Origin of the sequence: Kocuria sp. JC486, from assembly GCF_011602805.1 — a bacterium.
Taxonomy (GTDB): domain Bacteria; phylum Actinomycetota; class Actinomycetes; order Actinomycetales; family Micrococcaceae; genus Kocuria; species Kocuria soli.
Genome location: NZ_JAAOZS010000007.1, coordinates 26,844 through 84,514, shown reverse-complemented (window position 1 = coordinate 84,514; position 57,671 = coordinate 26,844). Strand labels below are relative to the sequence as shown.

The 57,671-nt window shown below is 67.1% G+C and carries 51 protein-coding genes, 1 tRNA gene and 1 riboswitch (1 of these 53 only partly in view); of the genes, 30 read left to right on the top strand and 22 right to left on the bottom strand.

Translation table 11 applies throughout. The features are described 5' to 3' along the window. Positions 1-975, bottom strand: partial view of an ATP-binding protein gene (locus tag GWK18_RS13410; protein ID WP_166833741.1) — the 5' portion only. It extends 327 nt beyond the left edge of the window; 975 of the gene's 1,302 nt are visible here — the first part of the coding sequence; it begins with the start codon at positions 973-975; the stop codon falls past the left edge of the window. Between the two features lie 53 nt (positions 976-1,028). Continuing rightward, positions 1,029-1,745, bottom strand: coding sequence for a response regulator transcription factor (locus GWK18_RS05625; RefSeq protein ID WP_166833739.1), 717 nt, complete (start codon positions 1,743-1,745; stop codon positions 1,029-1,031). Positions 1,746-2,024: 279 nt separating this feature from the next. Between GWK18_RS05625 and GWK18_RS05620 the strand changes: the two genes are divergently transcribed. Genes GWK18_RS05620 through GWK18_RS05610 form a run of 3 tightly spaced genes read left to right on the top strand, consistent with a single transcriptional unit; the run spans position 2,025 to position 5,837 of the window. Further along, the gene (locus tag GWK18_RS05620) at positions 2,025-3,770 is read left to right on the top strand and encodes a long-chain-fatty-acid--CoA ligase (protein WP_123823552.1); all 1,746 of its coding nucleotides are present in this window, start codon (positions 2,025-2,027) and stop codon (positions 3,768-3,770) included. 12 nt (positions 3,771-3,782) lie between these two features. Next, positions 3,783-4,700, top strand: a complete 918-nt coding sequence (locus GWK18_RS05615) for a LysR substrate-binding domain-containing protein (protein ID WP_123823551.1) — start codon at positions 3,783-3,785, stop codon at positions 4,698-4,700. A 36-nt stretch (positions 4,701-4,736) separates the two neighbouring features. After that, the gene (locus GWK18_RS05610) at positions 4,737-5,837 is read left to right on the top strand and encodes an enolase C-terminal domain-like protein (RefSeq protein WP_123823550.1); all 1,101 of its coding nucleotides are present in this window, start codon (positions 4,737-4,739) and stop codon (positions 5,835-5,837) included. Positions 5,838-5,888: 51 nt separating this feature from the next. On the opposite strand, the gene GWK18_RS05605 is transcribed toward GWK18_RS05610, so the two are convergent. The 5 genes from GWK18_RS05605 to benA form a co-directional block, all read right to left on the bottom strand. Continuing rightward, positions 5,889-8,744 carry an AAA family ATPase gene (locus GWK18_RS05605; RefSeq protein ID WP_348535844.1) on the bottom strand — a complete coding sequence of 952 codons (2,856 nt, stop codon included), beginning with the start codon at positions 8,742-8,744 and terminating at the stop codon, positions 5,889-5,891. A gap of 13 nt (positions 8,745-8,757) precedes the next feature. Then, positions 8,758-9,705, bottom strand: coding sequence for a 1,6-dihydroxycyclohexa-2,4-diene-1-carboxylate dehydrogenase (locus GWK18_RS05600; protein ID WP_280720428.1), 948 nt, complete (start codon positions 9,703-9,705; stop codon positions 8,758-8,760). Continuing rightward, positions 9,702-11,315 (bottom strand): benzoate 1,2-dioxygenase electron transfer component BenC, encoded by a 1,614-nt coding sequence (benC, locus tag GWK18_RS05595; RefSeq protein WP_166833737.1) that lies wholly within the window; start codon positions 11,313-11,315, stop codon positions 9,702-9,704. Before benC ends, GWK18_RS05600 begins: the two co-directional genes overlap by 4 nt. An 80-nt stretch (positions 11,316-11,395) precedes the next feature. Then, positions 11,396-11,911, bottom strand: coding sequence for a benzoate 1,2-dioxygenase small subunit (benB, locus tag GWK18_RS05590; RefSeq protein ID WP_166833791.1), 516 nt, complete (start codon positions 11,909-11,911; stop codon positions 11,396-11,398). A gap of 63 nt (positions 11,912-11,974) precedes the next feature. Further along, positions 11,975-13,360, bottom strand: a complete 1,386-nt coding sequence (gene benA, locus GWK18_RS05585; protein WP_166833735.1) for a benzoate 1,2-dioxygenase large subunit — start codon at positions 13,358-13,360, stop codon at positions 11,975-11,977. Between the two features lie 401 nt (positions 13,361-13,761). Here benA and catA point away from each other — a divergent pair, with 401 nt between their 5' ends. Then, the gene (gene catA / locus GWK18_RS05580) at positions 13,762-14,646 is read left to right on the top strand and encodes a catechol 1,2-dioxygenase (protein ID WP_123823547.1); all 885 of its coding nucleotides are present in this window, start codon (positions 13,762-13,764) and stop codon (positions 14,644-14,646) included. A 526-nt stretch (positions 14,647-15,172) separates the two neighbouring features. On the opposite strand, the gene GWK18_RS05575 is transcribed toward catA, so the two are convergent. Together GWK18_RS05575 and GWK18_RS05570 are read right to left on the bottom strand one after the other, a co-directional pair. After that, positions 15,173-15,679, bottom strand: a complete 507-nt coding sequence (locus GWK18_RS05575; protein WP_123823546.1) for a MarR family transcriptional regulator — start codon at positions 15,677-15,679, stop codon at positions 15,173-15,175. Positions 15,680-15,789: 110 nt separating this feature from the next. After that, positions 15,790-16,137 carry a hypothetical protein gene (locus GWK18_RS05570; RefSeq protein WP_166833733.1) on the bottom strand — a complete coding sequence of 116 codons (348 nt, stop codon included), beginning with the start codon at positions 16,135-16,137 and terminating at the stop codon, positions 15,790-15,792. A 557-nt stretch (positions 16,138-16,694) separates the two neighbouring features. On the opposite strand from GWK18_RS05570, the gene GWK18_RS05565 reads away from it, so the two are divergent. Further along, the gene (locus GWK18_RS05565) at positions 16,695-17,783 is read left to right on the top strand and encodes a glutathione S-transferase C-terminal domain-containing protein (protein WP_167739308.1); all 1,089 of its coding nucleotides are present in this window, start codon (positions 16,695-16,697) and stop codon (positions 17,781-17,783) included. A gap of 74 nt (positions 17,784-17,857) precedes the next feature. Continuing rightward, complete coding sequence (locus tag GWK18_RS05560; RefSeq protein WP_123823544.1) at positions 17,858-18,706, top strand: CoA ester lyase; 849 nt, start codon at positions 17,858-17,860, stop codon at positions 18,704-18,706. A 24-nt stretch (positions 18,707-18,730) separates the two neighbouring features. Here GWK18_RS05560 and GWK18_RS05555 read toward each other — a convergent pair whose 3' ends face one another. Beyond that, positions 18,731-19,492 carry an HAD family phosphatase gene (locus GWK18_RS05555; protein WP_123823543.1) on the bottom strand — a complete coding sequence of 254 codons (762 nt, stop codon included), beginning with the start codon at positions 19,490-19,492 and terminating at the stop codon, positions 18,731-18,733. A gap of 82 nt (positions 19,493-19,574) precedes the next feature. Between GWK18_RS05555 and malQ the strand changes: the two genes are divergently transcribed. The 11 genes from malQ (at position 19,575) to GWK18_RS05500 (ending at position 31,577) form a co-directional block, all read left to right on the top strand. After that, positions 19,575-21,869, top strand: coding sequence for a 4-alpha-glucanotransferase (gene malQ / locus GWK18_RS05550; protein ID WP_123823542.1), 2,295 nt, complete (start codon positions 19,575-19,577; stop codon positions 21,867-21,869). Positions 21,870-22,246: 377 nt separating this feature from the next. After that, positions 22,247-22,483, top strand: coding sequence for a 50S ribosomal protein L28 (gene rpmB, locus GWK18_RS05545; protein WP_123823541.1), 237 nt, complete (start codon positions 22,247-22,249; stop codon positions 22,481-22,483). Position 22,484: 1 nt separating this feature from the next. After that, positions 22,485-22,652 (top strand): 50S ribosomal protein L33, encoded by a 168-nt coding sequence (gene rpmG / locus GWK18_RS05540; protein WP_022872124.1) that lies wholly within the window; start codon positions 22,485-22,487, stop codon positions 22,650-22,652. 3 nt (positions 22,653-22,655) lie between these two features. Beyond that, positions 22,656-22,961, top strand: a complete 306-nt coding sequence (gene rpsN, locus GWK18_RS05535; RefSeq protein WP_123823540.1) for a 30S ribosomal protein S14 — start codon at positions 22,656-22,658, stop codon at positions 22,959-22,961. Positions 22,962-23,027: 66 nt separating this feature from the next. Then, a complete protein-coding gene (locus GWK18_RS05530) occupies positions 23,028-23,312 on the top strand; it encodes an HU family DNA-binding protein (RefSeq protein WP_123823539.1) in 285 nt (94 codons plus the stop codon). Positions 23,313-23,589: 277 nt separating this feature from the next. Then, entirely contained in the window at positions 23,590-24,294 is a 705-nt protein-coding gene (locus tag GWK18_RS05525) for a hypothetical protein (protein WP_123823538.1), read from the top strand. A gap of 331 nt (positions 24,295-24,625) precedes the next feature. Then, entirely contained in the window at positions 24,626-25,162 is a 537-nt protein-coding gene (locus tag GWK18_RS05520; protein WP_166833731.1) for a copper resistance CopC family protein, read from the top strand. Between the two features lie 42 nt (positions 25,163-25,204). After that, on the top strand, positions 25,205-25,921 hold the full coding sequence (locus GWK18_RS05515; RefSeq protein WP_166833729.1) for a copper chaperone PCu(A)C: 717 nt from the start codon (positions 25,205-25,207) through the stop codon (positions 25,919-25,921). After that, positions 25,918-27,258: a Dyp-type peroxidase gene (locus GWK18_RS05510; protein WP_348535843.1), complete on the top strand. Its 1,341-nt coding sequence runs from the start codon at positions 25,918-25,920 to the stop codon at positions 27,256-27,258. Before GWK18_RS05515 ends, GWK18_RS05510 begins: the two co-directional genes overlap by 4 nt. A 48-nt stretch (positions 27,259-27,306) precedes the next feature. Next, a complete protein-coding gene (locus tag GWK18_RS05505) occupies positions 27,307-29,511 on the top strand; it encodes a cytochrome c oxidase assembly protein (RefSeq protein WP_166833727.1) in 2,205 nt (734 codons plus the stop codon). Between the two features lie 158 nt (positions 29,512-29,669). Then, the gene (locus GWK18_RS05500) at positions 29,670-31,577 is read left to right on the top strand and encodes a thioredoxin-like domain-containing protein (protein WP_166833725.1); all 1,908 of its coding nucleotides are present in this window, start codon (positions 29,670-29,672) and stop codon (positions 31,575-31,577) included. Positions 31,578-31,670: 93 nt separating this feature from the next. On the opposite strand, the gene GWK18_RS05495 is transcribed toward GWK18_RS05500, so the two are convergent. Next, a complete protein-coding gene (locus GWK18_RS05495) occupies positions 31,671-32,651 on the bottom strand; it encodes a hypothetical protein (RefSeq protein WP_123823533.1) in 981 nt (326 codons plus the stop codon). A 156-nt stretch (positions 32,652-32,807) separates the two neighbouring features. Between GWK18_RS05495 and GWK18_RS05490 the strand changes: the two genes are divergently transcribed. Continuing rightward, complete coding sequence (locus GWK18_RS05490) at positions 32,808-33,473, top strand: hypothetical protein (protein WP_166833723.1); 666 nt, start codon at positions 32,808-32,810, stop codon at positions 33,471-33,473. A gap of 114 nt (positions 33,474-33,587) precedes the next feature. Here the strand turns inward: GWK18_RS05490 and ugpC are convergent, their stop codons facing one another. The 8 genes from ugpC to GWK18_RS05450 form a co-directional block, all read right to left on the bottom strand. Next, positions 33,588-34,841 (bottom strand): sn-glycerol-3-phosphate ABC transporter ATP-binding protein UgpC, encoded by a 1,254-nt coding sequence (ugpC, locus tag GWK18_RS05485; RefSeq protein ID WP_123823531.1) that lies wholly within the window; start codon positions 34,839-34,841, stop codon positions 33,588-33,590. Positions 34,842-34,899: 58 nt separating this feature from the next. Further along, the gene (locus GWK18_RS05480; protein WP_123823530.1) at positions 34,900-35,736 is read right to left on the bottom strand and encodes a carbohydrate ABC transporter permease; all 837 of its coding nucleotides are present in this window, start codon (positions 35,734-35,736) and stop codon (positions 34,900-34,902) included. Between the two features lies 1 nt (position 35,737). Next, positions 35,738-36,688 (bottom strand): sugar ABC transporter permease, encoded by a 951-nt coding sequence (locus GWK18_RS05475; protein WP_166833721.1) that lies wholly within the window; start codon positions 36,686-36,688, stop codon positions 35,738-35,740. Beyond that, positions 36,685-37,917, bottom strand: coding sequence for an extracellular solute-binding protein (locus GWK18_RS05470; protein WP_166833787.1), 1,233 nt, complete (start codon positions 37,915-37,917; stop codon positions 36,685-36,687). The genes GWK18_RS05475 and GWK18_RS05470 overlap by 4 nt, the downstream gene beginning before the upstream one ends. A 286-nt stretch (positions 37,918-38,203) precedes the next feature. Continuing rightward, a complete protein-coding gene (locus GWK18_RS05465) occupies positions 38,204-39,217 on the bottom strand; it encodes an AEC family transporter (RefSeq protein WP_166833719.1) in 1,014 nt (337 codons plus the stop codon). A 3-nt stretch (positions 39,218-39,220) separates the two neighbouring features. Continuing rightward, positions 39,221-39,640 (bottom strand): aspartate 1-decarboxylase, encoded by a 420-nt coding sequence (gene panD, locus GWK18_RS05460; protein WP_123823527.1) that lies wholly within the window; start codon positions 39,638-39,640, stop codon positions 39,221-39,223. A gap of 151 nt (positions 39,641-39,791) precedes the next feature. Next, positions 39,792-40,406: a class I SAM-dependent methyltransferase gene (locus GWK18_RS05455; protein ID WP_245192913.1), complete on the bottom strand. Its 615-nt coding sequence runs from the start codon at positions 40,404-40,406 to the stop codon at positions 39,792-39,794. A 233-nt stretch (positions 40,407-40,639) separates the two neighbouring features. After that, a tRNA-Gly gene (locus tag GWK18_RS05450) sits at positions 40,640-40,713 on the bottom strand. Between the two features lie 166 nt (positions 40,714-40,879). Between GWK18_RS05450 and dcd the strand changes: the two genes are divergently transcribed. Beyond that, complete coding sequence (dcd, locus tag GWK18_RS05445; protein ID WP_166833717.1) at positions 40,880-41,455, top strand: dCTP deaminase; 576 nt, start codon at positions 40,880-40,882, stop codon at positions 41,453-41,455. 31 nt (positions 41,456-41,486) lie between these two features. Here dcd and GWK18_RS05440 read toward each other — a convergent pair whose 3' ends face one another. Further along, complete coding sequence (locus GWK18_RS05440; RefSeq protein ID WP_166833715.1) at positions 41,487-42,830, bottom strand: MFS transporter; 1,344 nt, start codon at positions 42,828-42,830, stop codon at positions 41,487-41,489. Between the two features lie 210 nt (positions 42,831-43,040). Here GWK18_RS05440 and GWK18_RS05435 point away from each other — a divergent pair, with 210 nt between their 5' ends. From GWK18_RS05435 to GWK18_RS13400, 9 genes are all read left to right on the top strand, one after another. Next, on the top strand, positions 43,041-46,178 hold the full coding sequence (locus GWK18_RS05435; RefSeq protein WP_166833713.1) for a Na+/H+ antiporter subunit A: 3,138 nt from the start codon (positions 43,041-43,043) through the stop codon (positions 46,176-46,178). Then, on the top strand, positions 46,175-46,684 hold the full coding sequence (locus tag GWK18_RS05430; protein WP_123823523.1) for a Na(+)/H(+) antiporter subunit C: 510 nt from the start codon (positions 46,175-46,177) through the stop codon (positions 46,682-46,684). The genes GWK18_RS05435 and GWK18_RS05430 overlap by 4 nt, the downstream gene beginning before the upstream one ends. Further along, positions 46,681-48,348 carry a Na+/H+ antiporter subunit D gene (locus tag GWK18_RS05425; RefSeq protein ID WP_166833711.1) on the top strand — a complete coding sequence of 556 codons (1,668 nt, stop codon included), beginning with the start codon at positions 46,681-46,683 and terminating at the stop codon, positions 48,346-48,348. Before GWK18_RS05430 ends, GWK18_RS05425 begins: the two co-directional genes overlap by 4 nt. After that, positions 48,345-48,992 (top strand): Na+/H+ antiporter subunit E, encoded by a 648-nt coding sequence (locus GWK18_RS05420; RefSeq protein ID WP_123823521.1) that lies wholly within the window; start codon positions 48,345-48,347, stop codon positions 48,990-48,992. Before GWK18_RS05425 ends, GWK18_RS05420 begins: the two co-directional genes overlap by 4 nt. Beyond that, positions 48,989-49,345, top strand: a complete 357-nt coding sequence (locus GWK18_RS13405; RefSeq protein WP_123823520.1) for a monovalent cation/H+ antiporter complex subunit F — start codon at positions 48,989-48,991, stop codon at positions 49,343-49,345. Before GWK18_RS05420 ends, GWK18_RS13405 begins: the two co-directional genes overlap by 4 nt. Further along, the gene (mnhG, locus tag GWK18_RS05410) at positions 49,342-49,743 is read left to right on the top strand and encodes a monovalent cation/H(+) antiporter subunit G (RefSeq protein WP_123823519.1); all 402 of its coding nucleotides are present in this window, start codon (positions 49,342-49,344) and stop codon (positions 49,741-49,743) included. The genes GWK18_RS13405 and mnhG overlap by 4 nt, the downstream gene beginning before the upstream one ends. 95 nt (positions 49,744-49,838) lie before the next feature. After that, positions 49,839-50,090 (top strand): DUF4235 domain-containing protein, encoded by a 252-nt coding sequence (locus GWK18_RS05405; RefSeq protein ID WP_123823518.1) that lies wholly within the window; start codon positions 49,839-49,841, stop codon positions 50,088-50,090. Between the two features lie 100 nt (positions 50,091-50,190). Continuing rightward, a riboswitch (TPP riboswitch) is annotated at positions 50,191-50,293 on the top strand. Between the two features lie 81 nt (positions 50,294-50,374). Then, the gene (locus tag GWK18_RS05400; RefSeq protein WP_166833708.1) at positions 50,375-51,010 is read left to right on the top strand and encodes an ECF transporter S component; all 636 of its coding nucleotides are present in this window, start codon (positions 50,375-50,377) and stop codon (positions 51,008-51,010) included. Between the two features lie 131 nt (positions 51,011-51,141). After that, positions 51,142-53,451 carry an ATP-binding cassette domain-containing protein gene (locus GWK18_RS13400; protein WP_348535842.1) on the top strand — a complete coding sequence of 770 codons (2,310 nt, stop codon included), beginning with the start codon at positions 51,142-51,144 and terminating at the stop codon, positions 53,449-53,451. Between the two features lie 90 nt (positions 53,452-53,541). On the opposite strand, the gene GWK18_RS05390 is transcribed toward GWK18_RS13400, so the two are convergent. Both GWK18_RS05390 and GWK18_RS05385 read right to left on the bottom strand, forming a co-directional pair. Further along, on the bottom strand, positions 53,542-54,135 hold the full coding sequence (locus tag GWK18_RS05390; RefSeq protein WP_123823691.1) for a hypothetical protein: 594 nt from the start codon (positions 54,133-54,135) through the stop codon (positions 53,542-53,544). 2 nt (positions 54,136-54,137) lie between these two features. Next, complete coding sequence (locus GWK18_RS05385) at positions 54,138-54,701, bottom strand: low molecular weight protein-tyrosine-phosphatase (RefSeq protein WP_123823515.1); 564 nt, start codon at positions 54,699-54,701, stop codon at positions 54,138-54,140. A 309-nt stretch (positions 54,702-55,010) separates the two neighbouring features. Here GWK18_RS05385 and dnaK point away from each other — a divergent pair, with 309 nt between their 5' ends. Next, positions 55,011-56,867 (top strand): molecular chaperone DnaK, encoded by a 1,857-nt coding sequence (gene dnaK, locus GWK18_RS05380; RefSeq protein ID WP_123823514.1) that lies wholly within the window; start codon positions 55,011-55,013, stop codon positions 56,865-56,867. Positions 56,868-56,932: 65 nt separating this feature from the next. After that, complete coding sequence (locus tag GWK18_RS05375; protein ID WP_123823513.1) at positions 56,933-57,517, top strand: nucleotide exchange factor GrpE; 585 nt, start codon at positions 56,933-56,935, stop codon at positions 57,515-57,517. Positions 57,518-57,671: the final 154 nt, after the last annotated feature.

Genomic DNA, 57,671 nt, shown 5'->3' with positions numbered 1-57,671 from the left:
CTCGGTCGAGAGGAAGGCGCGGGGCTGACCGTCCGGCCGGATGCTCAGGGTGAGCGAGGTGAAACACACCCGGGCCCGCCACGGTGTCAGGGCCTCGAGCAATTCGTCCTCGAGGACATGGACCAAAGTGGTTGGGGTGCCCGAGGCCCGCTTCTCCTCGAAGGCGAGCACGCCGAGAGCACGCTGAGCCAACTCTTTCGTCTGCCGTGAGACCACCCCGGTGGTCCGGGAGGCATCGAGCAATGCCGCCATGACGTTGTCGTGGATCAGGCGGTCCAGCCGCTCCTGGTCCTCGGCCTGGCTGTGCGACCGCTTGAGGGCGGTGGCCTGAGCCAATGCATCGTTGTACGCCTCGTCGGCGTTGTCGGCCACCCGGCGGATGGTGGCCATGAGCGCAATCGCAACGACCATGAACCCCAATCGCGCGATCAGCTGCGCGACGGAATGGACATCGGCGAACTGATCGGTGAGGGCGATCCTGAACACCACGTACAAGCCCGTGGACACCGCGGCGTACACCAGCGCAGTGGTCAGGCCCCACACGAAGACCACAGCCATCGACGCGACCATGAAGAACGAGGGAAGCCAGGGCTGCAGGGCTGCTGCGTCGTGCGGGACCGTGACCGGCATGAGGAGCACGGCCAGCAACGACAACGTGGCGATCACGGTCAACGGCCAGACCACCACTTTGCGTTGCACGCCGAAGAACAACATGACCACGGTGTTCACCAGGTGGGCCAGGAGGAACGCCAGACTCCAGGACGAGGCTCCGGCGCCTGTCTGGTGCAGCCGCGGCAGGCTCCCGATGATCAAGCTGAACGAGAACCCGGCGACGCAGATCTCAGCCAACCAGAACAGGCGATAGGCGTACGGGCCCAGGGCTGCAGGCGAGGTGGTGGAGGGCAGGCCGGAACGCCGAAGTCGCGACGGGACCCGTTTGTAATTGAGCTGGGGAGGACTGCTGGAATGACTCACGTGGGCGGCTGTCTCGGTTCGGAAAGGGGATGCCTCTCCGTATCCGTGAACGGTCAGTGGCGAATTTCTAACGTGTTGATGTCAGCCTCGGGTTCCACGAGTCCGTCTTCGATCGCCCGGATCCGAAGGTCGATCTTGGTCGGTGCAGGGCGCCCGATGCGGGCGTACTTCTCGCGGATGCGGTCGATGTTCGTCTTGACCGCGGACTGCTTGATCCCCATCCGTCGCGCGACCTGTACCTGGGCGAAGCCCGATGCGTAGAGCCGCAGTGTCTCCTGTTCGCGCGGCGAGAGGTTCGCGCGGGCGAACTCGATGTCACCGTCAATGGCTGCCGCGAGTTCTTTGGTGATCACTGGTTTGCCCTCAGCGATGTTCCGAGCCTCTTCGATGGCGTGCTCGAGTGGTTCGGACTTCCGGACCAGCCCCAGGGCCCCGGCCCGCAACGCCTCACGAATCAGAGCGGCATTCTCCCCGACGGAGAAGATCAGGACCTTCATCCCGGCCTGGCGCAGCTTCTCTACGCTCTCGGACGGGCGTGAGCGGTCAGTGAGGGAGAGGTCCAACAACACCACTTCACACTCGATGCGCTTGGCGCCGTAGGCGGTCAGTGCGGCGTTCTCCGGGTCTCGCCCCAGCTGGTCGAGCAACGCCGGGACGGTGGCTGCAGCGCCCACCAACTTGACGTCCGCCTGGGAGGTCATGGAGACAAGGCGGATGCCTTCGCGAACGACTTCGTGGTCGTCAACGACGGCAACGAGGGTGGATGGCATGTTGCACCTCGGGTCGATTGGGGGAGGCCGAGCGGCACGTGCGGAGCCCCGGTGGTGCCGAGGACCTCGACTCCATCGAGCCCCCACGGTTCCCTCCGTCTCCCAAACGGTTGGATCCGATCTCGTGGATAGGGCTCACTATACGACGCACAGATGTGCGATGACCTGCTGATACCTTCATATAGATGAAGTTGTCACAAAATCGGGTTTGACCTGCGTCGGCGATCTGGATGACATGCAAGCGGGCTCGTCGGCGACTGCGGCGGTAGGCTCGTGCCCATGTCTGAGCACCACAGCGCCCCCCACTCCGCGGCTTCCGGCTCATCCCGCGAGTTCCTGGCCACGAGGCCCTGGACCAAGAGCTACGACGACGGCGTGGCGCGTGACCTCGACCTGCCCGAAACCTCCCTGAGCCACATGTTCGAGAAGTCCGTTGCCCAGTTCGGACCCAAGGCGGCCGTCAGTTTCTTCGGGGCGGACGTCTCCTACGACTCCCTGGGCAGGGACGTGGAGCGGGTTGCCGAGGGGCTTCGGGAGCTCGGTGTCAAGGCCGGCGACCGGGTCGCTCTTGTGTTGCCGAACAGCCCCCAACACATCGTGGCGTTCTATGCGGTCATGCGACTGGGAGCGATCGTCGTCGAACACAACCCCCTGTACACGGCACCGGAGCTGCGCCACCAGTTCGAGGACCACGGTGCCCGAGTCGCGATCGTATGGGACAAGGCGGCGGCTGCTGTGCAGTCCTTGCCCAAGGACATCGAGCTGGAACACATCATCTCCGTGGACATCACCGCGGCCATGCCCCGCCGGATGCGGGCGGCCCTTCGGCTGCCGGTCAAGAAGCTTCGTGAGCAGCGCGCGAGTCTCACAGCCGTCGCGCCCGGCACCACCCCGTGGAAGGAGCTACTGGACCACGAACCCATTGCTCACGACCACCCCTATCCCGGTGCCCACGACCTCGCGGTCCTGCAGTACACGTCGGGGACCACGGGGTTGCCCAAGGGTGCGATGCTGACCCACCGCAACCTCGAGTCCAACGCGGCCATGGGCTCCCAATGGCTCCACGCGAGTTCGGAGGAGGTCTTCTACGGTGCATTGCCGTTGTTCCATGCCTTCGGTCTGACCTTGGGCATGACCCTGGCGATGTCATTGGGCGCGACTCTGGTTCTCTTCCCAACCCCTCGACCCGATCTGATCGTGGGGGCCATGAAGAAGCGCCAGGCCACGGTGCTGCCGGCGGTGCCGCCTGTGTACCAGAAGGTCATGGAGCTCGCGGACCGGAAGGGTGCATCCCTGGAAGGAGTCAAGGTTGGAGTCTCCGGGGCGATGGCGCTGCCCGTGCACCTGGTCAACGAATGGGAGACCCGGACGCACGGCATGCTCGTGGAGGGCTACGGCCTCACGGAGTGTTCTCCGTTGGTCTCCTGCAACCCGCTCAGCGGACTGCGTAAGGCCGGCACGATCGGGATCGCCTTCCCGTCGACCGACCTGCGCACGGTGAACCCCGAGACGCACGAGGACGTCGCCAGGGGCGAGGAGGGCGAGCTGTGGGTCTCCGGCCCCCAGGTCTTCCAGGGCTACTGGAAGCGACCGGACGCCACCGCCGAGTCCTTGGTCGACGGCTGGCTGCGGACCGGCGACATCGTGAAGATCGACGACGACGGCTTCATCGAGGTGGTCGACCGGCTCAAGGAAATCATCATCACGGGTGGTTTCAATGTGGCACCGAGCGAGGTCGAGGCGGCTCTGCGCATGAACGACACGGTCGAGGACGCCGCCGTCGTGGGCCTGCGCGCTGATGACGGCACCGAGGTCGTGGTGGCCGCCGTGATTCCCACTCCTGGTCACGAGTTCGACGAACACGCCCTGCGGGAGCACTGCTATTCCAAGGTCACCCGATACAAGGTGCCGCGGCGCATTGTCTCGGTCGACGACCTTCCCCGGACCATGCTGGGCAAGATCCAGCGCCGTCTGGTCAGGGAGGATCTGCAGGGTCGTGAGATCGACCTGGGCCACAAGGGCTGAGGGGCAGGGGACATGGAACTGCGGCAGCTGAACTACTTCATTGCGGTGGCCGAGGAGCGTCATTTCGGGCGCGCAGCCAAGCGGTTGCACATCGCCCAGCCGCCCCTGTCCCAACAGATCCGCCAGCTTGAGGAGCAACTGGGCGTCAGGCTCTTCGACCGGACCACCCGTCGGGTCGATCTCACGGCGGCGGGGGAGCTGCTGCTGGAACGCGGCCGCGCCATCGTCAACGAGGTCGAGTCCCTCAAGGCCGACGTCTACCAGGTGGGCGCGGGCGCCACGGGCGTCCTGCGCGTGGGGTTCTCAGGGTCGGCGACCTACAGCGTGATGCCGAGCATGGTCCGTCTGGCCGGGGAGTCGTACCCGGGTCTCAACCTGGACCTCCACGGTGAGATGCTCACGCCGGCCATGGAGGCCGCACTGTTGGACCGGAGCCTGGACGCGGCCATTCTGCGCCCGCCCGTGACCAGCCAGGACATCGAGTACCGCATCATTCAGCGGGAGCCGCTGATCGTGGCCATCCCGTCCCACAGTCCCCTGGCCGAGGACCGGCCCGTGGCCATGCAGGAACTCACCGACCAGCAGTTCGTGACCTACCCGCCCGACTCGGTCGTCTATCGGCAGACCGTCGAACTGTGCAGGCAGGCCGGGTTCCGGCACCGAGTTGCCCACATTGCCCAGGAGACCTCCACGATCCTGTCCTTCGTGGCGGCGGGAGCGGGAGTCGCGGTGGTTCCGGCCAGCGTCGCCGCCGTGCAACTGCGTTCAGTGCACTACCGGCAGTTGGAAGAGGCCCCGGAAGTCGAGCTGGCAATTGCCTGGAGGCGTGAAGAACGCTCGCAACTTCTGGCGAATTTCGTCACACTGGTAACAACTGATATGCCTAACCTAGATGTTGGTGGGGATTCAGTATTTAATCCAGAACAATAAGCTGACGACAGCTCTGAATGAAAGGCCGCTTCACCGATGAAGATCGTGGCCGTGGAGGCAATTTCCTATTCCATTCCGTACCGCACGCCGTTGCATTTTGCCTCCGGTGCGGTGCACGAGGCCGACCACGTCCTGGTCAAGGTGACCACGGAGGGCGGAGTGGTTGGTTGGGCCGATGCCCCGCCGCGCCCGTATACCTACGGGGAGACCCAGCGCTCGATCGTGGCCGTAGTCGAAGACGTCTTCGCGCCCGAATTGGTCGGACTCTCGGTCTTCGACCGCGAAAAGGCCCAGCGGATCATGGCCCGGACGATTCACAACGAATGCGCCAAGGGTGCCGTGGACATCGCCATGTGGGACTGCATCGGCAAGATTCTGGGACAGCCCGTGAGCCGCCTGCTCGGTGGTTTCACCGATCACATGCGCGTGTCACACATGCTCGGGTTCAAACCGGCAGAGGAACTGCTGGAGTTGGCCCTGGGGTTCCGCGAGCGGTACGGCATCACCACGTTCAAGCTCAAGACCGGACGTCACCCCATCGGTCTGGACGTTGAGGCTGCGCGGGTCCTGCGCGAAGGCCTGGGGGAGGACGTCGAGATCTACATGGACGCCAACCGCGGCTGGTCCGCCAACGACGCGGCGGAGGTGCTGCGGCGCACCGATGACCTCGGCCTCACGTTCCTGGAGGAGCCCGACGACGCCCGCGAGGTGCTCGGTCGCCGTCGTCTGGTCACCCAGTCCCGGATCCCCATCACCGCGGACGAATCGGCTCCGAACATGGGGGAGGCCGCCCGGGAGATTCTCACGGGTGGGGCGAACATGCTTGCGGTGAAGACCGCTCGGACCGGTTTCACGGAGTCCGCGAAGGTCGTGGCCTTCGCCGAAGCCGCCGGTGTGGACGTCTACGTGGGCAACCAGATCGACACCCAGGTCGGCACCGTGGCCTCCGTCGTCTTCGGGGCGGCCTTAGCCCACACCGCGCGCCGGGCCGGTGAACTGTCCAACTTCCTGGACATGACCGACGACCTGCTGGCAGAGCCCCTGACCATCAAGGACGGGGCCATCCGGGTCCCGGAGGTCGCCGGGGTGGGGACGCAGATCGATCCCGACAAACTCGAGAAGTACCGGCTGCGCTGACGGCAGGGCTGCCCGCGGCGGTCACCGCCGCGGACCGGCCCAACGCGGGTGTCACTGTTGCGGCCGGTAGAGCGCCGCGAGTTCGCTGCGTGAGCGGATGCCGTACTTCCCGTAGATGCGCGTCAGGTGGTACTGCACCGTCTTCTCGGCGATGAACAGCGCCCGTGCCACCTCCTTGTTCGTCGCGCCCTTCGCCACGAACTGCGCAACCGCCTGCTCCTGGGGCGTCAAGGACACGGTGTCCGGGCGTTGCGACAATCGAGGGCCGTCGGCACCGAGTTCCTGGACCAGGACTCCGGCATCGGTGTCGACACCGGCGGCCTTGAGCTCCCGATCGCAGCGCGCGACGTAGGTCTTGGCGCCGAGTGCGACGTACAACTCCCGGGCCGTCCGCAGCACCGAGGAGGCCAGTCGGCGTTTGCCGGCCCGGCGCATGCTCTGCCCGAAGGCGAAGCAGATCCTGGCCTTGAGGTAGGGCCGGTGGTGCGGGTGCAGGTACTCGAGGGCTCTTTCGAAGTGTTCACGCGCCTCGTCGGCATCGCCTTGGGCTGCCAGCAACCGACCCCGGGCCCAGGCAAGACGTGCTTTGTCGGTATCCGACTGTGTTTCCGGAGATGCGGCCTCGATCGAACCCAAGAACTCCTGCGCAGCCTCCAGCCGGTCGGTCATGACCAAGACGTTGACCATCGTGTCCTGCCACGGCCAGAACGACGAGCGCTCGTGCGTCTGAGGGTCGGAGGTCAACAACGGGTGAATGGCCTCGTAGGCGCTTTCGTAGTCCGCCCGGGCCTCGTGATACCGGGCGCGGGCCAGCGCCGCGGGGACTGCCATGGCGCGGTATCCGTCGGAGGGAGCCGTGGTCAGCTGGACGTAGTGCTGGGACCGGGCCCAGTCGCCGCGCATCGCGTACAGTTCGGCCGCGGTCCAGTACAGCAGGGGACGGATCAGACGCATGCCGGAGCCCTCCAACCGCACTGACGCGCGGGCGATGGTGGCAGCAGCGGCGTCCCAGTCGCCGAGCACGAGCTGGCACCGGGCCAGCCAGGCCTCGGCCCACAGGGAGATCCTGAGCGAACCGCCGCGGTACTCCGTGGGGACGGCGGCCTCGAAGTGCAGGTGAGCGGCTTCGACGTCGTCGGTGCGCAACGCGAACCAGGCGTAGCCCATCTGGATCCGCTGCTTCTGGGCCGTCTCGGCAACTTCGGACATGTGCCTGCGGTAGAGGGCGTCCGTCTCGGCCACCTGGTGGTTCGCGAACAGGCCGAGCCCGTGGATCGCTTCGGCCTCGACCCACACGGGTTCGGCCCGATCGACCAATGCCAACGTCTGGTGCGCCCAGTCGACCATGGCCGGACCGTCCCAATTGGCCAGACCGTGCAGCACCTGACGCTGGGCGATGCGCGCTGCCGTGGAGGGGTCGTGCTCGGGGCGGACGGTGCGCCAGGCCATGTCCAGGTGTGCTTTGGCGCTGGCGAACTGACCCGTCACCACGGCCAGGTAGCCCAGAACTGTCGATCGGAGGGGCGAGGAGGGCAGGGACTCGATCGTGCCCAGGTAGGTGGCGGCCTGGGTCAGGTCCCCGGAACCGACCATGGCGTCCACGGCCTGCAGCAGGCGAAGGTCCTTCTGACGTCGGTCGCCGGACAGGCGGGAGGCGGCCAGCATCGCGGTGGCGACGTCGGCCCACGCACCCGCGCGCGCCTGAACGGTGGCGTAGGACTCCAGGGCGTCGGCCAGCTCGGCGTCAGGGCCGGGCGTTGCCGAGACCCGGTGGTTGAGTTGCTCGCCCGGGTCCGTGACCACGCGGGCCGCCGTGCGGTGCAGTTCGATGCGCACGGTTGGCGGGATGGAGTCGTACACGGCTTGTGCAGCGCCGGGCTCCGTGAAGGTCACCTCGCTGTGCGTCTGGGACACCGTGAATCGCAGCAGGTGCAGCTCGTGGCCTTCGTCCAGACAGGCCAAGGCGTCCGGAACCTGGGCGATCTCGGCCACGGCGTGCAGTTGGGCACTCGGCCCGAGCACCGACACCGCACGGGCCACGGTGACCAGGTCTTCGGAGGCCCGTGCGAGTTGGGCTCTCACCCGTGCTCGTACCCGCCGGCTCGGCGGGAGATCGGGCAACCGGCCCTGCCAGTGGTCATGGGGGATCTCTCGCATGAGCTCCACCAGGCGCAGCGGCCTGCCCTCGGTGTGCTCGATCAAGGAACGCACCGTGGTCACGTCCAGGTCCGTTCCCAACAGGTTGCGGCCCAGCTGTCCCACGGCCTCGACCGTCAGCGGTGGCAGGACGATCGCGCGCACCTGGTGCCCGGCCACGTAGTCGAGGACCCCCACGGGGATCTTTTCCGTCTGTTCCGTGTCCATGGTGAACACGAACATGACCTTGGCGCCGTGCAGCCGTCGGGCCGTGAACACCAGAATGCGCAATGTCGCCTCGTCCACCCACTGGAGGTCGTCCACGACCACAATCACGGGGCCGCGCTTCTGCAGTTGCTCCAGGTGGATCTGCAACGTCTGGGCGTAATTGACCGCCTGATCGGCGCTCAGGTCCACGCTCACGGTCGACGGCGGGAGGGCGCCGCCGTCGAAGCCCTTGGAGCTGCGCAGCGGGGCGGTGGACATCAACTGGGTGTACCCGGCCAGCGGAAGCGAGGATTCCCATTCGTCACCGACCATGGACAGCACCGTGGTGGAGCGTGTGCGCACCTCGGCCAGGAACTCGGCGACCAGCCGCGACTTGCCGCTGCCCAACGGCCCGTGCAGGACCACGGCGCGGCTCATCCCCTTCTTGACGTCCCGGTAGAGCTCCCGCAGCACGTCCAACTCACCCTCACGCCCCACCATGGGGTGGTTGAGCGTGGAGGGAGCGGCGTCGTCGACCATGAGCCAGATGGTATCCAGGGTCACCGGGCTCACGGTCCTACCCCTGATCGCCACCGCCGACGGGGAGCACCGAACCCGTGATGTACGAGGCTTCGTCGGAGGCCATGAACACGATGGGCGCGGCTTGCTCCTCCAAGGTTCCGTAGCGCTTCATGTACGACGAATCGACGGTCTGATCCACGATCTCCCGGTACCAGGCCTCTTCCCGCTCACCCTCCGGTCCGGGACCCCGCTGAACCGTCCGTGGCGGGGCCAGCGTGCCACCCGGGGCCGTCGCGACGACGCGGACTCCTCGCCGGCCGACCTCGAGGGCCAGGGCCTTGGTCAAAGCATTGACCCCACCCTTGGCCGCGGCGTAGGGCACGCGGTTGACGCCACCCGTGGCGATGGAGGACACGTTCACGATGGTCCCGCTGCCTGCTTCCAGCATGGTCGGCAGGACCGCGTGGCAGGAGTACAGCGTGGGGAACAGGGACCTCTGGATCTCCCGCTGGATCTTCTCGGCGTCGTAGGCCTCGAAGGGCCGGGCCCAGATGGTTCCGCCCACGTTGTTGATCAGGACGTCGATGCGCCCGTAGTCCTTCAGCGCCACCTCGACGAACTTCCGGGCACCTGCTTCCTGCTCGAGATCCACCCCGGCCAGGGCCAAGGCGTACCCGTAACCGCCGGAGGACGACTCGGCTCGCGCGTTGATCTCCGCTGCGACGTCCTCGACGACCGGGGAGCGGTCCACCAGTAACACCTCGCCGCCTTCGGCCGCGATCCGTTCGGCCACGGCACGGCCGATGCCCTGAGCGGCACCGGTCACGACGACGGCCTTCCCGGCGAAGCGACCGGGCGTGATGACCCGGGGAGCTGCCGGTGCCCCGTCAACCGTCGGCATGCCGGAGACATCTGTCCCCGTACCGCCCGCGGGTGCACCCGAGGAGTTCTCGGAGGTGCCCTCGGGTGCGGGTGCCTCGGCCCCGTCGGAGTCCCGGGTCATGAGCTCTGCTCACCATCCTGCTGCCCGCCCGACTGCTGCTCGCCGGACTGCGCGGATTCGACAGCGGTCTCCATGGTGTCCTTGGCGGCACTGGTGTGTCGCTGGACGATCTCCAGGGCGGCAGCCAGGTCCTGGCGGCGGAACGCCTCGACCAGGTCGTGGTGGTCCCGGGCGACGGATTCGAAGATGGGGGAACCGTCCCAGATGGTGGCCGACATCTGCTGTTGCGTGTCCAGTCCCCGGTAGGCCTCGAGCAGCACGGGGTTCTCGGCGACGGTGAACAGGTATTCGTGGAACGCGAAGTTCGTGGTGACGAACTGCTCCGCGTCCACGACCTTGCCGTCCTCCACCGTGGAATCCACGGCGGAGGCCAGACGCTCCCAGTTGTGGAACTGTTCGTCGGTGGTCTTGCCGATCATCAACTGAACGATCGCCGACTCCAGCCCCGCCCGCGCGTCGAGATGGGCGGCGGTGTCCGCGGCACCGAACTGCAGGCGCCCGGTCTCCATCGAGGAGACGGCCTCGGCTCCGGAAATCTCTTCGCCCCGGTGGGCAACGGTCTCCGAGGGCACGGGGGCGCCCGTCTCGGCGTCGCCACCGGTCTTCTCCTTGGGAGCGAAGCGCTCGAAGTAGAAGTTGGCCGGGCTCACACCCTCGGCGTCCATCCACGAGGACACGGCGTTGACCATGGGTGGGGGACCGCACAGATAGATGTCGACGTTGCCGTCGTGCAGGTGCTCGGGGCCGATGAGCGCAGTGACGTAGCCCGTGTGGGGTGCGGACGTGCCCTCCTCGGAGGCGATGAGATCCCAGGTGAAGTCCGGCAGCCGCGACTCGTAGTCACGCAACCAGTCCAGACCCACGATGTCGGCCTCACGCGTGACCCCGTAGATCAGGTGAACGGGGTGACCGGGAGGATTCTGGGTGAGCTTCTCGAGGATCGACAGCAGCGGTGCCAGGCCGGTGCCGCCGGCCAGCAGCAGGAGGGGGCGCTTCGGCTCACGCAGGAAGAAGGAGCCGAACGGGCCGGTGAATTCGACGGCGTCGCCGACCTCGGCGCGGTCCCGCAGGTACTCGGACATCGCACCCTGCGGGGAGATCCGGACCATGAAGGAGGCCGCGTCCACCTCCGGGCCGCTGGACATCGAATAGGACCGGACCTCGTCGGTGCCCGGGACCTTGATGTTGACGTACTGACCGGGCAGGAAGGCCAGGTCGCCCCGGTTCTCGACGTCCAGGGAGAACGAGATCGTGGAGTCCGAGTGACGATCGAGGGTCGTGACCGTGGAGGCGAAGGACGCGGCCGAGGTCTTCGCGGCCTCGGAGGTCCCCGCGATGTTCACGGACATGTCGGATTCCGGGAGGGCCTGGCAGGTCAGGAGGTAGCCCTTGTCCAGCTCCTCCTCGGTCATGGCGTCGTCCACGAAGTCGCCGGGATCGAAGGAGCCCGAATCGCAGAAGGACTTGCACGTGCCACACGCGCCGTCGCGGCAGTCCGAGGGAATGTTGATGCGCGCCTTGTACGCGGCGTCCATGATGGTCTCGAAATCGCCGACGCGGATCACCTTGGTGACGCCGTCCTCGAAGTTCAGTGCTACTTGATGTGCCATGGGGATCTCCTGGAAAGTCGTGGGCCGAACAACACGGCCGCGTACTCACCCGGTGGGTGCGTACGCGGCCGGGCGGCGGATCAGGTCATGTAGATGTCGATGACCTGATGGATGTAGTCGTTCTTCAGAACGACCTTCTTCTTGGTGATCTGCGGCTGTACCCCGCCCAGGTCGATGTCGACCTCGGTGTAGCCCCAGTAGTACATGTTCGTGTTGTAACGGAAGTAGCCGGTCAGCCAGTTGTAGCGGACGTGCACGGTGTCCCCGTCACGACCCAGGACTTCGATGTCCGTGAGGTTGTGGTTGTGCCGGGGCTCGGGCAGCGACGTCGCCGATGACCGGTCGGTCTTGATGCGGAACACGCGGTCCTCGAGGCCACCCCGGTTGGGGTAGTAGACCAGCGAGATCTCGGTTTGCGGATCGGTGACCAGGGTGTCGTCGACGTCCCAGGACGGCATCCAGTACTCGGCGTCCGGGTGGTAGCACTCGATCCACGCGTCGAAGTCGCGGTCGTCGAGCAGTCGTGCCTCGCGGTGCAGGAAGGCCCGGACGGTCTCCAGCACCTGGATGTCCTCAACGCTCATCAGCGCGGCCATGGTGGTCTCCTTAACGGCGGTGTCAGTCATGTGATGTCTCCTCGGTACGGAAGCCGTGCGGCCTCAGGCCGTGGCGGTGCTCGGTTCGGCGGCTTCGGCATCTTCCTCGGTGGACAGCCCCGCCTCCATGACCTCGTGCCAGTAGCCGTGCTGGATCGGGTAGAGCCCTTCGTCCTCGGTCTTGACACCGGAGGCCAGCACCCGGGTCATGCCCAGGGCGGTGGCCTGCTCGTCGGGGCCCTGGATCTCGTGCTCCATGCCGCGGGTCATGTCGTTCCACGGTGCGCTGGTGGCCCAATAGGTCTTGTTGCAGGAGCGGAACTCTTCGAGGTCGTCCGGGGTCGCCATGCCGGAGGCGTTGAAGAAGTCCTCGTACTGACGGATGCGGTTGGCCCGGTTCGCCGGGGACTCGCCCTTGGGGGCGATGCAGTAGATGGTGACCTCGGTCTTGTCGGCGGAGATCGGACGGAACGTGCGGATCTGCGAGGAGAACTGATCCATGATGTAGACGTTCGGGTAGAGGCACAGGTTGCGCGAGATGTTGACCATGAAGTTGGCCATCTCATCCCCGTACTTCTCCACGAGCTCCTCACGGCGGTCCCACAGCGGGCGGTCCTGCGGGTTGCCCCACTCCTGCCACAGCAGCAGGTGACCGTGCTCGAAGGAGTAGAACCCGCCCTTCTGCTTGCCCCACTTGCCGGCGTCCATGGCCTTGGTGGTGTTGGTCGAATCCCCGGAGGACCGGCGGGACGTGGTCGCGGCGTAGTTCCAGTGCACCGAGGTCACGTGGTAGCCGTCGGCGCCGTTCTCGGCCTGGACCTTCCAGTTGCCGTCGTAGGTGTAGGTCGAGGCACCGCGCAGGACCTCCAGGCCGTCGGGGGACTGGTCGACGATCGAGTCGATCACCTTGGTGGCGTCGCCCAGGTGCTCCTCGAGCGGCTTGACGTCCGGGTTGAGGGAACCGAACAGGAACCCGCGGTAGGACTCGAAGCGTGCGACCTTGGTGAGGTCGTGCGAGCCCTCCTTGTTGAAGGACTCGGGGTAGGCACCGTTGCGGCCGTCCTTGACCTTGAGCAGCTCGCCCGAGTTGCGGAAGGTCCAACCGTGGAACGGGCAGGTGAACGTGGTGCGGTTGTCAGTCTTGCGGCGGCACAGCATGGCTCCACGGTGCGCACAGGCGTTCACCAGGCAGTTGAGGTTCTCGTCCTTGTCGCGGGTGATGACCACGGGCGTACGGCCGATGTAGTTGGTGAAGTAGTCGCCGACGTTCGGGATCTGGGACTCGTGGGCCAGGTAGATCCAGTTGCCCTCGAAGATGTACTTCATCTCGAGTTCGAAGATCTCCTCGTCGGTGAAGATCTCGCGCTTGGCGCGGATGATGCCCTTGTCGCGGTCATCGACGACGGCGTCGGTCAGGACATCTCGCAGGTGGCTCAGGTTCTCGGTCATGACTGCTCCCTCGTGATCGGCTCTTGATCGGTGGGTGACCCAGGGGATTCCCGGGCCGGCCGACAGCTATTAAGAAGACAGTCTGCGAGCCTGTGATCTCAGGCACATCAGGTGAATGCCTAGTGGGAACCCAGGGGGTATCGACCCTCTCGATTAGGCATAAATCACACTTGATTGATATTTGTCACCCTGGGAATGAGGGTTCTACAGTGGGATGTAGCGCACGTCACATTCGATGCTCCGGGTGGGAGAACGGCCCGCGCCGTGAGTGCCCGGACACCGAGGCGGTTGTGCCGGTCACCAAGATCCAAGTGAAGAGGCGGGTCCGTTCGCGGTCACCAGCCCAAGTTGACCAACCCATCAAAGACCAACCATCCAATGACGAAGACGTGGAGGATGACATGAGCGAATCCAGCACCGATGCCCGCAGGGAGGACGAAGGTACCGCTGTCGAGGCGGGCACCCTCGCGACTCAGCGCTTCAGCGAGTCCGGCAAACTGCACGGCATGGACGTGTCTCAGGAGCGCGTGTCGGCCATCGCCGGCGAAGCGATTCAGGCGATCAACGACGTCGCCGTCAAGCACAGCGTCACCTACGACGAGTACAACGCCCTGAAGGCCTGGCTGATCAAGGTCGGTACCGACGGCGAATGGCCGCTGTTCCTGGACGTCTGGCTCGAACACACCATCGAGGAGATCAACTCCGTCGAGCGCCCCGGCGCGATCGGGACCATCGAAGGTCCCTACTACGTGCCCAACGCTCCTGAGATGGCAACCCCCGCCACCTTGGAGATGCGTGAGGACGAGGAGGGCACGCCCCTGAAGTTCACCGGCTCGTTCAAGGACACATCGGGCCAGCCCATCAAGGACGCGGTGGTCGAGATCTGGCACGCCGACGCCATGGGCTTCTACTCCCAGTACGCCCCTGAGCTGCCCAAGTGGCTGTTCCGAGGTGTGGTCCTTGCCGACGAGGACGGCAACTTCGAGATCAACACCATGCGGCCGGCTCCGTACCAGATTCCCACCGACGGCGCCTGCGGCCAGTTGATCGCGGCGGCCGGATGGCACGCCTGGCGTCCGGCCCACATCCACATCAAGGTCTACGCCCCCGGCTTCCAGTTGGTCACGCAGCAGCTCTACTTCCCGGGCGATCCGCACAACGAGGACGACATCGCATCGGCCGTGAAGCCCGAGTTGATGCTCGAACCCAAGCCGCGGACTGACGGCGGCGAGGGTGAAGAGGCTGTCTACAACTACGTGCTGGCCCGTGAGGGAGAGACCGCCTGAGGTCGGACTGCTCGAATCGCGTACCGCGGGTGCGGTTCAGGCGCAGATTCGACGGAAGACCAAGAGCCGTTGACGGCCGGTGCGGAAGTGCCCGCCACCCCATCCCGGGTGGCGGGCACTTCCATGCGCGCCTCGTTTCGGGCCTCAACGTGTCCCACATGAACCTGTATGCAAGTGTGGGCCGAAAGGGGGCCAGGGGTCCGTCCTCCTACGAGCTGTCCCTGAAGTGCAGTCGCCTGGGGCTATCCGCTGCCGCCCCTGGTCGCGGCAATGTGCCGGACACACCAAAAGATCAGTCCAATGATAAATCGACCACTTGTGTGGGGACATCGTGTCCCCTATATTGAAAGCGTTGCGCGTATCGGCCCGGTGGTGATCCCCCAATGTGCCGCCGGATGATTCCCGCGCGTGGCTGACGTCCTGTTCCCCCGATACGGACGTTTTGACGGGCCCTGCCATTCCCCAAGTGGCAGGGCCCGTCCCTGTTTTCCGGTGGATTTCGTCACCGCCTAAGACCTTCGGGCGCTCAGTCCAGGTCCAACTCCTTGAGGCGTGCCGTCATCTTGGCGTTGATGCTGTTGATGGCGGCTGCTTCCTCATCCGTGAGCTCGTCCATGAGGACTGCCCTGACCATGGCCAGATGCGCTGGTGCGGCGGACTCGATCGCCTGTGTCCCCTTTGGGGTGATGAGCACGTCGAGCCCGCGCGCGTCGTCGGGGCATGGGAGTCGTGCCACCAGACCGCGGCGACTCATGCGCGTCAGCAGATGAGAAAGACGACTGCGTTCCCAGCCGAGGAACTCCAAGAGGTCCCGCGACCGCATGCGGCCACTCGGGGATTCGGACAACGGTACGAGCACGTCGTACTCCGCGCCCGAGAGGTCGCTGTCTCGCAAGAGCTGTCGATCGATTCCTCGGAGCAGGCTGCGGGCGCCGAACAGAAAATTGCGCCAGGTCCGCTGTTCCTGCTCCGTGAGCCAGCGCGGAACGTCTGAGGGTGGGGTCTGATCTCGCTCCGGGTCGGTCGTGCTCATGGGTGTCGCTTTCTGTGCCCGGCCAGGTCGCCCCGCTCGTCAACTAGCACGCCGTGACCTACGAAGATGGCAGTCCCTCCGTCGTTCGGTGGTCAAAAAAGGATCGCACATCAGGGGTCGTCTCGGTCCCCGTCCGGGTTGTTCTTGCGAGAGTGTGACGCGCTCGCGTCCCGGGTGATCCAGGAGGAGTCGTAGAAGCCACCTGGGTGTCGCGGCGAATCTGCGTAGCGTCGGGGGTACTCCTGGCTCCAGTCCACTCGGCGAAGTGGGGCGTCGTCGTCGTCCGTGACGGAAAGCCGTGAGACCGCAACCAGGCCGAACCCCAGGCCGGCCGCGGTTAGCAGGGTGGCCCCCGCGACCAGCCAGAACATTGTCCAGGAGCTGCCGGTTGCCGGTGCCGAGGCGTCGGCGACGAAAGCGCCGAGGATGGCTGCGAGGCCCATGGCCAGCAGGGTCACGGGAAGCCACCACCACGCGCGGCCGGGGTGGGGCGGGGGGTTTGGGGTCGGGCGAAGAGGCCGTGGGATGCCCAGGTGCACCGCCATGAATCCTGAGAGGCCGACCAGCGCCGGGAGAACGCCGACAGCACCCAGAAATGGGTGCCCCATGGCGGCCATGCCGGACGCCAATAGGATTCCGAGCAAGACCAGGGCGAACGACAGGCCCCGAACAGCTCGGCGTCTGGCGGCTACATCCCGGGGGTCCGTCCGGGGTTCAGCATCCGGTGCCGGTGGCCCGGGTGATTCTGGCGGCGTCGAGCCTTCCGAGCGCATCCGGCCCCACTGCGGAAGGTGGCCGTCGTCCGATCCGTTTTCGGCCTGTCGTCCGTTCTGTTCGGGGGGAGTCATGTCGTGGCCTCCAGACCGGGCATTTCGTGTGCCTGAGGGTCCCAGCTTACTGCGGAGCGGCGCTGGAGGGGGTGGCCCGATCGGTTTAGTGACGTATCATCTAAAGTGGTGAGAGGTTAGTCGAACGGTTTGGAGGACGGGTTTGGAGGACGGGTTTGGAGGACACCATGAATGAGGTCGTGACAGAGGCGGCGGTCGGCCAGGACGAGCACAGCACCAAGGGTGCCTATGTGCACGCCGGAGAGTCCTTCGATCGGGACACCAACTACATCGAGGACCGGATTGTCCGGGACCCCGCCACGGCCCAGCTCTCCGAGGGGGCCGAGGCCTGGCCGGTCGAGCGGGACCGCTACCGGTTGGTTGCTGCGCGTGCCTGCCCGTGGGCGAACCGAACCCTGATCGTCCGCCGTCTCCTGGGGCTGGAGGGGGTGATCTCGGTGGGACTGCCGGGACCGACCCATGACGTGCGGTCGTGGAACTTCCAGTTGGACCCGGAGGGCAAGGACCCCGTTCTGGGCATCGAACGTCTGCAGGAGGCCTACTTCGCGCGATTCCCGGACTACCCGCGTGGGATCACCGTCCCGGCGGTGGTGGACATCGCCTCCGGGCAGGTGGTCACCAACAACTTCCCGCAGATCACGGAGGACTTCGCCAAGGAATGGACGGACTTCCACCGGGAGGGCGCGCCCGATCTGTGGCCGACCGAGCTCGAGGACGAGATGCGGGAGGTCATGCGACGCGTCTACACCGAGGTCAACAACGGCGTGTACCGGTGCGGGTTCGCAGGCTCTCAGGAGGCCTACGAGGCGGCTTACGACCGGTTGTGGACGGCCATGGACTGGCTGGAGGAGAGACTGGCCGACCGACGCTTTCTCATGGGGCCGCACATCACGGAGGCCGATGTCCGCCTGTTCACCACCCTGGTCCGCTTCGACCCCGTCTACCACGGCCACTTCAAGTGCTCACGCAACAAACTCACGGAGATGCCCAACCTCTGGGCGTACGCGCGCGACCTGTTCACCACCCCGGGGTTCGGCGACACCGTGGATTTCGAACAGATCAAGCAGCACTACTACGTGGTTCATGGAGACATCAATCCCACCCGCATCGTGCCGGTGGGACCGGACCTGCAGAACTGGCTCGAACCGCACGGCCGTGAGGCGCTCGGTGACGCACCGTTCGGTCGCGGAACGGCTCCCGGGCCGGTACGGGAGAGCGAACGCGTGGTGCCCGATCACACGCCGCTGCCGCAGTGAACTCGTACCGCTGACCCCATACCATGGAGGCGCCCGTCAGGGCTGATTGTCGGAACCGAACCCGAAGGACCCACGTGAGCCCCTTCCGCAACCAGCGCGCCGCTGCGCTGCCTGCCCGCCTGTCCCGATCCGTTCTGCTGGTCGGTGCCTCCGATCCTTCGGTTTTCCCCGCGGCGTTGGCTTCCGAAGCGGACTCCGTGATCTTCGACATCGAAGACGGGCTGCCGGAGGCGCAGAAGGCGCAAGGACGAGCGGCTGTCGTGGACGCCCTCAACGGCGGTGCGGGGGCCTGGGTGCGGATCAACGACATCACCTCCGAGCACTGGCGCGAGGACCTGGAAGCCCTGGCCGAGGCCAAGAACCTGCGCGGTCTGATGCTGGCCAAGACCGAGCATCCGGACCACATCACCCGGACGGCCATGATGATGCCCGCCGGTACGCCCGTGATCGCGCTGATCGAGTCCGCGGTGGGGCTCATGAACGCCAACGACATCGCCCGGGCTCCCGGGGTCTTCCGGCTGGCCTTCGGCGTCGGTGACTTCCGCCGTGACACGGGCGCCTCCGGTGATCCCATGGCGCTGGCCCACGCCCGCTCCGTGCTGGTGGTCGCTTCTCGCGTCGGGCTCTTGCCCGGGCCGATCGACGGCCCTTCGGTCGGAGCGCACGGCGAGGACCTCGCCGAGGCCTGCCGAGTCACCCAGTCCATGGGCATGACCGGAAAGCTCACGTTGGATCCGAACCAGGCCGACGGGATCAACACAGGGCTGGCACCTTCCGAGCAGGAGATCGCCTGGGCCCGTGAACTGATCGATAATTTCGAGACCGGGGCGACCGGAACCATGGACGGCAGCTACCTGCCCCGCCTGGCGCGCGCTCGCAAGGTCTCCGACCTGGCCAAGACCTACGGGCTCTGGAACCGCTGATCGCTGACGCCTGTGAGCGCGGGCTCACCACCTCCAGGCGGTGAGCAGCTCATCCAGGCGCGGGTCGGTCACGGAGTCGAGCAGCAACGACGACGGCACCGGCTCGCCGTCCCACGAGATGCCCAGTGTGATCATGCCCGCGTCGAGGGCGGCTGTCGCCCCCGCGGGGGAGTCCTCGACGGCCAGACACTCGGTGGGATCGACCCCGAGCCGCGCAGCTGCTTCCAGGTAGATGTCCGGAGCCGGCTTGCCGACGGCCACGTCGTCGGAGGAGACCCAGGTCTGCACGTGATCCGCGATGCCGCTGGTGGTCATCTTGGTCTGCAGGATGCTCGCTGTGGAGTTCGAGGCCACCGCAACCGGAACATGGTCGGCAATGCGTCGGACCAGCTCCAAGGCGCCGTCGATCACGGGCATGTTGCCCGTCAACAGGCGGGCCTCGACGTCGATGATCTCGGCAAGGGCTTCCTCGATGGTGATGCCGTGCTGCACGTCCCTCTTCGCGGCTGATGTATCTGCTGCGGGGTGTGCTTCACCGCACCGGCGGACCACTTCCTCCGCGACAGCGCGTGCCGACCAGCCCTTCAGGCCGCGTTCCTCCGCCGGCCCGTAGGCAAGGTCGTGGCGCCGGAACACCTCGGCCTGGACTTCACCCCACGCGGTCTCGGTGTCCAGCAGGACGCCGTCGCAGTCGAAGATCACCGCCACGGGCCGGAACTCTGCCGTCAAGGGGCGGGGCCGGGGGGAGCCGGCGGTCACGGGGTCTGCGGCGGTGGGCTCTGACATGCCTCCAGCATGCCGCAATCGAGCGGGTGCTCGTGGCGCAGAACGGTCCGGCCGGGTGCCAAGCGTCGATAGCATGGTGTCCATGCAGTCCTCCGCCTCAGAATCCTCCGTTCCGCCCGCCTCCGGGCCTGGCTCCACCCCGGAACAGGGCGCGGTGGGTCGAGACCTTCTCCAGGCCCTGGCAGAAGCGCACGGGGTGCGCACACGCTACAACGGGTTCGACGGCGGAGAGGTCGGTGTCCCGGACGAGACCCTGCGATCCGTGCTCACCGCACTCGGCGCCGATGTCTCCGGTGAGGCCGCCGCGCGCGAAAGCCTTGAGCGCCGGGAGGAACAGCCGTGGCGCCGGTTCCTACCGCCTGTGGTGATCGCGACCGAGAACGTTGCCACCCGCATTCCGATCCACGTGTCCCCGGGAACACAGGTGACCGTCGAGATCATGGTGGACGGTGCGCCGGTCCAACTCACCCAGACTCCGGGTGAGGTCGAGACCCGAACCATCGACGGCGCCGACGTCGAACGGTTGTTCTTCGAACTTCCCACGGACCTTCCGTCCGAGTGGTACCGGTTGCGCGCGACGGCACCAGCCGAGGCCGCAGGCGACGCAGCGGCGCCGGGTGCCGAGCAGGACGTGACGATCGAGGTCGCCGTGACTCCCGCTCGGCTGACGACGACGGACCGCCTCCAGGGGGCCAGGCGGTGGGGATGGGCGGCCCAGCTCTACTCGGTGGCCTCCAACAGGTCGTGGGGCGTGGGCGACATCAACGACCTGGCCGCATTGGCGGCGATCGGCGGCGAGCAAGGGGCCGACTACATCCTGGTGAACCCCCTGCACGCCTCTGAACCCGTGCCGCCGATCGAGCCTTCGCCGTACCTGCCCACCACCCGACGGTTCTTCAACCCGCTCTACCTGCGGATCGCGGACATCCGGGAGTACGCGTACCTGCGGCCCAGCGACCTGGAAGTGGTCTCCACCCTGGCGGCGATCCAACGGCGCAAGGTGCTGGATCCGGAGAGCATCGACCGTGACGGCATTTTCGCCGCGAAGCTCAAGAGCCTGGAACTGCTCTACACCGTGCGGCGCTCTCCGCAACGTCAGCAGCAGCTCGAACGGTTCGTCCGGGAAGGTGGGCAGCACCTCCAGGACTTCGGGCTCTGGTGTGCGCTGCGTGAGGAACTCGGGGTCGACAACGAACTATGGTCGGGGGAGGCCGCAACCCCGGACTCGCCCTACGCCGCGGAGGCCAGGGAGCGCCTCAAGGACCGCATCAACTTCTACGTGTGGATCCAGTGGCTGTTGGACAACCAGCTGGCGGCGGCCCAGCGCGCGGCCGAATCCGCGGGGATGCAGATCGGCGTCATGCACGATCTGGCCGTCGGCGTCACGAAGGACGGTGCTGACGCCTGGACACTGCAGGAGGTTATGGCCCCCGGCGTTTCCGTGGGCGCCCCGGCAGACATGTACAACCAGCAGGGCCAGAACTGGTCCCAACCCCCGTGGCATCCGCAACGACTCGAAGACGCCGGGTACCGGCCCTGGCGGGAAATGCTGCGCACCATATTCCGTCACGCCGGCGGCATCCGCGTCGACCACGTGATCGGGCTCTTCCGGCTCTGGTGGATTCCGGACGGCAACAAGGCCTCGGACGGTGCCTACGTGTACTACGACCACGAGGCGATGGTCGGGATCCTGGCTCTGGAGGCGCAACGGGCGGGCGTCGTCGTGGTCGGCGAGGACCTTGGGACGGTGGAACCATCGGCGCGGGAATTCCTCGCGGCCCGGGGCGTCCTGGGGACCTCCGTCCTGTGGTTCGAGCAGGAGGGCGACGGGCCCAGGGATCCCCGGAACTACCGGCAGGAGGCGTTCGCCTCCGTGGGCACGCACGACCTGCCGCCCACCGCGGGCTTCCTGGAAAGCGTGCAGGTGGATCTGCGGGACGGTCTGGGCCTGCTGGAGCGGCCGGTCGGGGTCGAACGGGAAGAGGCCCAGCAACGCGTGGACCGCTGGCTCGCCGCAGCCCGGGCCGAAGGATTGGTTCCGCAGGACGCCACGGTCAGGCAGCAGATCGAGGGGTTGTACCGATATCTCGGACGCGCTCCCTCACTGCTGCACTGCGTCCAGCTCGTGGACGCGGTGGGGGAGAAGCGGGTCCAGAACCAGCCCGGAACCTCGGACGAGTACCCCAACTGGCAGATCCCGCTGGCCGACGAGAACGGCGAGGTCGTGCTCGTGGAAGGCATCGAGCAGTCCGAGCGCGTGCGCTCACTGTCCCGGGTGATGAACGAGGTGCTGGGCTCCGAGGAACGCAGACACCGGGGGGTCGCGGCTCCGGAGCAGCCGAGCACCACCGACACCGCAGCACCCCCCGCGAGGTGATTCCGGCCACCGCTGGTTGGCCGAGGTGATCGCGTCGTCTAGACTTGCCACTTGTCCCTCACCATGGTCGGTTGCGCCGCGAATCTGCCGGTGCGACCGCTGTTGCGGGGCACAAAAAGTTGCGGACACACCGGCACAAGCCTATGATTTTGGGCTGTCGTGTGGTGGAGTCCGCACCCGACACCAAGATCTTCACCGTCGTCGTGGCGAACCCGAACCGGTAGCCACCGTGCGGAGGTCTGTTGGACAGACCCCGGGTTCATGAACGGTGGTTGCAACCAAGGGTGACGGGACGCTTCGGCCGCTGCACCGGTGATTCATTCATCAGCAAGCACCGTTAGCGTGCCGTCATTCGTCGACATTTGGAGGAGAGCACTATGGCAGCGCACTGCCAGGTGACCGGGGCCAAGCCGGGCTTCGGGCACAGCATTTCGCACTCGCACCGACGCACCAAGCGTCGGTTCGACCCCAACATCCAGAAGAAGCGTTACTGGGTTCCGTCCCTGCGCCGCACCATCACGCTGAACGTCAGCGCCAAGGGCATCAAGGTCATCGACGCCCGCGGCATCGACGCCGTGGTCGCAGAAATGACTGCCCGAGGGGAGAAGTTCTGACATGGCCAAGGACAAGGACGTACGTCCCATCATCAAGCTGAAGTCCACCGCGGGTACCGGCTTCACCTACGTGACCCGTAAGAACCGCCGGAACAACCCCGACCGCATCGTGCTCAAGAAGTACGACCCGGTCGTCCGCAAGCACGTCGATTTCCGTGAGGAGCGCTGAGGAATGGCCAAGAAGTCCAAGATCGCCAAGAACGAGCAGCGCAAGGTCCTCGTGGCCCGCTACGCCGCAAAGCGCGCGGAGCTCAAGAAGACCCTGGTCGACGAGAACGCCAGCCCCGAGGACCGCGAGGCCGCACGCCTGGGCCTGCAGAAGCTTCCCCGTGACGCTTCCCCGGCTCGCGTCCGCAACCGCGACCAGATCGACGGCCGCCCGCGTGGCACCTTCCAGAAGTTCGGCATCTCCCGCGTGCGCTTCCGTGAAATGGCACACCGGGGCGAATTGCCGGGAATCACCAAGTCCAGCTGGTAATTTCCACCTGTAGTGGGTCCCCACCAGGGGCTCCAACACAGACCCGACGTCCAGGAGGACATCAAGATGGCTAAGAACCGCAGCGAGATCGTGGCCGAGGTTGCCGAGAAGGCAGGCACCACTCAGGCTCAGGTCAACGGCGTGTTGGATGCGCTGTTCCAGACCCTGGAGACCTCCGTCTCCAACGGCGAGAAGGTCACCATCCCGGGCTGGCTCTCCGTCGAGCGCACGGAGCGCAAGGCCCGCACCGGCCGTAACCCGCAGACCGGCGAGACCATCAACATCCCCGCCGGTCACAGTGTCAAGCTGTCCGCAGGCTCCAAGCTGAAGGCTGCTGCTTCCGGCAAGTGATGTCCCGGCCGGTTCCCCGGCCACCGAGACGAGCGGTGGAATCCACACTGGGTTCCACCGCTCGTCTTTTTGTCTGCCACACTTTCCCCGCCACCCCGGTCCGGTCCTCCGGTCCAGCGGTTCGCCCGTCCGGTCGTGCTGTCAGGGCGGTTTGACGACGGCGGCATAATGGGACGAGGTACTTACGGAGTGTGCCCAAAACACGTACCCGGGTGACGACCCGGGCGCACCACCGTTGCGAGTCCGCGTGGACCGAGCCCCAAGGACAGGAGTGAGCATGACCGATCGTGCTTTGCGCCTGCTCCGCGGGTGGATCGCCGCGTTCACCGCAACCACGGCGGCGGTCCTCGCGCACACCGTGGCCGGTGGACAGTGGCCCTCGGCCATGCTCATGCTCCTGTGCATCTGTGTCTCCGCCCCGCTGTGCATGCTGCTGGCGGGGGTTCGGATTCCGCTGATCGGACTGTCGTTGGCCGTGGGCGTCTCGCAGGCGTTGTTCCACGGTCTGCTCGCGCTGTCCGGCGGGTACGTCACCGCCGTGGACCGAACCGGTCACGCGGGACATCTCCACTCTGATGCTTCGGTCGGGCCCGACCTGGTCCTGGTTCCGGCAGCGACCGACGGAGCCGCTCCGATGATGTCCCATGCGGGGCACACGGGCGCAACGCTTTCGGACTCAGCCTTGTCCTCCGCCTCCGGTCTGCACGGGCTTGCAGCGGGTGGCACCGGAATGCTGGCCATGCACCTGGCCGCCGCCGTGCTCACGGTGCTGGTCCTGCGCCACGGTGAGAAGGGTGTCCTTGCCGTTCTCGCTGCCCTGTTGGTCCGTGCGGCTCAGCTGGTCCTGGCTGCTGTCATACCCCCGGCCACGGCGCGCCCCTGGAAGCCAGGGTTCATCGCACCGGTGCCCGCGAGGGTCCTCAGCCTGGTCCGTTCCGGGCTCAGGTACCGCGGCCCGCCGATGACCGTTGCCCTCGCCTGACGGCATCGTCTGCCACATCCGTTGAACCCGTACCCAGTAGTCGAGGGAAACGGGTGGTGCGGCGCGTCGTCGTCATGATCGAGGGACGAGGCGCCACGACCCACAGAAGACACACTTGCCCGCGCCATGCCCCGAATCCGGTGGCGCGGACAGGGAGGAAAGCAGAACCATGCCCAACCCAAGCATCGCCCAGCCCACAACCGCGACCGATCGGCGGCCCGACTCCCGAGGGAGACGCGCGTTGAGATCGAGCGCGGGCCGAGTGGGTGCGGGTGTGGCCGTTGCTGCGCTCGTTGCTTTTCCGTCACCCGTCTGGGCGCACGACTCACTGTTGTCATCGACCCCGGGCGACGACGCCCGGGTCTCGGAGGCCCCCGATGAGGTCGAGATGACGTTCTCGGCCGATCTGCTCGACGTCGGCCATCAAGTGCGCGTCACAGATTCCTCGGGAGCCGACGTGACCGACGGCGAACCGACGGTGGAGGGATCCACCGTCACCCAAGAACTCACTGCCTCGGACGCCCAGGACGAGACCTACACCGTGGTGTGGCGCGTGGTCTCCTCCGACGGGCACCCCATCGAAGGCACCTTCACCTATGACCTCGGTGAGGGAGCCGCCTCGGGCGGGCCCTCCGCAACCGATACGGCCGCAGCCGCGGACAGCTCCGGCTCTCCGCAGGCCACGACCGGTGGCGAGGCCACGGAGACCTCCTCAGCGGGAGCACCGGCGGCTGCGGAGGAGACCGGCCAAGAATCGGGTGGCGCACCCCTGTGGCTCTATGCCGGAGGTGGGGCGGTGTTGGCCCTGGTGGTGTTGGGGGCTGTGGTTGCCGTTCGTCGGATCGGGGGACATCCATCAGATCACTGAGCCCCCTGGCGGGGCTCGGACCAGAACGAAATGAGAACCATCATGAACCGCAAGACAATCATCGAACTCGCGGGTGACCGCCCGGCGACGCGGTCCCTGCTGGCCCTGGCGGCCGTGGGAGCGTTGGCGCTGACCGGCTGCGGCAGCGGGCAGAGCAATGGCGGCCCCGACGTGCCGTCGCCGGCGGCCTCCACGGCCCCGGCCCAGTCCGGTGAGTCCACCGACGGGGCGGCCTCCGGGTCTGCGTCCACGGGGGAGCAGGTGCTCACCGTCGACCAGCAGTGGATGAAGGCCAAGGACTCCGGCATGACCGGCGTCTTCGGGACCCTCACCAACGACGGTGACGAGGCCGTGACCCTCAGCGGTGCGACCGCGGAGGGAATCGCCGGGAAGGTAGAACTGCACGAAACGGTCATGAACGAGTCCTCAGGCTCGACCGTGATGCAGAAGATGGCCGAACCGTTGGTCATCGAACCCGGTGAGAGCGTGACGCTGGAGCCCGGCGGGGATCACATCATGTTGATGGACCTCGAATGCGCGCCCATGGCGGGACAGACCCTTCCCCTCGAGCTCACGTTCGAGGACGGCCGGACCCAGAAGATCGACGTAGAGGTCCGGGACTACCAGGGTGCGCAAGAGGAGTACTCCCACGAAGGTGGCGACGCGGGTGCCTTCCAGAGCCCCACGGCTGACGACAGCATGGAGGGGATGGAAGGCATGGACCACGGGGAACTGCCCATGTGCGAGGAGTCCGCGTGACCAAGGATCCTGAGCCGGTGGCCACGGAGGAGTCCGTGGCCACCGGCCCGGCCGGTCGGCGAGGTGTCGGCCGCCGGGGTTTTCTGATCGCCGGTGGTACGGCGGGAGCCGGGGCCGCCGCCGGAATCGGGCTGGGGGCCGCCCAGCGTGCGGGGCTGTTGGGGCAGGACACCGGTTCCGCGGACGCCGGCAGCGCGGGTGAAAACACAGCCGAGGCGCCCGTGGGTGCCCGCGCGGAACCCTATTACGGGCTGCGCCAAGCGGGCATCGACACCCTCCCGCAGTCCTTCGCGACGTTCATCGCGATCGATCTCTCGGAGGACACGCAACGCGAGACGGTACGCCGCATGATGCGCGTCCTGACGGCGGACGCCGCGAAACTCACCGTGGGGGAGGCTCCGGTCCACGACCAGGAACCTGAACTTGCCCTCAACCCCTCCCGGTTGAGCGTGACCTTCGGGTTCGGGGCGCGGGTCTTCGAGATCGTCGCACCCGACCGGGCGCCGTCGTGGGCAGGTCCCCTGCCGGCTTTCGGCATCGACCAGCTCGAGGACCGTTGGAACGACGGCGACCTGCTGATCCAACTGGCCTGCGAGGACACCGTGACCCTGGCCCACGCGCAGCGGTTGCTGCTCAAGGACGTGCGGGGCTTCGGGTCCGTGCGGTGGGTCCAGAACGGATTCCGCTCCGTCCCCGGGGCGGAGGCGGCCGACCCGCCGAGCATGCGCAACCTGTTCGGGCAGGTGGACGGGACGGTCGACACCCAGCCCGGCACGGACGAGCACGAACGGATCGTGTGGGGCCGGGGGGATGGAGCCTTCGAACCGTGGATCACGGACGGGACGTCCCTGGTGCTGCGGCGGATCCACATGAACCTGGACACGTGGGACGAAGCGGATCGTCCGGCCCGGGAAGACGCCGTCGGCCGGAAACTGGACACGGGCGCGCCCCTGACCGGTACGAAGGAACGCGACGAACCGGACTTCGAGGCCGTGGGCACCCTAGGTTTCAAGGTGATTCCGGAGTACTCGCACATGCGTCGGGCACGCCACCCGGACGACCGGGTGCGGATCCACCGGCGTCCGTACAACTACGACCTTCCCGTGTCCGATGCCTCGGGTCTGGCCAAGGCGGGATCCAGCTCGGGCGGCGTGAGTGATTCGGGGCTGTTGTTCGCCTCCTACCAGGCCGATGTGAACGAGCAGTTCGTCCCGATCCAGCGTCGGCTGGACGACCTGGACATGCTCAACGTGTGGACCGTGCCCGTGGGTTCCGCGGTTTTCGCCATCCCACCCGGATGCGCCGAAGGCGGCTTCATCGGCGACGTTCTGTTCTGAGGCCCGCTGGCAGGGGCCTGAGGACTTCAAGAGAGGAAAAGACGACGTATGAGTACACGGACGGCTGAGACCCGGAGTGCAACCGACGGTTCGGGTCGGCAGGTGCTGCCCTCGGGCCTCTCGCCATGGTGGTTGGCAGCGCCCGTGGTCGTCATGCTGCTGGCACTGGTGGCGGCCCTGAGCTTCTCGGGGGCGGCGGCCGCGAAGGAGGTTGCAGATCCCGGCGCCCTGGTGCGGTGGGGGCTGCCGATCTCCGAAGCCGTCCGTGACCTTGCGCTGGTCGCCACGATCGGGTCCCTGCTGCTGGCCGTGGGGGTGGTCCCGAACAAGGTCCAGGAACGGTCGACGCGGGTCCGGCACAAGGACCGCGTCCGCAAAGCCAAGCAGGATGGCGAGTCCACCGGGACGCCCCAGGAGCATCCGCTGTTCACTCGGCTGCTGCAACTGGCCGGTGCCACCTCCGTGGTCTGGACCGTGGCGGCCGCCGTGGTCGTCGTGTTCACGTACGCGGAGGTCTCCGGCGTCCGGCTGAGTGCCAGCGCGGCCTACACCCAGCAGCTCATCAGCTTCGTCACGGACATCCCGACCGGCCAGGCCCTGGGCGTCGGGGTGATCGTGGCAGCGGTGGTCACCACGTTCGTATTCGGGCTGCGTTCCCTGCTCGGGTTGCTGTTGACCATGGCGTTGGCCGACATCGCCTTGGTGACCATGGCGCTCAACGGCCACTCGGCGGGCGGTGACGACCACATGGGCGCGGTCAACTCCCTGGGCCTGCACCTTCTGGGCGTGTGTGCCTGGGCCGGTGGCCTGATCGCGCTGGCCTGGTTATCGCCCCTGCTGGCCGGTGATCGGTCCAGGGCGAGGCTGCCCATCGGCGCCCGCACCCGTCGTGCATCCGACGCCCAGCATGCCGCGCAGGGGCGTGAGGTACCACTGGTGGCCGTTGTCCTGAGCCGGTTCTCCAACGTGGCCCTGTGGTGCTTCGTGTTGGTGCTGGCTTCCGGGGTGATCAACGCTGCGGTGCGCATCGGCACCGTGGCGCAACTGACCAGCGCGTACGGAACCCTGGTGATCGTCAAGCTGGTGCTGACCTTGGCGCTCGGCGTGGCCGGGTACGTCCACCGCCGGGCCGTGATTCCCGCGCTGGTCGCCGACAAGGTCAGCGGTCGACGCGCGGTGTGGCAGATCATCATCGGAGAGCTGGCCATCATGGGTGGGCTGATCGGGGTGGCCGTGGCGCTGGGCAACTCGGCTCCGCCGGTCCCCGAGGACCTGGAACCTGACGCGAGCCCCGCCCGCATCCTGACCTTCTACGAACTCCCACCCGAGCCCACCTTGGCCAATGCCGTGGCGCAGTGGCGTCCCGACTGGTTGTGGGTGGCCATCATCGTGGTCTTCGCGGTGAGCTACGCCTGGGCGATCTGGAAAGTCCGGCGTACCGGGGGCACGTGGTCACCGCTGCGTGCGATCTCCTGGTTCGTGGGACTGGCCCTGCTCTTCCTGGCGACCTCCGGCCCCGTGGCCGTGTACGCGCGCGTCCTGTTCAGCTGGCACATGGTCGAGCACATGTCCCTGACCATGATCATCCCCGTGTTCATGGTGCTCGGCTCACCCGTGACCCTCCTGTTGAAGGCACTGGAACCGCGCCGGGACGGCACGCGCGGACCCCGCGAATGGATCCTGCGCCTGGTGCATTCGACCTGGGGCAAGATCGTGACCAACCCGATCTTCGCGGCCGTGAACTTTGCGGGGTCCATCGTGCTGTTCTACTTCACGCCGCTGCTGGGCTTCACCCTGCGCACGCACGTGGGCCACGAATTCATGATGGCGCACTTCCTGTTCACCGGGTACATGTTCGCCCTGGTGCTGGTCGGTCAGGATCCGATCCCGCACCGGCCCGCGCACTTCATGCGACTGGTCATGTTGATCGCGACCATGGCCTACCACGCGTTCGTGGGCGTGGCGATCATGGGCATGGACGTCCTGCTGGAGGCCTCCTGGTTCGGCAACATGGGCCGCGACTGGGGCCTCTCCGCCATCGAGGACCAGCAACGCGGTGGCGCCCTGATGTGGGGCATCGGCGAATTGCCGACGGCGCTGCTCGCCGTCGTCGTCGGGATCCAGTGGGCCATCGCGGGCAACCGGGAGAACCGGCGGGTGGACCGGGAGGCCGACCGCACCGACGACGCGGAGCTCAAGGCCTACAACGAGATGATGGAACGCCTGGCCGAGGATGACGCCCAGCGACGCTGAGAACCAGCGCGTCTGATCCACCGTCCCGGGTGGTGGAATAGTTCTCCCCGGGAGCGTGGTTGCACCCGTCGTCGGCCCGATCGCTGGACCGAACAACCCCACGGACCACAACGCACCCCACCCACACCGACCGATCCCGCCGTACCGAAAGGACCACCATGACCGCCATCTCGCGCGTGCGAGCCTCCGAGCTGACCGGCCGCGCCTGGCTGAACACCGGCGGGGAGGAACTGGACTGGCAGAAGCTGCGCGGCAAGATCGTGATCCTGGACTTCTGGTCCTTCTGCTGCATCAACTGCTTGCACGTGCTGGACGAGCTGCGCCCCCTTGAGGAGCGCTACGGCGACGTGCTGGTCACCGTGGGCGTCCATTCACCCAAGTTCGAGCACGAAGCGGACCCGCAGGCGCTGGCCGCGGCCGTGGACCGGTACGAGATCCACCACCCCGTGCTCGACGACCCCGAACTGGGCACCTGGGACGCTTTCACCGCGCGGGCCTGGCCAACGCTGGTGGTCGTCGACCCGGAGGGCTACATCGTGGCGCACCTTTCGGGGGAGGGGCACGTCCAGGGTCTGGTGTCCCTGGTCGAGGAACTTGTGGCGGAGCATGAGGCCAAGGGGACGCTGCACCGTGGTGACGGGCCCTACGTGCCGAGGCCGCAGCCCGAAGGGGACCTGCGGTTCCCGGAAAAGGCCGTGATCCTCCCGGACGGGAGCGTTCTGGTGGCCGACACCGGGCACCACCGGCTGGTGCAGCTCGAACCTGACCTGAGCACCGTGCGGGCCGTCTTCGGAACGGGCGTCAAGGGTCACCGCGACGGCGCGGCGGAGACCGCCCAGTTCAACGAACCCCGTGGCCTGGCGTTGTTGCCCGAGGCCGTGGCGACGCAGGTGGGTTACGACCTGGTGGTCGCGGACACGGTCAACCACCGCCTGCGCGGCCTGGCCCTGTCCACGGGGGAGGTCACCACTCTGGCGGGCAACGGCGTGCAGCGCCTGTTGGACTCCGAGCGGGCCCGCGGCATCGACCCGGACTTCATCGCTGACGACGCCGACCCCCTGGACGTCGCCCTGTCCTCCCCGTGGGACGTGGCCTGGTCGGAGGCCGCGGACCGGCTGGTCGTGGCCATGGCCGGAACCCACCAGCTCTTCGACTTCGACCCCAGGAGCGGTCGCCTGCGCGTGGTGGCGGGCACTGGGGACGAGGGTCTGCTGGACGGACCCGCGCGCGAAGCGTGGTTCGCCCAGACCTCCGGGCTCTCCCAGGCCCCGGACGGGACCGTGTGGTTGGCCGACTCCGAGTCCTCGGCGCTGCGTTGCCTTCGGCACACCGATGGCGAGCTCCGAGCGGAGACGGCCGTGGGCCTCGGCCTCTACGACTTCGGGTTCCGCGACGGCAGTCCCGAACACGCACGGTTGCAGCACCCCCTGGGCGTCGCGGCTCTGCCGGACGGTTCCGTGGCCGTGGCTGACACCTACAACGGTGGGATTCGACGCTGGCAGCCGGCCACGGAGGACGCGGCGGGACAGCTCTCCACGCTGACCCGAGGGCTGGACGAGCCTTCGGACCTCCTGCTGGACCAGACCGCCGAGACCCCCGTCCTGATCGTGGTCGAGACCAACCAGCACCGGTTGGTGCGCGTTCCCGTCCCGGCGCAGGCACTCGAGGCCGTGGACGAGGGAGCCTCGGTGTCGCAACGGCAGCGCACCCCGATCGCAGGGGGACGGGTCACGGTGGACGTGCGGTTCGCGGCCCCGGCCGGACAGAAACTCGACGACCGGTGGGGCGACCCCACCCAGCTCAAGATTTCCACCTCACCGGCCGACGCGTTGACCGCCGGGGCCGGTACGGCCCAAGGACTTCAGCGGGAGCTGGTCCTGGCCGATGGCGTGACGGAAGGCATCCTGCACATCACGGCCCGCGCCGCAGCCTGCGACGGGGAACCCGGGGGCGAGATCCCGGATCACGCCGCCTGCCACCTCTACCAACAGGACTGGGGGATCCCTTTCAGCGTCGTCGACGGCGCAGCGGACTCCCTGACCCTGGAGTTGCGCGGCCTGAACTGAGCCACCCTTCCGCAACCGGGCACGCCCGGCCGCAACGAGGAAGCGGGCGGAGGCGGGCGGGGGCGGGCGGGGGCGTGAGCTGTCGCAGAGAGATCAGCGGGTGACGGTGACCTGGTCGTCGGTGAATTCGACGTCGGCCTCGTAGGTGAACGGCACCTTCTCCGTGACCTTCTTGGTGGAGCCGTCGAAGAGGTTCACGGACGTGAAGCTGACCTGGGCGACGCCCTCGGCCGAGGACAGGGACCATTCGGACTTGACCTTGGTCGACACCGAGATCTCGGGTTCCGGCTGCTCAACGATCTTCCACGTCGGCGTGCCCTGCACGCGTCCGGAGAACTCATAGGAGAACGGGCAGTCCGTCGGGTAGAGCGTCTTCTGGTCGGTGCACTCCTTGAGGTCCTCGCCGATCGAGGACTGGACCTCGTCCTCGAGAGTTTGAGACGGGCGGGCGGTCAAGGTCACGGATTCGTCCTGGTCGGGGGCGGTGAGGGCCACGGACTTCGGCTCCGTGTCGATGTACTTGGACGCGTAGGACGCGGTGTAGTTGCCCGGGGGCAGCGCGGCGAAGGACTGCCTGGAATCCGGCAGGGCCGCGGAGGTTCCGTTGATGTCGGCCGAACTCACCCCTGACATGGAAACTTCCAGGGTGGGCAACGGTGTCTCGTCGAAGTCCCAGACGGTGAAGAACCCCCACTGGGTCTCGGCGGGGTGCAAGTGGTACTCGGTCGAGTGGCGTTCGCCTTCGAGTGTGTAGTCGGCACGGACCACGGCGCTCTCGGAGTCCTGGGAGACCGTGCTGACCTCCACGTCTTCCAGGGATTCGGTGGCCGTGCGCAGGGCGTCGCCGTCCAGCAGCGTGGCGTCCGTGCCCTCGGGGACCTGGGCGTTCAGGGCACCCAGCGCTCGAGCCCCGTCACCCTCCTCCAGGTGGTGGAAGTAAGCGCGCACATCGGTTTCCGGGCCGTACATGTACTTGTTGACCAGGGCAATGGTCACCCACGCGGCGGCGACGGCAAGCAGCACCAGAAAGACCCAGAGGGCCACCGCAGGGCCCAGACGATCGTTGCGCTTCATCCGCACCACGCTAACCCAAGAACCGGGCATCCAGGATTCGGTGACGCCGCTGTTGCTAGGGTCGGACCTGCCCGGGAACGTCCCGGGGCACTTGAGATCAGACCACGCTCACCGATGGTGCACGTTGCGCCTCGAATGAGCTCCGAGGAGCCGCAGGTGGCCGACAACATCCGCCACGTCCCCGAACGATTCGGTCCGGTTCAGCAGGTGTGGCACCCGCGGATCACGTCCATGGGCAGGCGCTTGGTCGCCTGTCTTCCGGCGGCCGCCCTGGGGCTGATCTGCCTGGGCGTCCTGTGGTTCCGGCGACCGGCTCCGGTGGTCTCGATCATCATCGTGGTGGTCATCCTGGTCTGCCTGGCCCTGTGCTGGGTGTGGCTGCGGCCCAACACCGTGGTCGCCACGGCCTCCCACCTGCTGGGGTCCCGTGCCGTGGGTTTCCACACGGTGCGCCGGGACCGAATTGCCCGCGCCGTCCTGGTCGAAGCGCTCGAAGTGGGGTCCCGTGGCCCGACCGATCCGGGCGGGAAGTCCCGCAGGAGGGGCCTCACCCGTCCCTATCTCTGGCTGGTCGACGACGCCGGACGCCGCCTCTTCCGCCTGGACGGCACCGTGTGGGACCTCAAGTCGCTGACCGCGATCGTCGAGTACGCGGGTGTCCCGGTCGACAGGTTCCCGCGGGCCACGGCCGGTGAAGTGGCCCACGCCTGGCCCAAGGTGGTCGGGCTGTTCATGCGCCATCCGTGGATCAAGTCCGTGCTCTCCGGCGCCCTGCTGATTGCCGCTGTGGCCGCCGTGTACTGGATGGCCTGGCAGCCCTGATCCGCGATCGCCCGAGCCCACAGCTGGCCCACAGCCGTAGGTGACCCAACGACGACGGCGCCCCTTCCCGGATGATCCGGAAGGGGCGCCGTCGTATCGGGCAGGTCAGGCGACTCAGACGTCCTGGGTCTTCAGACGCTCGATCTCTGCCTTCCGCTCTTCGTTGGCCTCGCGGGTCAGTTCCGCACCGGCCTCCTCGTCACGGGTCAGGTTGATGCCGGACTCGGGATCGAAGACATGCATCTTGCGGGTGTTGACCCACAGGGTGGCCTGGCTGCCACCGCGGATGCGGGAGGACGCGTCGAGTTCCACGACCACCTGGGCGGGCATCTCGTCCGCGTCCAGGTCCTTGGCCAACTCGTCCAGCTTGGCCTTGACGTCCTGGTCCTGCTCGTAGCGGACGTAGCCGTACTGCTGGTTGCCCAGCCACTCGGTGTGGGTCAGCTCGGCGTCGAAGGTGGCACCGCGGGAGGCCCACGGGCTGTCCTGCACATCCTTGGCGTCCGCGAAGTGCTCGGGACGGACACCCAGGATCAGCAGGTCACCGGACTTGTCCAGCTTGCCCTGAGCGTGCTCGGGGACGGGGATGTCACCGATGGGCGTGTGGAACACGTCGCCATCACGGCGCGCCGGCAGGAAGTTCATGGACGGGGCTCCGATGAAGCCCGCCACGAACAGGTTGGCCGGCTGCTCGTAGAGCTCACGCGGGGAGGCGATCTGCTGCAGGCGACCCTTCTTGAGCACCGCAACGCGGTCGCCCAGGGTCATGGCCTCGGTCTGGTCGTGGGTCACGTAGATCGAGGTGATGCCCAAGCGGCGCTGCAGTTGCGCGATCTCGGTACGCATCTGTCCACGCAGCTTGGCGTCCAGGTTGGACAGCGGCTCGTCGAACAGGAACGCGTCCGCGTCACGCACGATCGCACGGCCCATGGCCACACGCTGACGCTGACCACCGGAGAGGTTGCCCGGCTTGCGCTCCAGGTGATCGTTGAGGTCCAGAAGGTCGGAGGCCACGCGGACCTTCTGATCGATCTCCTGGTCGGAGAACTTGCCCTTGGCCAGGCGCAGCGGGAACGCGATGTTCTCGTACACCGTCAGGAACGGGTAGAGCGCGTAGTTCTGGAACACCATCGACAGGTTGCGCTGACGCGGTTCCTTCTCGTTGACGCGCTGTCCGTCGATCAGGAGGTCACCCGAGGTGATGTCCTCGAGGCCCACGACCATGCGCAGCAGGGTGGACTTGCCACAGCCGGAGGGGCCGACCAGGATCAGGAACTCGCCGTCGGCGACGTCGATCGAGACGTCGTTGACGGCGGGGAATCCGTCGTCGTACTTCTTGACGATGTTGTTCATCGTGATGGATGCCATTTTGTGTTGCCTCTCAAAGACTCAAAGTGAGGTGTCGGAAGGGGTGAGCGGGGGGGCCTCAGCCCTTGACCGCACCCTGGGTCAGGCCGGCGACGATCTGACGCTGGAAGGCCAGCACCAGGATGACCACCGGGATGGTCACCACGATCGCGGCGGCGGAGATGGCACCGGCGGGGTCCTCGAACTGCGAGGCGCCGGTGAAGAAGGCCAGGGCCGCCGGGACCGGGCGCGCAGCACCCGTGGAGGTCAGGCCGATGCCGAACACGAAGTCGTTCCACGCGATGAAGAACGCGATGATCGCGGTGGTGAACACGCCCGGTGCCGCCAGCGGCACGATGACCTTCCGGAAGGCCTGGAACGAGGTTGCACCGTCCACCTGGGCGGCGCGCTCCAGATCCCACGGAATCTGCTGGAAGAACGCCGCGAGGGTCCAGATGGAGATCGGCAGGGTCAACGACAGATACGGCAGGATCAGGCCCAGCCAGGTGTCGTACAGGCCGATCTGACGCCACACGTTGAACAGCGGGGTCACGATCGAGACCACGGGGAACATCGAGACCGCCAGGGCGGTGATCAGGATGATCCGCTTGCCCGGGAAGTCCAGGCGCGCAATCGCGTAGGCACACAGGGTGGCCAGGACGACGGCGACCGCGGTGGCGATCAACGTGATGCCGATCGAGTTGCGCAAGGCCGGGAGGAACAGGTCACGGGCACCGCCCGTGAAGATCATCTCGTAGTTCTCCAGGGTGAAGGTCTTGGGGACCAGAGTCCCGCCTCCGGCGAACTCGCTCGCGGGCTTGAACGAGTTCATCAGGATCGAGAGAACCGGGAAGAGGCTCCAGATCAGGACGACGACAAGGGCGATCGCCCAACCGATTTTCTGCTTGGTAGACATGTCAGCCCTTTCCTCCCGCGAGGTCGACCTTGAACACCTTCATCGCCACGAAGGCGATCAGCAGCACGCAGATGAACAGGATCACGGACACGGCAGAACCGAGGCCGATCTCCAGGCGCGTGATGGAGGTGCGGTAGGCCAGCAGCGAGAGCGTCTCGGTGCCGTACTGACCGTTGGTCATGATGAAGATGTTGTCGAAGATTCGGAAGGCGTCCAAGGCGCGGAAGACGACCGCGACCATGATGGCGGCCTTCATGGAGGGCAGCGTGACCTTGTACATGCGCTGCCACCAACCGGCACCGTCCACCTTGGCGGCCTCGTTCAACTCACCCGGGACCTGGGCCAGACCGGCCAGCAGCAGCAGGGAGATGAACGGGGTGGTCTTCCAGATCTCGGAAGCCATGATGACGATCAACGAGGACCATCCCTGGCCGAACCAGTTGAAGTCGGGGCCGATGATCGGCAGCCAACCGAACCAGTTGTTCACGTAGCCCGTGTTGATGTCGAAGGCGTAGAACCACGCGAAGGCCGAGACCACGGTGATGATGCCGTAGGGCACCAGGATCGCGGTGCGGACGATGCCGCGGAAGGACTTGATCACGTTGTTCATGACCAGCGCCAGGGCGAAGCCCAGGACCAGTTCCACGGCCACGGTGATGACGGTGATCAGAACCGTCACACCCAGGTCACGCAGGAACACCGGGTCTGTCAGTACGGTCCAGTAGTTCTGCAGGAACACGAAACTGCGATCATCCGGTGCGGTCAGACGGTAGGAGAACAGCGAATCCCACAGCGCCTGGACGATCGGGTACATGGTCACCAGCAGCATGACCAGGAAGGCCGGTCCGGCCAGCATCCATCCCAGGCGCCGTTCGGCACGGGTGCGATCGGAGAGGGGTGCCTTGCCCTGGGCGTCACGACGCGTGGAGGGGCTTTGAGTTGTGGTGCTCACAGCAGGGACTCTCCGTTCAGCACGGACATGATGAACTCTTCGGACTCGGCCGGGGTGTTCTCATTGACCTCGTTGATGGGCGTCCAGGTCTCCTGGATGCCCGAGGAGACCTCGTTGTAGTACGGGGTCTGGGGGCGTGGGGCAGCCATGTCCAGGGAATCCCTGATGGTCTGGTACATGGGGAACGCTTCCCGAACGGCGGGATCGTCATAGGCGGCCGACGACGCGGCGGGGTTGCCGTTGGAGACCATGTACTGCGCCTGGTTCTCGGGCGTGGTGATGCACTCGATGGCGTCCCAAGCTTCTTCCTGGTGCTGGGAATCTGCGCCCACACCCAGGTTGATGCCGCCCAGGGGCGGTGCGGACTCCGTGCCCTTGTCCACCTCGGGCCAGGTGGTCCACCCGATGTCGTCCAGGACGGACTGATCGACGGAGCCCTCCTCCACCGCTGCAGCGGTGGCCGAGTAGATGAACGGCCAGTTGACCATGAACGAACCCTTGTCGCCCTGGAACTGGGCCATGGCCGCGTTCTCGTCCTGGGAGGAGATGCCCGGGCCACCGAGCCCGCGCTCACCGATGCCCCCGACGATCTCGGCCGCCTTCTTGCCCTCCTCGGAGTCGAGGTTGATCGACAGGCCGTCGACGCTGGCGGCGTCGCCTTCGACGATCGAGCCCCCGGCCGATTCGATCAGGCCGTTGACCCACACGGTCATGGACTCGCCCTGGATGCCCTGCACGCCCAGGTACTTGTCCTGGGACTCGGCGGCGTCCATGATCACGTCCCACGTCACCGGCTTGGACATGTCCAGGCCGGCGGCTTCCGCCACGGACTTCCGGTAGAAGAGCAGCTGCGTGTTGGCCCAGAACGGAACGGTCACGTACTCACCGTTCCACTGTGCACCGGCTGCTGCGCCCTCAAGGGTGTCGCTCGTGGTCCGGTCGATCAGATCCGACGGGGGCGTGGCCAGGAATCCCGGCTCCGCCAGTTCGGGAATGAAGGGCGGGTCCAGGCTCATGATGTCCATGGTGGTGTCGCCGGCGGCCAGACGGCGGGCAAGCTGTTCACGCTGGCTCGCGGCATCGCGCGGTAGAAGTGAAGTGCTGATGTTGTAGGCGCCGTTCGACGCGTCAGAGCATTGCTTGGCAAGCTCTGCCTGTCCGCCGGCGTCCGGGTTGATGTACCAGGTCAGTTGGACCGGTCCGCCGTCGTCGGATGCGCATCCTGCCATGACGAATGCACCGACCGCGGCCACCGCAACCGCACGCAGGGCACGCCTGTGGGGTTTTGCTGTCACGAGTTCCTCCGTTGTTTTCAAGCGCAGAGGAATTCGCCGCGACGGCGGCCGCACCCTCTGACAAAACGCCAGATTACTCTGGACTGTGAATCTCAACACAATCGAGAACTTCGTGTTTCCGAGGTGGCGTTCAGGTCACTTCAAGGTTTGCTTCAGGTGGGCGCTACCTGCTAGTAACGCGGCGCCGTTCCGGGCCTCGGAGGAGTGGGGCGGGTCGGGGTCAGGCCAGGACCAGCGCGACCAGGGCCATCGTCGCCATGGCCACCACGGAGGTCACCAGGACCACGTCGCGGGACACCGCTTCCGCGGTGCGGTAACGAATCGCAGCAACGTAGATGTTCTGCGCCGTGGGCAGGGCCGCCATGAGTACGACCCCGTACAACGTGGTGCCCTCCAGCCCCATGGCCAGCCCGATCAGCCAGGCCAGTGCCGGCATCACCACGAGTTTGAGGACGCTGAGGACCGCGACCTGAACCTTGTGCGCCCGTGAGCCCTCCAGTGGACGGTGCTGCGTCAGGGACATGCCGAAGGCGGCGAGCATGCACGGGATCGCCGCCCCGGCGATCAGTTCGACCGGTTGTTCCGCGATCCTGGGCAGGTGCCAGTCCATGGCCGCGAACAGGACTCCCAGGAGGGAACCCATGACCATGGGGTTGGTGAACACCGATCGCAGGATCGACACGATATTGGGGCGTCGGCCCAGAACGGCGACGTCCATGATCGTCAGGTACACCGGGGTGTTGATGGCCAGCTGGAACAGGATGACGGGTACGACGTAGGACGGGTCGCCCAGCACGAACGTGGTCAACGGGATGCCCAGGTTCGCCGAGTTGACCTGCGATGCGGTCTGGCCGGACATCACGATCTGACCGAGTCCGGGGCGGTGCTCCTCGTCCCGGATCCGGACGCCATCGCGCACCGTGGGCCGCGAAGTCGCGGGGGTGTCCGGGTGGTTGGCGCGACGACGCACGCGCCGGTAGGTGCCGTACAGACCCCACCACAGTGCGGCCGTGCCCCACGCGGAAAGCATGGCCACGGCCAGCGGGGCCGAGAGGATGACCGCGATGTCCGCCTCGGAGACGGTCAGGAACAGAAGGCAGGGGGAGGCGACCCAGAACGCGAACTGGCTGAGGGTCCGTTGGCCGCCCTCGCCGAGGACCCCGGCGCGCCCGACCAGGGCGCCGACCAGGATGATCGTCCAGATGACCGCGAAACCGGCCAGAACCCCCGCCACGGATCAGTGATTGACGATGGCGCCCGCGGGGGTGCGGACGTCGTCGAGGACTGCTTCCGCGGGGTCCTCCCCGAGGTGCACCATCCGGTTCTTCGCGTCGACATGGACGACGTGGGGCACGAAAGCCCGGGCCTCTGCGTCCTCCATCTGGGCGTAGGCGATCAGGATGACCACGTCCCCCGGGTGGACCAGGTGTGCTGCGGCGCCGTTGATGCCGATGACGCCGGACCCGCGTTCACCCGGGATGGTGTAGGTCTCCAGTCGGGCGCCGTTGGTGACGTCCACGATCTGGACCTGCTGGCCGGGAAGGATGTCGGCGGCCTCGAGCAGGTCCAGGTCGATGGTCACGGAGCCGACGTAGTCGAGGTCCGCGTGGGTGACCGTGGCGCGGTGGATCTTGCCGGTGAACATGGTGCGCAACATGGCGCCTCCCGAGAACGACTGGGCCGGTGCGCGGGTGGCGCGCGGCGGCCGGTTGGTGGAGTGCTCTGACGAGCGGGGTGATGGACGGTGGCTGGACCTGGTTGGACCGATTTGGACCTGGTTGGACCGAAGCGGGTCGAGAGGGGGCGGGTCAGGCCCCGGTGCCGAGGACGGCGACGAGGAAGTCGCTGTCCCTGCGGTAGGGGCGAAGGTCCCACGTGGAGAACCGTTGGATCGAGGTGAAGCCGGCTTCCGCGGCGTCGTCGAAGAACTGTTCAGGATCGTAGCCGCGGCCGCTCCCGAACCCGATCACCGCACGCCCGTCGGGGGCAAGGTGGTCGCGGAACCCGTCGAGGACCGCGCCGTAGGTGCCGGGTGCCAGGAAAGTCATGACGTTGCCCGCGCACACGATCGCGTCGAATCCGTGCGTGCCCGCGGGCTTCAGAACGGAGTCCAGCAGGTCCAGGTGCGCCAGGTCGCCGTGGGCCCAGGTCACCTCCGGGTGGTCGCGGCGGGCCGCGTCCACGAGCACGGGATCGACGTCGACGCCGACCACCGAGTGACCGCGGCGGGCGAGTTCGCCACCGATCCGGCCCGGACCGCAGCCGGCGTCGAGCACGCGGCTGCCGCGTTCGAGCATGGCGTCGACGAGCCGTGCTTCACCGTTGAGGTCAGCGCCTTCATGGCGCATGGTCTCGAAGCGCTGGATGTAGCGGTCGGAGTGGCGCGGGTCTCGGGCCACGACCGCCTCCCACAGGGTGGTCAGCCGATCTGCCGGGGCACCGCTGGGCGCCAGGTTGCCCGGTACGTCGGGCAGGCCGAGTTCGGGGCTCACGCGGGTCTCCTTCCGATCCACCTCAACTGATATCGGCACTTGACACAGGCACTCGATCCACAGCACTTGCGCCGCGCATCACCGCGGGTGCCGTCCCGAAATGTCGGTCACTCCGCATGAAAAACGCCCGTCGACCTGGGAGGCCACGGGCGCTTTCCATGGTGTGGAGCGGCTGACGGGAATCGAACCCGCGTATCAGGCTTGGGAAGCGTGCGCTCTACCATTGAGCTACAGCCGCAAGGTGTCAGAGGTGCGTTCGCAACGGTCCGAGGACCGAGTTTACGAGAAGAACCTCTTACGTGCCTGAATGCACTGCCCGACTTTAGTGAGCCCGTGACAACCACGTCAACTCGATCAGCCCAGGGCTCAACCGCCCGGCCGCTCGGTGCGCTAGCGTGGGCCGCGTGCTGCTCTCTGATCGTGACATTCGCGCGGAACTCGAGGCCGGACGGGTCCAGTTGGACCCCTACGTTCCGGAGATGATCCAGCCTTCGAGCATCGACGTGCGCCTGGACCGCTGGTTCCGGCTGTTCGACAACCACAAGTACGCGGTGATCGACCCCGCGGAGGACCAGCCCGATCTGACCCGCCTGGTCGAGGTGGATCCCGAGGAGCCGTTCGTCCTGCATCCGGGGGAGTTCGTCCTGGGAGCCACCTACGAGAAGGTGACTCTGCCGGACGACGTCGCCGCCCGCCTCGAAGGGAAGTCCTCCCTGGGGCGTCTCGGTCTGTTGACCCATTCGACCGCCGGATTCATCGACCCGGGGTTCAGCGGCCACGTGACCCTGGAGTTGTCGAACATGGCCACCCTGCCCATCAAGCTGTGGCCCGGGTCCAAGGTGGGGCAGCTGTGCTTCTTCCGGTTGTCCTCACCCGCCGACTTCCCGTACGGGACGGGAGACCACAAGAACCGATACCAGGGGCAGCGCGGCCCCACGGCCTCGCGCTCTCACCTCAACTTCCACCGCACCAAGATCTGACCGGCGCCGCCGACCACCGTGGGTACGGCATTCAGTCGATCACGGTACGACGGCGAGGGTCCGGTAGGGGCAGCAGCATCGCCAGCCCCAGTGCCACAACGAGCATGATGCCGAGGATGCCCCACCGCTGTTGCCCCGTGAAATGGATGGCCAGCCCGAACAACGCGGGAGCCAGGAAACTCGCCGCGCGGCCCGTGGTCGCGTACAGGCCGTAGAGCGCGCCTTCGGTGCCGGGGGTGGTCAGCCGCGAGAGATACGCCCGAGCCGAAGCCTGGGCGGGACCGACGGCAAGACTCAGAGCGATCGCACACACCCAGAACGCCAGGTGCGAGGTCAGAAACAACAACGGGGTGGCGAAGGCGATCACCCAGACCAGTGCCGTGACGATCACGGACTTGGGTCCGAACCGGTCATCCAGCTGACCACCGAGCAGGGCTCCCAGGCCGGCCGCGAGGTTCGCCACGATCGCGAACGTCATGACCTGCGCCAGGGAGAATCCGAACGTCCCCGCGGCGATCACACCGCCGAAGGTGAAGATGCCAGAGAGCCCGTCGCGGAAGACCGCCGAGGCCATCAGGAAGAACAGGGCCGTGCGGTCCTTGCGCCAGAGGTCGGCCACCATGGCGGCGATCTCCCGGTAGGCCTCGACCAGCCCGGCCCGCGGGACTCGAGTCCTCGCGGGCCCTTCGCCCGGGCCCTGAGCCGTGCCGCGCTCGCGGCGCCAGAGGGCTACCACCAGTGGTACCGCAAGTGCGGCGCACCAGAGCGCACAGAACAGTGCGACCGCGCGAACGTTGAGTGCTTCGTGCGTCGGGAGACCCAGGAAGCCCGGGCTGATGAAGCCGAACAGGACGAACGCCGTCGCCAGGATCGAGCCGATGTACCCGAAACCCCAGCCGCGGCCGCTGATCCTGCCCACCTTGTCCGCCGGAGCCAGCGTCGGGAGCACCGCGTAGTAGTCGACGTTGGCCAGTTCCTTGGCCGCCGTGGCCACGCTGAGCAGGGCCACACCGAGCAGCAGGAACCGTTCGTGGGGTGCGACCACGAAGCAGGCCGCGGTGGCCAGCACACACAGGCCTCCGAACAGGGCGATCCCGGGGGCCCTGCGGCCGGAGCGGTCGGAGAGCCTGCCGAGCGCAGGTGCCAGCAGGGCCACCAGGACGGCTGCCGTGGCCGTCCCGACGGACAGCACCTTCGAGTTGTGCTCGGTTGTGCCGAAAGCGGAACTGGTCAGATAGGTCGTGAAGACGAACGTGATCATCAGAGCGTCGATCACGGACACCGCGACGTCGTAGAGGTACCAGGACAGCACGGTGGATCGGGGCGCCGACGGCGATGTGGCCAGGGGGGTCGGCTGCACTGGGGCGGTGCTCATGGGCCAAGGCTACGGTGCGCGGGATCACAGCGATCGCGTAACCCGGCGAAAAGCTGAAAGTGTCCGATTGATAGGATCGGTGGCGGCTCGCTCGGCGTCCGGGCCCCACACCCCTGTGCGGACCACGAGACTGTCGCTCCCGAGCGGAGTGGACGCTCCACGTCTCCCGGAGCCGGGTGTAACCGCCCCAGCGTAGGCCTCGGAGGTGCCATGCTCACAGTGCTCGTCGCCCACGCCGTGGCTGCACTGGTGGCGCCCGTGATCTTCCGGCGCCTGGGTCGTAACGCGTTCTATGTCTTGGCGGCCGTTCCCGCGGCGTCGTTCGTCTGGTTGCTGACCCGGTGGCCGTCCGTGTCCGTGGGTGAGGGCCCCACTCATGTCATGGACTGGGTGCCTGCCCTGGACCTCGAACTCGCCTTCCGAATGGATGCGCTGGCCTGGGCCACCTCGCTGCTGGTCCTGGGCGTCGGGTCGCTGGTCCTGGCGTACTGTGCGCGGTACTTCTCGGCGGACTCACCGGACAAGGGATCCTTCGGCTCCCAGCTGGTCGTGTTCGCCGGGGTGATGTTCGGCCTGGTCACCGCCGATGACCTGATGTTGATGTTCATCTTCTGGGAGATCACCTCCGTCCTGTCGTTCCTGCTGATCGGCTACGCCCGGACGCGCATGTCAGCGCGCCGCGCGGCCATGCAAGCACTTGTGATCACCACGGCCGGGGGGTTGACCATGCTCGTGGGTGTGGTGATGCTCGGCCAGCTCGGGGGCACGTACCGGATCTCCGAACTGATCGCGCAGGCCCCGCAGATCATCTCCGCCCACGAGTCACTCGTCTCCACGGCGGTGGCCCTGCTCCTGGTCGGCGCGGTGACCAAGTCCGCGCTCATTCCGTTCCACTTCTGGCTGCCCGCGGCCATGGCGGCACCCACCCCGGTGTCGGCGTATCTGCACGCCGCGGCCATGGTCAAGGCCGGCGTCTTCATCGTGGCGCGGTTCGCGCCCGCCTATTCGCAGACCGCCGCCTGGCAGCCCATGCTGCTGGTCATGGGCCTGGGGACCATGCTGTTCGGCGGGTGGGTGGCGCTACGGCAGTACGACCTCAAGCTGATCCTGGCCTACGGCACCGTGAGCCAACTCGGGTTCCTGATCCTGGTGCTGGGGCAGGGCACGGCCGACGCCGCCCTGGGCGGGCTGGCGCTCATGCTCGCCCACGGTTGCTTCAAGGCAACGCTGTTCCTGGTGGTGGGCGTCATCGACCACCAGACCGGTAGCCGTGACATCCGCAAGCTCTCGGGTCTCCATCAGCCCATGCGGGGACTGCTCGTGATCGCGCTGATCGCCGCCGCGTCCATGGCCGGATTCCCCCTGCTCGGAGGGTTCGTGGCCAAGGAGGCGGTGCTGGAAGGTCTGCTGCACGCCGTCGAACACGACGGCGCCGCCGTCGCCTGGATCCGACTGGTGGGCGTGCTGCTGGGCTCCGTGCTCACAGTGGCCTACAGCGCACGCTTCGTGTGGGGCGCTTTTGCCACCAAGCGAAGCGAGTTCGCCGACCTGCCCGTGGGCTCCGACGGCCGACCCGTGCGCACGCCGTCGCACGGACTGTCCTGGGCGTTCCAGGCACCCGCCGCGGTGCTGACGCTGGTCACGGTGGCCTACGGGCTGTACCCGAAACCCGTGGGGGCCGTCCTCGCTCCATGGGTCGAAACCTTCGCCGGCGAACCGAGCACGTATCTGTCCTGGTGGCACGGTCTGACCCCGGCCCTCGGTCTGTCCGCGACCGTGCTGGGACTCGGGCTGCTCATGTTCGTGCTGCGGATCCAGGTGTCCAGGATCCAGAAGGCCATTCCGCAACTGCCCGCCGGGGAACGCGTGTACCGCGGCGTCATCGACCAGCTCGACCGATTCGCGGTCAAGGTCACCGGCAGCACCCAGCGCGGATCGCTGAGCTTCTACCTCTCGGTCATCCTGGTCACGGCCATCGTGGTTCCCGTGGTCGCGTTGTTCGTGGAGGAGACCCCGCCGTTGGGAGCCATGCGACTCGCGGATTCCTGGGGACAGGTCATCGCCGGCGCCGTCATGGTGGTTGCGGCGATCGCCGTGATCAAGGTCCAGAAGCGGTTCCTCGCGGTCCTGCTGGTGTCCGTGACCGGGTACGGCATGGTCATGATCTTCGCCCTGCACGGCGCACCGGACCTGGCCCTGACCCAGGTCCTGGTCGAGACCATCGCCCTGGTGGCCTTCGTCTTGGCCCTCAGGTCCCTGCCAGCCCCGGTGTGGGACACCAAATCAGATCGGACGCGTTTCCCGCGGGCCGTGGTCGCGGTGACCTTCGGCGCGTTCATCACCGTGCTGACCGCGATGTCCATGGCCTCCCGCACGGCCGCGCCCGTCTCCCTGGACATGCCGGAACTCGCCTACGAGATCGGCCACGGCGCGAACGTCGTCAACGTGACCCTGGTGGACATCCGCGCCTGGGACACCTTCGGTGAACTCACCGTGGTGGTCGTGGCGGCCACGGGTGTGGCCTCACTGCTGTTCGTACAAGGCCGCGGGGACCGCATGGTCCGTAGGGCCGCGGTGCCGGACACCGCCCAGCTGCAGCAGATCCAGCAGCGTGCCTCCCAGGCGATCCAGTCGGAAGGCTCGCGGACGGCAAGGGTGTTCCGATCGGAGACGAGCAGTCCCTACATCATCGCGGGACGCACCATGGCCCCGGAATCCCGCTCGATCGTGCTGGAGGTGATCACCCGGCTCCTGTTCCACACGATCATGGTGGTCTCCCTGTACCTGCTGGTGGCGGGGCACAACCTCCCGGGCGGTGGATTCGCGGCCGGTCTCACGGCGGGGCTCGCCCTGACCCTCCGGTACCTGGCCGGCGGGCGTTACGAACTGGAGCGGGCCACCCCGTTCAATGCCGGCACCATGCTGGGGCTCGGTCTGGCCGTGTGCGGCCTCTACGCCGTGGTCCCCGTGTTCTTCGGCGGGTCCGTCATGCAGAGCTACAAGCTCGAGACGACGCTGCCGTTGATCGGTGACGCCTACCTGGTGACCTCCGTGATCTTCGACGTCGGTGTCTATCTGGTGGTCATCGGGCTGGTTCTGGACATCCTGCGTGCACTGGGCGGGCACGTTGACCGTCAGCACGAGGACGAGATCGCCCGGCGCCGTCGTCAGGACCAGGGACGCGGCGGGGCGCGGATCAAGGTGACCCGCGGCCCCACGGCGGATTCCGGCAGCACCGGCTCTGTCACCGTGACCAGGGAAGAACCAGGAGAGGGCCCCGCAGAGATCGCAGAACCCACCACCGGCGCCCTGATCCTCGACCCACTGGAAGGAGGAGACCCCCGATGAGCGTCAATCTGACCCTCCTGATCGTGATGGGCGTCCTCTACTCCGTGGGCGTCTACCTGGTGCTCGAACGCTCCCTGACCCGCGTGGTCTTGGGACTCATGCTGCTCACCAACGCCACGAATCTGCTGATCCTGCACGCCGCCGGGATCCCCGGCCTGGCGCCGCTGTACACCGAGGGCACGGATCCCCGCAGCTACACGGATCCCCTTCCGCAGGCCCTCGTGTTGACCGCCATCGTGATAGGCCTTGCCGTGACCGCGTTCATGCTGGGCCTGATCTACCGGTCCTGGGCCCTGTCCCGCCGTGACGTGATCACCGACGACGCCGAGGACCGTCGCGTGGCCACGCAGTCCGCCTTCGTGGACGAGGAGGACGCGGACCTGCCGCAGGACACCTCCGAATTCGACGACGAGCAACTCGAGGCGCACGAGCGCGAGAACGAACAACGCCATCTGCGTGACCAGCAGTACCGCGACCAGGAGCAGAAACAGGAGGACCGCCGATGAGCATCGACGTCGCTCAGCTCGCCCCCCTGGCGATCATCGTGCCCTTCGTGGGCGCGGCCCTGTCCCTGGTGCTCTTCCACCGCAACCGGTTGCAGCGCCTCGTCGCCATCGGGTCACTGGTGGTCTCGCTCGCCGTCGAAATGCTCGTGCTGGCGACCTCCTGGGACGCGCCCCCCACGTCGGTGAACCTCGGTGGCTGGGAGGCGCCGTTCGGGATCGTGCTGATCGTGGACCAGCTCTCGGCCGTGATGCTGGTGGTCTCCACGATCGTGTCCCTGGCGGTTCTGATCTACGCCACCGGACAGGGTGTGGCTGACGGCGATTCCGAGGGCCCCATTTCGATCTTCCACCCCACGTACCTGATCCTGGTGGCCGGTGTCTCCAACGCGTTCCTGGCGGGGGACCTGTTCAACCTCTACGTGGGGTTCGAGATCTTCCTGGTGGCCTCCTACGTGCTCATGACCATGGGCGGCACAACCCAGCGCATCCGCGCGGGCGTGACCTACGTGGTCGTGTCCATCATTTCCTCCGTGCTGTTCCTGATCGCAATCGCCATGGTCTACGCGGCCACCGGAACGGTGAACATGGCGGATCTCTGCCTGAAACTCGCAGATCTGCCCGTGGGGACGCAGATGCAGCTGCACCTGATGCTGTTGGTGGCCTTCGGGATCAAGGCCGCGGTGTTCCCGCTGTCGTTCTGGCTGCCCGACTCCTACCCGACCGCCTCCGCGCCCGTGACGGCCGTGTTCGCCGGACTGCTGACCAAGGTGGGCGTGTACTCGATCATCCGGACCGAGACGCTGCTGTTTCCCGGCGAGCAGATCAACGGATTGTTGATGTGGGTGTCCCTGCTGACCATGGTCGTGGGGATCCTGGGCGCGCTGGCCCAGATCGACGTCAAGCGTCTGTTGTCGTTCACGCTGGTGAGCCACATCGGGTACATGGTCTTCGGGATCGCGGTGGGCACGGCGGCGGGATTCGCCGCGGTGGTCTACTACGTGGGCCACCACATCATCATCCAGACCAGCCTCTTCCTGGTCGCGGGGCTGATCGAACGCCGGGGCGGGTCCACGAACTCCGATCGTCTGGGAGGCATGGCGCGGCTGGCCCCGGTGCTGGCGGTGCTCTACATGATCCCAGCCCTCAACCTGGGGGGCATCCCGCCGTTCTCCGGGTTCCTGGGCAAGATCGGGTTGTTCCAGGCCGGTGTGGACAACGCGACGTGGCAGACCTACGTGGTGATCTCCGGGGCGGTGCTCACCTCGCTGCTCACGCTGATCGCACTCATGCGCGTGTGGAACCGCGTGTTCCTGCGCACCACGGACGACGCCGATTTCCCCGACCCCGTGCTCCTGGCCCCCAGCCGCGAAGGCCATTGGGGTGCCGGGGCCGTGCAGACCCTCACCCGGGACGAGGGCGGCAGGCAGACCGTGAGCCTGCTCCCGCGCCTCATGGTGTGGCCGACCGCCGTGCTGGTCGTGATCGGTGTGGCCTTGACCGTCTTCGCCGGCCCGTTGTTCGCCGTGGCGGACAACGCGGCCGAGAACCTGGTGAATCCGGGCGCCTACGTCGAAGCCGTACTGGGCCCGGAGGGGGCGCCGTCGGGACCGGTGGAGCAAGCGGCCGGTGACGGGGACTCAGACGGCCGGGAGGTGGCACCGTGAACAGCAACCGAGCCGAATCCGGAGCAGAGTCCCGCGGTGGTCCGCGCCGCACCCACCGGTTCGTCGTCGAGATCCCCCTGATCCTGTGGCTCGTGGTGGTCTGGGCCGTTCTGTGGGGGGAGCTGACGGTCAAGAACCTGGTGGTCGGTGTGATCTTCGCCCTGCTGGTCACCCGCGTCCTGGCACTGCCTCCGGTCGCCCTGTCCCATCGCTTCAACGTTCTCCAGGCCGTGGTCATGGCTGTCACGTTCCTGTACCAGGTGGTCAAGGCCAGCTTCCAGGTTCTGTGGGTCGCGATCCGCAAGGGCCCCAACGTCCGGAGCGCACTGGTCGCGGTCAAACTCCGCACGGTCAACGACCTCATGATCGCTGCCGTCGGCAACACCACGGGGGTGATCCCGGGTTCCGTGTTGATCGAGGTCGACCGATCCACGGCAACGCTCTACTTCCATGCCCTGGACGTCGACGACGACGCCGACGTGGAAGCCTTCCGCAACGGTGTGCTGCGGACCGAGGCGGCGTGGATCAGGGTGATCGGCACCCGGGAGGAGCTGGACCTGCTCAAGGCGGAGGATCAACGACTGGGGCGACGTCGGCCCCTGGCCGTCCTGAGCTCACCCCGGCGTTCGGAGGTGGAAGCGTGAACCCCTATGTTCTGGTGACCGCGGTGCTCCTGCTCTCCGGCGGCGCCGTCGGTGTCCTGTACCGGCTGGTCAAGGGGCCGTCCCTGCTGGACCGTGTCTTGGCCAGTGACGTGCTGCTGGCCATCGTGGCCGCGGCCGTGTGCGTGGACATGGTGTGGAAGGGCACCACGGACTACATGATTCTCACGGTGATGATCTCCCTGGTGGGTTTCCTGGCCTCCGTGACCTTCGCACGATTCGTGCAGTCCCGTCCCTCTCGACACCCGGACGCGGGTCGTGGCGGTTCGGCCTGGGAGGACGCGGAGGCGCCGCGGCAGAGCACGCAGGACACGTCCGCGACGGAGGGCCGATGATGCAGACCGTTCTGGACGTCGTCGGATCCGTATTACTGCTGGTGGGGTGCCTCATGGCGTTCGCCGCCGGGGTGGGGTTGGTCCGACTGCCGGATGTCCTCACGCGTATGCACGCGGCCACCAAGCCCCAGGTGCTCGGGTTGTTGTGCGTCCTGCTGGCCGTGATCGTCATGAACCGGGCGTGGGCCCTGCTGCCGCTGGCCCTGCTGGGGTGGGTGTTCATGCTCCTGACGGCACCCGTCAGCGCTCACATGGTGGGACGGGCCAGCTACCGGAGCAAGCACGTCAAGGAGGAAGGCGTGGTCAAGGACGAACTGGCGATTGCTCTGCGCGAAAACACGCCGGTCGAATCACAACTTGAGCAGTGGGCTGATGGCTCGGAGGACCAGTCGCGCTAGTGTTTGTCATGAACCGCGTTGGTGCACCCGGTCCTGCTAGGACTGGGCGTGCCACCCGTCCACCACGGACCTGCGCGTCCGGGTAAGGAGAGAACATGAACGACAAGGTTGTGGGCCTGGCCGGAACCGCGGCGTCCCTCGCGGGCGTCACGGCGGCGAACAAGGGACTGGGTGCCGTGTGGGCAAAGCTCACCGGTAACCCGCCGCCCGCCAAGAACCCGGATCCTGAGGAGCGGTGGGCTGACATCCTGCTGTGGGCCGTGATCACCGGCGTGGTCACCACGGTGGTGCGTGTGGCAGTGACCCGTCAGGTCACCAAGATGCAAAGCAACCAGGGCGAGTCCTGACACCCGGCCCCTTGCCGACGGTCGTCGAGGGCCGGTTGCCAACCCGTGAGAACGGGCGGCAACCGGCCTTCGCGCATTGGTAGAGTGGGCACGCACTGAAAACGAACGACAGGGGAGCGCGCGAGCGCTGAGAGTGCGGGAGACCGCAGACCCTCGAACCTGATCCGGTTAGTACCGGCGAAGGGAGTCGAGTATCTCGAGGTGTTGCACCGGCTGCGTCCGGTGCCCACCTCCCCCTCCTGAGACCGGGACGGACTGACGGTCCGTCCCCGCAGGAGGAAGCCATGACCTCAACAACATCTCACAGCCCGGGAACCGGCTCGAACGGTTCTCCACGCCGGGCGACCCGCACCGGTGCCGCGTTGCGCTGGCGGGTGGTGGACCTGGTGGTGCTGGCCGTCCTGGCCGCAGCCGGTGGCGTGATCTTCTGGGCCTGGTCCAATCTGATCTACCCCGTGATCACCGGTGCGTCCGTGGCGTATCCGCCCGCCGCCGGTCTGATGCTCGGTGGATGGCTCGTGGCCGGGACCCTGGGCGGGCTCATCATCCGCAAACCGGGTGCCGCCCTGCTGTGCGAACTCCTCGCGGCGATCTTCGAAGGTGTCATGGGAACTCACTTCGGGCTGACCGTGGTGATTTCCGGGATCGTGCAAGGTTTGGGTGCCGAGCTGGTCTTCGCCGCGGTGCGGTACCGCCGGGCCGGCCTCGGCGTGGCTGCGGCCGCGGGTGCCTTGTCCGGCCTGTTCGGCAGCATCTCCGAGTGCGTGCTCTACTACTACGAATGGCCGGTTGCCCACCAAGGGGTGTACGTGGCCCTGGCGACCCTCTCGGGTGCCGTCATCGCGGGTGTGGCGATGTGGCTGCTGGTCCGGGCGCTGCGCGGTACCGGCGTCCTTTCCGCCCTGGCTTCCGGGCGTTGACGGGAACAGCGGTGTCGGGCTCCGCTGAACAGACACCGGCTCAGGGCACAGGGGGCGCACTCGTCGAAGCCCGGGGATTCGGCTGGCAGCATCCGGGGCGAGCTCTCCCTTCGCCCCGTGGACTGGACCTGGTGATCCGACCGGGCGAGAAAGTCCTGCTCGTGGGCCCCAGCGGGGTCGGCAAGTCGACCTTGCTCCACGCACTGGCCGGTGTCCTCGAACGCCGCGAGACCGACGAGCTGGAGGTTCAGCAAGGGGCAAGCGATGCGCCCGGTGGCCCCGAGGGGCCGCTCGGAGAATTGCTCGTCGACGGCGCCCCGGCCGCCGACCGGGCCACCGTGACCGGGCTGCTCCAACAGGACCCCGAATCGGGGATCGTGCTCGCGCGGGTCGGCGACGACGTCGCCTTCGGTCCGGAGAACCTGGCCGTCCCGACCGAGCAGATCTGGCCGAGGGTCACCGAGACCCTGGACGCCGTCGGCCTGGCCGTTGAGCTCGACCGGGACACCGAGGCGCTGTCCGGTGGACAACAGCAGCGACTCGCCCTGGCGGGTGTCACCGCCATGCGGCCGAGGCTGCTCCTGTTGGACGAGCCCACCGCCAACCTCGACCCCGAAGGTGTTCGCACTGTGCGCGACGCCGTCGAAGCGGTCGCGGTGCAGACCGGTGCGACGTTGATCGTGGTCGAGCACCGCACCGAGGTCTGGACGGACCTGGTCGAGCGGGTCGTCGTGCTCGGCGCGGGCGGTGTGGAGCACGACGGCACCCCGGGGCAGGTCTTCGGGGACCCCGGGCGGCGCCGGGTGCTGCTCGAGCGCGGCGTGTGGGTTCCCGATGCGCCCGCACCTGAACCGGTCGTGAGTCCGGCGACGGACGGTGAACCGTTGCTGCGCGCCGTCGGTCTCGAGGTGTCCCGGGACCAGCCCGGCTCACGGGCGCTCGCCGGACGACGACGGCTGGCCCGCCGTGGCAGGCCCGTTCCAGAGCACCTGAACGCGGGAACGCCGGCGGCGCGGCCCGTGGACCTCACGGTCCGCCGGGGGAGCGCAACTGCGGTGACCGGGAACAACGGGGTGGGGAAATCGACCCTGGCCCTGACCCTCGCGGGGCTTCTGGTCCCGGCAGGCGGAACGGTCGAGGCCCAACCCGCACTGGCCGGTGACACCGTGGCGGATCCATCGGCGTGGGCCGGCCGCGAACTGGTCACTCGCGTGGGCACCGTGTTCCAGGAACCCGAGCACCAGTTCCTCACCCAATCCGTCCGGGCCGAGCTGGCCGAGGGGCCCCGCCGAGCCGGGTGGTCTCAGGACCGGATCGACTCCACGGTCGAGGAACTGCTCCAACGCCTGGAACTCACGGACCTGGCCGAGGCCAATCCGTTCACCCTCTCCGGAGGGCAGAAGCGGCGGTTGTCGGTGGGAACCGTCATGGCCGCTGCTCCCGACATCCTGGTTCTGGATGAACCGACCTTCGGGCAGGATTCACGGACGTGGTGGTCGGTGGTCGACCTGCTGGCCGATCAGGTGCGAGCGGGGCGAGCCGTCGTCGTCGTCACCCACGACCGGGACCTGATCCGCGCCCTGGGTGCCCGGGAAATCGAGCTGCACGCCGCGCCGTCCGTCGAGCAGCCGGACGCTCCCGCTCCGCTGACCACCAGGGGCGGTGGAGGCTGGCTCGAACGCCGTGACGCACTCACCAAGCTCGCGTGCGCCGTCGCACTGACTGTCCCGCTGATCCTTTCGGCGGACCCCATCACCTCGGGGCTGATCCTGCTGGGCGAACTCGCGGCACTGTCGCTGGCGGGTCAACGTCCCCTGCGGCTGTTGCTCGCCGCCTGGCCGCTGGTCCTGGCCGCGCTGCTGTCCGGGTGGGGAACCGCGCTCCTAGCCGAGGACTCGGGCCCGCCGCTGGTGTCCGTAGGGCCTATGACGCTGACTCAGGGGTCGGTCGCGGCCGGGGCCGCGATCTCACTGCGCGGGCTCGCCCTGGCGCTGCCCGGGCTGATGCTGCTCCTCACCACGGATCCCACCGACCTGGCGGACGGACTCGCCCGCACCCTGCGCCTGCCCGCGCGGTTCGTGATCGCCGCCCTGGTGGGGCTGCGGCTCATGTCGGTGATGATCAAGCAATGGCAGGTTCTGGTGACGGCACGTCGCGCGCGGGGTGCGGGGGCGTCACGGAACCCAGGGACGGTTCTCGCGGAATGGGGTGGCCGCGCCTTCGGGCTCCTTGTCCAGGCTCTGCGACGCGCGACGCGACTGGCGGTGACCATGGAGGCCAGGGGTTTCGGCTCCGTGGTGGAGGCACGGGACCGCACCTGGGCCCGGCCCATTCGCCGTGGTGCCGCAGATGCCCTGCTGCTCGTGATCACCCTGGCGCTCGCCGTGGGTGCCCCGATCGCCTCCCACTTGGCAGGGGTGCAGCGCTTCATCTGGCAGTGATGCGTCGGCGGCGGGACGCCGCCGCACCTTTGCGGACAGTGCGCAGCGACGGTGCCGGAGTCAGGCAGTCCGGACTCAGGCGGTGGGGACTCAGGCGGTGGGGCCGGGCTGAATGATGTCAGCGCCTTCCCACACGGGATCGGATTCCAGGTACAGCGCCTCTTGCGCGGCCCAACGATCCCAGTACTGCTCGTAGGACGCGCCGTCGCGGCTCAGCGCCCGTGCCCGGCGTTGGCTCTCCGGAAGTTCGACCCAGACGGAAACGTCCAGGACTTCGCGCGCCACGGCGTTGCACGCCCCCACGCCTTCCAGGATCACGATCTCGGCGCACCGGGTTAGCCGCGGACCGCCGGAGGAATTGGCCAGCCAGTCCCAGGCCGCCCAGTACGCGTCCTGTTCCTCGCGCAGGGCGGCCATGATGGATTCGTTGTACGTCTCGATGCCTTGGGCCAGACCGTCCCAGCCGGGGTAGATGTCCTCGAGATGGAAGGTCACCACGTCGCGGGTGACGGACAGGACGGAGGAGAGCTGCTCGGCCAGGCTCGTCTTTCCCGCGCCGGACCGACCGTCGATGCCGATCAGATGCGGGCGACGGGTGGGGTTCTCGAGCTGGTGCATCAGCGCGAGTCCCGACGGATTGCGTTCCGCGATCGCCGGGTCCATGAGCAGTTCGACGTCCTGCACGCTCAACCACCGGCCGTCGTCGTGCGGGAGAGGTTCCGGTCGTGTTCCTCGATCGGGACACGGTCGAGCTGTTCGCGCACATGTTCCACGATCCCGGGCACGGCCGCCGCGATGAGATCCCAGGTCTCCTGGAACCCCGCTTCGTCTCCGTACCAGGGGTCGGCGATGCCCAGGGCCGCGTCGTCGCGAGTCGGAGCCTTCGGGTCTGCCGTGGTGGCATCGAAGGAGCGGAACAGGTGGACCTCTGGCCCCGTCCCGGCGCGGTCGACCCAACGAGTCAAGGCGCGGAGATGTGGTGTGTCCATGGCCAGGACCAGGTCGTGATCCTGCAGCCAGTCGTCATCGATTGTCTGGGCTCGGTGCCCGCTGGGGTCAAGACCCAGGCGCTCCAGGAGACGAGCGGCGCGGGGGTCCACGCCATTGCCCAGTTCTTCCTCGGAGATGCCTGCGGAGTCGACGACGACGCGCTCGCCCAGACCTGCTTGATCGAAGGCCTGACGGAGGGCGAGTTCTGCCATGGGAGACCGGCAGATGTTACCGGTGCACACGGTGGCGATGCGGTACATGCGCCTCAGTTTAGGTGCTTCCGTGGCCACGACCTTCCTTTCATGTCTTGCCATGGATCTTGAGCGCGGAACCCGAGCGCGGGTCTCGTGAGTCAACCTGACGGCAACAACGAATGCGGCTCTCCATATTCGACTAGGACACCGTGACGTACGTCATGTACAAAGTTGATATGAACTCACTCAACTTTGTTGACAGCAGACCAGGAAGTTCTATCCTTGAGTCAGGACAACTCAAGATTTGAGACCTCCGGGTCGCCGTGCGGCCCGGTTGCAGACAAGACAGCCCGTGAGGGCAGAGGAGGAATGGGAATGTCCCGTGCAGTAGGCATCGACCTCGGAACCACCAACTCGGTCGTTTCGACCCTCGAAGGTGGCGACCCCGTCGTCATCGCCAACGCCGAAGGTGCCCGCACCACCCCGTCCGTCGTCGCCTTTTCCAAGGACGGCGAGACGCTGGTGGGTGCCACGGCCAAGCGTCAGGCGGTGACCAACGTCGATCGCACCATCTCGTCCGTCAAGCGCCACATGGGCACCGACTGGACCCAGGAGATCGACGGCAAGAAGTACACCGCGCAGGAGATCTCGGCCCGCACACTCATGAAGCTCAAGGCCGACGCCGAGTCCTACCTGGGTGACAAGGTCACGGACGCGGTGATCACCGTCCCGGCGTACTTCAACGACGCCGAGCGCCAGGCCACCAAGGAGGCCGGTGAGATCGCGGGCCTCAACGTCCTGCGCATCGTCAACGAGCCCACCGCGGCAGCCCTGGCCTACGGTCTGGAGAAGGGCAAGGAGGACGAGCTCATCCTGGTCTTCGACCTCGGTGGTGGCACGTTCGACGTCTCCCTGCTGGAAGTCGGCAAGGACGAGGACGACTTCTCCACCATCCAGGTGCGCGCCACGGCCGGTGACAACCGGCTTGGAGGCGACGACTGGGACCAGCGGATCGTCGACTGGCTGCTCGAGCAGGTCAAGTCCAAGACCGGTGCGGACCTGTCCAAGGACAAGATCGCCCTGCAGCGACTCAAGGAGACCGCCGAGCAGGCCAAGAAGGAACTCTCCTCGGCCTCCTCGACCAACATCTCCCTGCAGTACCTCTCAGTGACCCCCGAGGGCCCCGTCCACCTGGACGAGACCCTGTCCCGCGCCAAGTTCGAGGACCTGACCAGCGACCTGCTGGCCCGGACCAAGAAGCCGTTCGAGGACGTCATCAAGGAAGCCGGCATCAAGCTCTCCGACATCGACCACGTCGTGCTCGTGGGTGGCTCCACCCGTATGCCCGCCGTCGTCGAGGAGGTCAAGAAGCTCTCCGGTGGCAAGGAGCCCAACAAGGGTGTGAACCCGGACGAGGTCGTGGCCGTGGGCGCCGCCATCCAGGCCGGCGTGCTCAAGGGCGACCGCAAGGACGTCCTGCTGATCGACGTGACCCCGCTGTCCCTGGGCATCGAGACCAAGGGTGGCGTGATGAACAAGCTGATCGAGCGCAACACCGCGATTCCGACCAAGCGTTCGCAGGTCTACACCACGGCTGAGGACAACCAGCCGTCCGTGTCGATCCAGGTCTTCCAGGGCGAGCGCGAGTTCACCCGGGACAACAAGAACCTGGGCACCTTCGAGCTGACCGGCATCGCTCCGGCCCCGCGCGGCGTGCCGCAGATCGAGGTCACCTTCGACATCGACGCCAACGGCATCGTGCACGTGTCCGCCAAGGACAAGGGCACCGGCACCGAGCAGTCGATGACCATCACCGGCGGCACCTCGCTGTCGCAGGAGGATATCGACCGCATGGTCAAGGACGCCGAGGCCAACGCCGAGGCCGACAAGGCCCGCCGTGAGGCTGCCGACATGCGCAACAACGCCGAGCAGCTGGCCTACTCGACCGAGAAGCTCATCAAGGACAACGATGAGAAGCTCTCCGAGGACGTCAAGACCGAGGTCCAGGGCGACGTCGACGCCGTCAAGACCGCTCTCGAAGGCGATGACGACGACGCCGTGAAGTCGGCGGTCGAGAAGCTGCAGGGCTCCATGGGCAAGATCGGCGAAGCCGTCTACGCCCAGCAGGACGCCGGCGCCGAGGGCACCGATGGTGACGCTGCGGGTGCGGCACAGGACGACGAGGACATCGTCGACGCCGAGGTCGTGGACGAGGACGAGAACAAGAAGTGATCGACCTCTGACGGTGGTGGCCGGGCAACCGGCCACCACCGTCCCCGACCAAGAAAGGTAGGAACATGAGCACTTCACCCGAAGAGCCCCAGAACGGTGAGCCCCAGGACCAGGCTGCCGATCAGGAGTCCCCGCTCACGGCGGAGGAGATCCTGAACGCCGAGCAGACCGAGGACGCCCGGGCGGCCGACCACGACCCTGCGGTTGCGGATCCGGAATCGACCGGGGATTCGGAACTGGCCCAGCTGGCCGAGGACCGCCTCGATGACCTTCGCCGCTTGCAGGCGGAGTTCCTGAACTACAAGAACCGCACGGACCGTGAGCGCACCCAGTTGCGCGACCACGTGGTGGGCGAGGTTCTGGGTTCGTTGCTCCCGGTCTTCGACGACATCGACGCGGCCCGCGCCGCCGGGGACCTGGCCGACGGTCCGTTCGCCGCGATCGCCACCAAGCTCGAGAGCCTGTTGGACAAGCAGGGCCTGGAGCGCATCGGCGAGATCGGTGAGGCCTTCGACCCCAACGTGCACGAAGCCGTGCTCCAGCAGCCGGCCGAGGGTGTGGAAGCAGACCACATCTCCATGGTGCTGCGATCGGGCTTCCGCGTCGGCACGCGCGTGGTTCGCGCCGCACAGGTCGCCGTCGCGCCCTGATCAGAACGCCGACCGGTCCCGTGGCGGGACCGGCCTGCATCGTAAGGACGACGGCCGGCGGGCGGGAGGACCCGCACGCCCGCCGTCGTCGTAGGACGTCGACAACCTGCCCCTGAAAGGAGGCGCCATGGGCCGGCAAGACTGGGTCGACAAG

Bases quoted from the DNA above. Each gene is read 5' to 3' on its own strand.
- GWK18_RS05625 (WP_166833739.1), bottom strand. From the start codon at position 1,745: ATGCCATCCACCCTCGTTGCCGTCGTTGACGACCACGAAGTCGTTCGC.
- GWK18_RS05620 (WP_123823552.1), top strand. From the start codon at position 2,025: ATGTCTGAGCACCACAGCGCCCCCCACTCCGCGGCTTCCGGCTCATCC.
- GWK18_RS05615 (WP_123823551.1), top strand. From the start codon at position 3,783: ATGGAACTGCGGCAGCTGAACTACTTCATTGCGGTGGCCGAGGAGCGT.
- GWK18_RS05610 (WP_123823550.1), top strand. From the start codon at position 4,737: ATGAAGATCGTGGCCGTGGAGGCAATTTCCTATTCCATTCCGTACCGC.
- GWK18_RS05600 (WP_280720428.1), bottom strand. From the start codon at position 9,705: ATGACCCGGGACTCCGACGGGGCCGAGGCACCCGCACCCGAGGGCACC.
- benC (WP_166833737.1), bottom strand. From the start codon at position 11,315: ATGGCACATCAAGTAGCACTGAACTTCGAGGACGGCGTCACCAAGGTG.
- benB (WP_166833791.1), bottom strand. From the start codon at position 11,911: ATGGCCGCGCTGATGAGCGTTGAGGACATCCAGGTGCTGGAGACCGTC.
- benA (WP_166833735.1), bottom strand. From the start codon at position 13,360: ATGACCGAGAACCTGAGCCACCTGCGAGATGTCCTGACCGACGCCGTC.
- catA (WP_123823547.1), top strand. From the start codon at position 13,762: ATGAGCGAATCCAGCACCGATGCCCGCAGGGAGGACGAAGGTACCGCT.
- GWK18_RS05575 (WP_123823546.1), bottom strand. From the start codon at position 15,679: ATGAGCACGACCGACCCGGAGCGAGATCAGACCCCACCCTCAGACGTT.
- GWK18_RS05565 (WP_167739308.1), top strand. From the start codon at position 16,695: ATGAATGAGGTCGTGACAGAGGCGGCGGTCGGCCAGGACGAGCACAGC.
- GWK18_RS05555 (WP_123823543.1), bottom strand. From the start codon at position 19,492: ATGTCAGAGCCCACCGCCGCAGACCCCGTGACCGCCGGCTCCCCCCGG.
- malQ (WP_123823542.1), top strand. From the start codon at position 19,575: ATGCAGTCCTCCGCCTCAGAATCCTCCGTTCCGCCCGCCTCCGGGCCT.
- rpmB (WP_123823541.1), top strand. From the start codon at position 22,247: ATGGCAGCGCACTGCCAGGTGACCGGGGCCAAGCCGGGCTTCGGGCAC.
- rpmG (WP_022872124.1), top strand. From the start codon at position 22,485: ATGGCCAAGGACAAGGACGTACGTCCCATCATCAAGCTGAAGTCCACC.
- rpsN (WP_123823540.1), top strand. From the start codon at position 22,656: ATGGCCAAGAAGTCCAAGATCGCCAAGAACGAGCAGCGCAAGGTCCTC.
- GWK18_RS05530 (WP_123823539.1), top strand. From the start codon at position 23,028: ATGGCTAAGAACCGCAGCGAGATCGTGGCCGAGGTTGCCGAGAAGGCA.
- GWK18_RS05525 (WP_123823538.1), top strand. From the start codon at position 23,590: ATGACCGATCGTGCTTTGCGCCTGCTCCGCGGGTGGATCGCCGCGTTC.
- GWK18_RS05515 (WP_166833729.1), top strand. From the start codon at position 25,205: ATGAACCGCAAGACAATCATCGAACTCGCGGGTGACCGCCCGGCGACG.
- GWK18_RS05505 (WP_166833727.1), top strand. From the start codon at position 27,307: ATGAGTACACGGACGGCTGAGACCCGGAGTGCAACCGACGGTTCGGGT.
- GWK18_RS05500 (WP_166833725.1), top strand. From the start codon at position 29,670: ATGACCGCCATCTCGCGCGTGCGAGCCTCCGAGCTGACCGGCCGCGCC.
- GWK18_RS05495 (WP_123823533.1), bottom strand. From the start codon at position 32,651: ATGAAGCGCAACGATCGTCTGGGCCCTGCGGTGGCCCTCTGGGTCTTT.
- ugpC (WP_123823531.1), bottom strand. From the start codon at position 34,841: ATGGCATCCATCACGATGAACAACATCGTCAAGAAGTACGACGACGGA.
- GWK18_RS05480 (WP_123823530.1), bottom strand. From the start codon at position 35,736: ATGTCTACCAAGCAGAAAATCGGTTGGGCGATCGCCCTTGTCGTCGTC.
- GWK18_RS05470 (WP_166833787.1), bottom strand. From the start codon at position 37,917: ATGGCAGGATGCGCATCCGACGACGGCGGACCGGTCCAACTGACCTGG.
- panD (WP_123823527.1), bottom strand. From the start codon at position 39,640: ATGTTGCGCACCATGTTCACCGGCAAGATCCACCGCGCCACGGTCACC.
- GWK18_RS05440 (WP_166833715.1), bottom strand. From the start codon at position 42,830: ATGAGCACCGCCCCAGTGCAGCCGACCCCCCTGGCCACATCGCCGTCG.
- GWK18_RS05435 (WP_166833713.1), top strand. From the start codon at position 43,041: ATGCTCACAGTGCTCGTCGCCCACGCCGTGGCTGCACTGGTGGCGCCC.
- GWK18_RS05430 (WP_123823523.1), top strand. From the start codon at position 46,175: ATGAGCGTCAATCTGACCCTCCTGATCGTGATGGGCGTCCTCTACTCC.
- GWK18_RS05425 (WP_166833711.1), top strand. From the start codon at position 46,681: ATGAGCATCGACGTCGCTCAGCTCGCCCCCCTGGCGATCATCGTGCCC.
- mnhG (WP_123823519.1), top strand. From the start codon at position 49,342: ATGATGCAGACCGTTCTGGACGTCGTCGGATCCGTATTACTGCTGGTG.
- GWK18_RS05405 (WP_123823518.1), top strand. From the start codon at position 49,839: ATGAACGACAAGGTTGTGGGCCTGGCCGGAACCGCGGCGTCCCTCGCG.
- GWK18_RS05400 (WP_166833708.1), top strand. From the start codon at position 50,375: ATGACCTCAACAACATCTCACAGCCCGGGAACCGGCTCGAACGGTTCT.
- GWK18_RS05385 (WP_123823515.1), bottom strand. From the start codon at position 54,701: ATGTACCGCATCGCCACCGTGTGCACCGGTAACATCTGCCGGTCTCCC.
- dnaK (WP_123823514.1), top strand. From the start codon at position 55,011: ATGTCCCGTGCAGTAGGCATCGACCTCGGAACCACCAACTCGGTCGTT.
- GWK18_RS05375 (WP_123823513.1), top strand. From the start codon at position 56,933: ATGAGCACTTCACCCGAAGAGCCCCAGAACGGTGAGCCCCAGGACCAG.